Consider the following 57,547-nt stretch of genomic DNA (forward strand, 5'->3'; position numbering starts at 1 on the left):
AAGGGCGCGATCCTGATGCCGAGCTTCGTCAACATCGGCGCGTATGTCGGCGAGGGCACGATGGTCGACGCCTGGGCGACGGTCGGGTCGTGCGCGCAGATCGGCAAGAACGTGCACCTTTCGGGCGGTGCCGGCATCGGCGGCGTGCTCGAGCCGTTGCAGGCCGATCCCGTCATCATCGGCGACGGCGCGTTCATCGGCGCGCGCGCGGAAGTGGCCGAGGGCGTCCGCGTCGGCGAGGGCGCGGTGCTGTCGATGGGCGTGTACCTCGGCGCCTCGACCAAGATCATCGACCGCGCGACCGGCGAGGTCTTCAAGGGCGAAGTGCCGCCCTATGCGGTGGTCGTGCCGGGCTCGATCGGCGGCGGCGCCAATGACGGGGGGGGCAAGCCCGCTTTGTATTGCGCCGTAATCGTCAAACGGGTCGACGCACAAACCCGTTCGAAGACCTCGATCAATGATCTGCTTAGGGACTGATCGGGTCGACAACCCGGCGAGCGCTGCCTATCCGGGGCCAAACATACCGAGGAGATAGACTTTGACCGCTGCTGCCAGCCAGGTTCTCGACCGCGTACTCGTCCTCGAAATGGTCCGCGTGACTGAAGCGGCGGCGATCGCCGCCTCCACGCTCGTCGGTCGCGGCGACGAGAAGGCGGCGGATGCGGCCGCGGTCGAGGCGATGCGCGAGGCGCTCAACTCGCTGTACATGGACGGCACCGTCGTGATCGGCGAGGGCGAGCGCGACGAGGCGCCGATGCTGTTCATCGGCGAGAAGGTCGGCTCCGCGATCGGCAAGGGCCCGAAGATCGACATCGCGCTCGATCCTTTGGAAGGCACGACGATCTGCGCGACCGCGGGGCCGAACAGCCTCGCCGTTCTCGCGATCGCCGAGGAGGGCGGGCTGCTCAACGCGCCCGACGTCTACATGGACAAGATCGCGGTCGGGCCGGGCTATCCCGAGGGCATCATCGACCTCGACAAGACGCCGACCGAGAACATCATGGCGGTCGCGGCGGCCAAGGGCGTGCCGGCGCGCGACCTGATCGTGTGCGTGCTCGATCGCCCGCGTCACGAAAAGCTGATCGCCGAGCTGCGGCAGGTCGGCTGCGGGATCATGCTGATCGGTGACGGCGACGTCGCCGGCGTGATCGCGACGTCCGATCCCGAGACGACGATCGACGTCTACATGGGCTCCGGCGGCGCGCCCGAGGGCGTGCTGGCGTGCGCGGCGCTGCGCTGCGTCGGCGGTCAGTTCAAGGGCCGGCTACTGTTCCGCAACGACGACGAGCGCGGTCGTGCGGCGAAGTGGGGGATCACCGATCTCGACAAGCAGTATGACCTGTCCGAACTGGCGAAGGGCGACTGCATTTTCGCGGCGACCGGCGTGACGGATGGGTCACTGCTGGCGGGCGTGAAGCGGAAGAAGGGCAAGATGACCACCGAGAGCGTCGTGATGCGCGCGTCTTCGGGCACGGTGCGCTGGGTTAAGGGCGAGCATCGGACGGATTGAGTAGCGACCCGAGGGGGGAGCACTACCCCGGCGAAGGCCGGGGCCCAAGTGGAACGTCCAGAGTAATGAAGCGGATCGCTCCGTTAGCGACGTTTCCCAATTGGGCCCCGGCCTGCGCCGGGTGGAGCACTTGGCTAGGGCAGGGGACTGACCAGGTATTGTTTCCCCGCGAAGGCGGGGACCCAGGCTGGGCTCCCGCCTCCGCGGGAGAACAAGGACGAGCGGTGGAACGCATGAGGGGCGAATTGACCGCATGATCCTTCCCACCGCCCTCCTCCTCGCGACCCTCATGAGCCTCGTCTGGTTCCTCAAGGGCGACCTCCTCGGTTATCGCCGCATCAAGCGCCTCCCCGACACCGCCTCGCGCCAGAAAACCTACCGCCTGTGGATCGCCAAGGCCGCGATCGCCTTCGTCCTGCCGGCTATAATTGGACTCGCGTTGCTCGGCCGGTTGGACGCTCTTGTCACCGTCCCCGCCGAGTTCGACGCCCTGCGCAGCGTCCTGCCAAGCATCGCTGGCGATAGTCGCGCGGAACTGCTCGGCATGATCGGTGGAAGCGCGCTCGGCGGCTTGGTCATCGGTGCGGTCCTGGCCACGCGGCGCAACTGGCGCATCCTCAAGACGATCGGCAATGTCGGGTCGCTGCTCCCGCGCAACCGGCCGGAGATCGCGCACGCCGCCGCCATGTCGGTCGCGGCGGGCATATCCGAAGAACTCGCCTTCCGCCTGTTCCTGCCGCTGCTGGTCGCGCTCGTGTCCGGCAACGCGTTCGTCGCGTTCGGCGTCGCGATCGCGGCGTTCGGCGGGATGCACCTCTATCAGGGACGGGCGGGCGTGATTGCGACCACGCTCGTCGGCGCGCTGATGGCGGCGATCTATCTGATGACCGGCGAGCTATGGCTGGCGATGCTCCTGCACGCGCTGATCGATCTCAATTCGCTGGCATTGCGACCGGCGCTGACCGGAGCGTGGCGCGCGGCTTGACTTCGCCTTCCAGGGTTCGTCCAATCGCGGCACGGTTCACGAAGGGAAATCCATGTCGCGCCACGCCCTCCTGCTCGCGCTCGCGATCACCGCCGCGGTGCCTGCCGCCACGTTTGCGCAGACCACGCAGACCGCGTCCCAATCCCCCTTCACCTTCGAGGAGGTGATGGTGCCGATGCGCGACGGGGCGAAATTGCAGACGGTCATCATGCGGTCGCGCGGGATGACCGGGCCGCTGCCGATCCTGCTCCAGCGGACCCCCTACGGCGTGCCGGACGCGCCGTTTCCCAACGCCAGCCGGTTCGGTCCGCTGATGAAGGACGGCTACATCTTCGTGTTCCAGTCAATGCGCGGGCGGTTCAAGTCGGACGGCGTCTTCACGCTCTCGACCGCAGTGCATGTCAAGGGCAACGGGGCCGGCGATCCGAAAGCGGTCGACGAGGCCACGGACGCCTACGACACCGTCGGATGGCTGGTGAAGAACGTCCCCGCGAACACCGGCAAGGTCGGCATGTGGGGCGTGTCCTATCCCGGTTTCGCCGCGGCCGTCGCGCTGGCGAACCCGCATCCCGCGCTGAAGGCGGTCTCCCCGCAGGCGGCATGGATCGATTACTGGCAGTCTGACGACCTCCACCGCAACGGCGCGCTGCGGCTGAGCTATGCGACCGACTGGGTGTCGTCGCTGCAACTCGACAAGACGAAGAATTCCGATTTTGCCTATCCGAGCGATACGTACGACTATTTCCTGAAGGCGGGGTCGGCGGAGGCGATCGACCGAAACGTCTTCAAGGGCCGCGTGCCGATGTTCACGTCGCTGCTCGATCACCCGAACCACGATGGCTTCTACACCGCGCAGCGTTGGACGGACTCGCTCGGCAAGACGACCGTCCCGACGCTGAACGTCGCCGGGTTCTGGGATCAGGAGGATCCGTGGGGTTCGTGGCAGATCTACGCGAAGCAGAAGCGCAACGATCCGGACAATCTCGCGCAGATGGTGGCGGGGCCGTGGCGGCATGGCGGGTGGCAGGGCACGGCGGATCACCTCGGGCCGATCCCGCTCGGCACGGCGAGCGGTACGCAATTCCAGGAACAGATCCAGGCGCCGTTCTTCGCCTATTGGCTGCACGGCAAGGGCGCGCGGCCGGACTTCGCGGCGAAGATGTTCCAGTCGGGCTCGAACGTCTGGAAGACCTATGCGGCCTGGCCTCCGACGGGCGCGAAGGCGACGAACCTGTACCTGCACACGGACGGCAGCCTGTCGTTCACTGCGCCGGCCGCGGGCGAGGGATGCCGTGATTACGTGTCCGATCCGGCGAACCCGGTGCCGTTCCGCCGGCGGCCGATGTCGGCGACCTATGCCAGCCCGGACTGGTCGTGGTGGGAGGCGGACGACCAGCGCTTCGTCGACCACCGGCCCGATGTGCTCGGGTATGTGTCGGAGCCGCTGACCGCGGACCTCACCGTGACGGGGGCGTTGTCGGCGACTTTGCAGGCGTCGACTAGCGGCACGGACAGCGATTTCGTGGTGAAGCTGATCGACGTGCTGCCCGACGATACCGAGGCGTTCGACGGCCGCACGGCGCAACCGGGCGATTATGCGAAGACGCTCAACGGCTATCAGCTGCCGATCGCGATGGAGGTGCGGCGCGGGCGGTTCCTGGCGAGTGATACGGCGCCGCAACCCCTGGTGCCGGGCAGGGTCGTCGCGTGGGACGTGCCGCTGCGCGACCACGACCATGTGTTCAAGGCGGGGCACCGGATCATGGTGCAAATCCAGTCGACATGGTTCCCGATGATCGACCGCAACCCGCAATCGTTCGTGGATAATATCGGGCGGGCGAAACCGGGGGATTACGTGAAGGCGACGCAGAAGGTTTGCGCGGGCTCGCGCATCACGTTGCCGGTAATGCGGTAGGTTTGACGGCCGAGCGGCATGTACGCACCACCCCGGCGAAGGCCGGGGTCCATTGGGAAACGTTGCTGACGAGAGACAGCGCGTCGTTACTGCAACCTCACCAATTGGGCCCCGGCCTCCGCCGGGGTGGTGCGTCTGTCTTCCTTCAGTTTTTCATCCGCCAGCCGGTCTTGAAGATCCACGCGATCACCAACAGGCATACCGCGAGGAAGCCGGCCGTTACCGCGAGGCTCACCCCGACCGCGACGTCACCCTGCCCGAAGAAGCTCCAGCGGAAGCCGCTCACCAGGTACACGACCGGGTTGAACAGGCTGAACGTCCGCCACGGCTGCGGCAGCATGTCGATCGAGTAGAACGCGCCGCCGAGGAAGGTCAGTGGCGTGATCAGCAGTGCGGGGACGAAGTTCAGTTGCTCGAACCCGTTGGCCCAGACGCCGATGATGAACCCGAACAGGCTGAACGCCACCGCGGTCAGGATCAGGAACGCGAGCATCGCAAACGGGTGCTCGATGCGCAGCGGCACGAAGAACGACGCCGTCACGAGGATGATCAGCCCGAGGATCACCGACTTGGTGGTCGCCGCGCCGACATAGCCGATCACCATTTCCATCGCCGAGACGGGTGCCGACAACAGCTCGTAGATCGTGCCGGTGAACTTCGGGAAGTAGATGCCGATCGACGCGTTCGAGATGCTCTGCGTGAGCAACGACAGCATGATCAGGCCGGGAACGATGAAGCTGCCGTAATCGACACCACCGACATTCTGCATGCGACTGCCGATCGCACCGCCGAAGACGATGAAATACAGCGAGGTCGTGAGGACCGGCGTGACGAGGCTCTGCCACAAGGTGCGCAGCGCACGCGCCATTTCGAAGCGGTAGATCGCCCAGATGCCATGGGTGTTCATGCGCGCTTGCCTTCCGTCATGCCGGGCTCGTTCCGGCATCCACCGGTGGGCTTGACCCATGCACCGTTGACTCGCGGCACGGTGGACCCCGGAACGAGTCCGGGGTGACGGAGGAGTTTTGGGACGGTCATGCGCGCTCTCCGACGAGATCGACGAAGATGTCTTCGAGGCTCGATTTGCTGGTTTCGAGGTCCTTGAAGCCGATGCCGAGTTCGGCGAGCTTGCGGAGCAACGACGGGATGCCGGTATGGTCGGCCTGCGCATCGAATACGTAGCGGAGGCGCTTGCCGTCGTCCTGTAGCGACAAATCCCAGTCGGCCAGTTCTGCGGGGATCGTCGTCATCGGATCCTGCAGCGCGATGTCCAACTCGCGCTTGCCAAGCTTCTTCATCAGCGACGCCTTGTCGTCGACGAGCAGCAACTTGCCCTTGTTTATCACACCGACGCGGTCGGCCATTTCCTCGGCTTCCTCGATGTAATGCGTCGTCAGGATGATCGTCGTGCCGCCCTCGCGCAGGCGGTGGACGAGCTTCCACATGTCGCGACGCAGTGCCACGTCGACGCCCGCGGTGGGCTCGTCGAGGAACAGGATTTCGGGCTCATGGCTGAGCGCTTTCGCGATCAGCACGCGGCGCTTCATGCCGCCCGACAGTTCGCGAATCTTCGCGTCGCGCTTGTCCCAGAGCGAGAGGTCGCGGAGCACCTGTTCGATGTAATCGCTATGCCCCGAGCGGCCGAACAGGCGGCGGCTGAAGGTGACGGTGGCGAGCACCGTCTCGAACATGTCGACGTTGAGTTCCTGCGGCACGAGGCCGATGCGGCTGCGCGCCTGCTTATAATCCTTGATCGCGTCGTAGCCGGCGACCTTGATCGTGCCGGCGGAGGGCGTGACGATACCGCAGATGATGCTGATCAGCGTCGTCTTGCCCGCGCCGTTGGGGCCGAGGAGCGCGAAGATCTCGCCCTTCTTGATGTCGAGGTCGACGGGGTGGAGGGCGGTGGTGCCACTCTTGTAGGTCTTGGTGACGCCCGCGATGGACAGGATCGGTTCGGTCATTGGCACCCCTTTTTCGTGTGGGGAAGATGGGGGTGGTGCGCTCCTATTGATAGGGGGGCGGGCTACCCAAATCCCGTCATCCTGGGCTCGACCCAGGATCCAGAGCCATGCGCGTTACGATTGCGGCTCTGGGTCCTGACTTTCGTCAGGATGACGGAAGTGGGTGGGGTCAGCCGGCCCGCGCCGCCGCGACCGCTTTTTGCAGATCTTCCAGCGGCAGAGCCCCCGACAATACCCGGTCACCTACCACCCAACTCGGGGTGCCGGTCATGCCGAGCTTGGCGGCCGTCTCCATGTTCTTGGCGATTTCCGCGTCGGCGGTTTTGGTGAAGCTAGCCTGCGTCGTGTCGACCCCGGCCTTGCTCGCAGCGGCGGCAATCGTCGCGTCGTTGACCGGGCCGCCGGCGTAGAGCGCGTCGTGGAACGCGCCGAACTTGCCCTGTTGCGCGGCGGCGAGGCTCGCGCGGGCGGCGATGCGGCTTTCCGCGCTGAGGATCGGGAGTTCGCGGAAGACGACGCGGACTTTCGGGTCGGCGGCGATCAGCTTGGCGATCATCGGCAGGCTCGCGCGACAATAGCCGCAGTTGTAATCGAAATACTCGACGAGCGTGACGTCGCCCTTGGGGTTGCCGGCCCAGGCGCTGCCGAACGGCGTGACGATCGCGTCGCGGTTCGCGGTGACGGTCTTGCCCGACTCGCGGTCGCGCAGTTTGTCCATCGCCTCGGGGAGGATCTCGGGGTGTGCGAGAACGTAATCGTGGACGATCGATTCGACCTGCGCACGCTCGACGCCGCCGCCCTGGCGGTCATAGCCCCACACCGCAAGGCCCCCGAGGGTGGCGCCGATCAAAGCGACGGCCGGGAATGTAAATTTGCTCATTTGCGGCGCTTATACTGCTTGGGATTGTCGTCCATCTCGTTCTGCGCGACCATCGCGATATCCTGCGCGCGGATCCAGTCGGTGGTGTTCGCCGGGATGTTCGCCAGCGCATATTGCGCGCTCGCCGACGCGGTCCGCATGTCGCCGCCCATGCTGGCGCGTTCGGCGGTGGCCAGAGCCGCCCGCGCGGTGTCTCCGGTCAGTTCGTAGACGGTGCCGAGCTGCATCCAGGCAAACGGGTTCTGGTCGTCGCGGCCGACCGCTGTGCGCAGGACCTTCGTCGCCTCGGGATAGTTCGCCTTGTTCTCGGTCGCGATCAGCGCATGGCCGAAGGTGGTGGCGATCAGCGGGTTGTTGCGCGAACCCTCCGTGGCTTCGCGCAAGGGGACGAGCGACTCGACCGGCTTGCCCGCCTCAAGCAGGATCTGCCCCTTGATCTCGAGGAAATAGGGATCGGTCGGTTCGGCCTTCACCAGCGCGTTGGCCTCGGCATCGGCTTTTTCGGGGTAGCCGGCTTTGTGGTACGCGTAGGCACGGGCGTAGTGGGCGTAGATCGACTGGTCGCTCGGCGGGTAGGCTTGCAGCGCCTGGTCGGCGGGCATGACGTAGCCGGCGAGCTTGGCCTTCACGCGGCGGAAGCGTTCCTCCAGCGCTGCGTCAGGCTTGTTGGCCCAGGCGGGCGAGGCTTGCAGGTCGGCGGTGAGCGTCGCGACGCGCTCGCCAGACAGCGGATGCGACTGCATGAACGGGTCGATGTTGGCGGTGCCGTAGCGATATTCCTGCTGCTGCAATTTCTTGAAGAAGCTCAGCATGCCGCGGCCGGAGACGTTGGCTTCGCGGAGGAATTTCGCGCCGGTCGCGTCGGCGGTGGATTCCTGGACGCGGCTGAACGAGAGGTAGCTGCCCATCGCGGCCTGCTGGCCCGCGGCCATGATGCCGGCGCCTGCTTCGCCGCTGCCGGCGGCCATCGCGGCGAGGCCGAGGACCATCGACAGCAGGTACATGCCCATCGCCGGCTTGGTGCCGCGATCGGCGAGTACGACATGCCCGTCGGCGATGTGGCCGAGCTCGTGGGCGATGACGCCCTGGACTTCGTTGGCGTTGTCGGCGGCCTGGATCAGGCCTGAGTGGACGTAGACGGTCTGCCCGCCGGCGACGAACGCGTTGATCGACTCGTCGTTGATGAGGACGACCTTCACGTCGCGGGTGGAGAGCCCGGCCGCCCTGACGAGCGGCTTCGACATTTCCGCGAACATTGTTTCGGTCTCGGCGTCGCGGAGGATCGACTGGGCCTGGAGGGGCGTCGTCCAGAGGAGGAGGGCGGTGGCTGCGGCGGCTACTAGGCGCTTCATAATGCGGGGTATCGTCGATTGGGGGCGGGGGGGCAATGGTCGTGCGGTGAGGGGTGCGGTGGAGTGTGGGTAGTCAGGAGCTGGCGTCGCTTCCCCCGATCACCGTCATCCCAACGAAAGCTGGGATCTCCCCGTTTGGCGGGCGTCGCGTGCCACAGGGGGATACCCCAGCTTTCGCTGGGGTGACGGGTTCGGTTTGGGGCGGCGGGTCTTGATTTGGAGTGGCGTGGGGACGCGTTCGAGACGGTGCTGCCAAGACGGTGTCGTCTAATAGCTACCACCCCGGCGGAGGCCGGGGTCCAATTGGGGGACCGGGCTAACGGGGGGCAGCGTGCCGTTATTGCCACCTCTCCAATTGGGCCCCGGCCTTCGCCGGGGTGGTGGTGTGGGTGGAGGGGGCAGGCGTTCCTCGTTAAGAGCACTAGAACCCAAACCTAGCATCGCCCGTGTCTTGTGTCCCCGCCTTCGCGGGTGAACAAGCTTTGTCGCACGGCGCGTCACCGATAGTTTCAGCTTTACCTTAACAAACGAAAACGGGCGCGGCCTTTCGGTCGCGCCCGTTTCTTTGGAGGCTAGCGTCCGGCGTTAGCCGAAGGTGCGCTGCCACCAGCCGCGGCGGGGGGCGCCGTCGGGGTCGTCGTTGGTGTCCGAAGTCGCGACGTCCTGGGGCTGGACCTCGGCCTTGGGAGGGGTGGTCGTGATCGGCTCGGCGAGCGGTTCGCTGGTCGGGGCGGCGTCGCCGGCTTCGACCACGGCTGCCTTGCGCGGGCGACCGCGGGGCTTGGCGGCCTTGGCAGGGGCTTCCTCGACGACCGCCTCTTCAACCGCTGGGGCTTCGACTACCGCGTCCGACGCCTTGCGACGTGCACGCTTGGGCTTGGGCGCCGACGCTTTGATGGTTTCGGCGGGCGTTGCGCTCACCTCGTCCATCGTCGCTTCTGCAACCGCTTCGCGACGGCGACGGCCTGCCTTTGGCGCAGCAGGTTCGGCAGCGACGGGTTCCGGAACGATCGGCTCCAGAACCACTGGCTCCGGTGCAACCGTCTCGGCTTCCGCCTCGACCGCGCGTGGCTTGCGACCACGGCGAGCCTTGGGGGCTGCATCGGCGACCGCCTCGGCGATGTTCGCCGCTGCGGCTGCCGCACGGGCACGCGGACGACGGCGCATCTTCGGGCCCTCGGCCACTTCCGCGACCGGGGCTTCCTCGACGGCCTGCTCGAACGCGGGCTCGTAAGGCGGCTCGGCATAGGTCGACTCGACCGGCTCGTACGCTTCCGGCTCGGGTGCCTCAGCAATCAGCTGGGCATCGTCGATGCTGCTGACGGCTACCGACTGGCCATTCTCGGACCCGCCCTGCTCGTTGCGACGACCGCCACGACGTCCCCGACGACCGCGACGACGACGGCCTTCGCCCTCGACGCCGTTGGCCTGCTCGGCAGGTGCGCTGCCCTCGAGCGCTTCGCCACCGCCGACTTCGACGATGTCGCCCTCGACCTCGTCGATTTCCTCGACGTTGGTGTCGGCGTCCTCGAACGTGCCATCCTCGTTGACGCCCTCTGCTGCACCTTCCTCACCGGGACGTGCACGACCACGACGACCGCGGCGACGGCGGCGCTTCTTGCCGCCTTCACCGTCCGCATCGCGACCGTTTTCACGCGGTGCGCGCTGCTCGCCATTACCCTCGCGGAGCTCACGACCGCCCTCGCGACGACGCGGCTGCTCGGCTTCGGCCTCCTCGACTTCTTCTTCCTCGATCTCGTCCTCGATCTCCTCGGGAAGATCGTCATCGTCTTCCTCGATGATCTGGACGAACTTGGGCGCATGCGCGGGCGGCGGGCCGCTGGCCTCGACCGTCATGTGCGCGCCTTCCTCGTCCTGGCCGGGAATGATCTCGACGATCACGCCGTAGCGATCCTCGATCTCCGAGATGTCGGCGCGCTTGCGGTTGAGGATGTAGACCGCGGCTTCCTGGCTCGCGCGCAGCGTCAGCAGCGAGCCGCGACCGCGGGCGGCCTCGTCCTCGATTAGGCGCAGCGCTGAGATGCCCGACGACGACGCGGTGCGGACCAGGCCGGTTCCCTCGCAATGCGGGCAGGGGCGGGTGGACGCCTCGAGCACGCCGGTACGCAGGCGCTGGCGGCTCATTTCCATGAGGCCGAACGACGAGATGCGGCCGATCTGGATGCGCGCGCGATCGTTCTTGAGCGCCTCCTTCATCGCCTTCTCGACCTTACGGACGTTGGAATTGTTATCCATGTCGATGAAGTCGATGACGACGAGCCCGGCCATGTCGCGCAGGCGGAGCTGGCGACCGATTTCCTGTGCGGCTTCGAGGTTGGTCGCGGTCGCGGTCTGCTCGATCGAATGCTCGCGCGTCGACCGGCCCGAGTTGATGTCGATCGAGACGAGCGCCTCGGTCGGGTTGATGACGAGGTAGCCGCCCGACTTCAGCTGGACGACGGGATGGTACATCGCCGACAGCTGATCCTCGACGCCGGCGCGCTGGAACAGCGGCACGGGGTCGGCGTAATGCTTGATGCGACGGGCGTGCGTCGGCATCAGCAGGCGCATGAACTCGCGCGCCTGGCGATAGCCGTCCTCGCCCTCGACAATGACCTCTTCGATTTCCTTGTTGTAGATGTCGCGGATCGCGCGCTTGATTAGGTCGCTGTCGCCGTAGACGAGCGCGGGGGCCGACGCCTTGAGCGTGGCCTCGCGGATGCCGTCCCAGAGGCGGGCGAGGTAATCGAAGTCGCGCTTGATCTCGACCTTCGAGCGCTGCAGCCCTGCGGTGCGGACGATGCAGCCCATCGACGGCGGCAACTGCATGTCGGCCATGATCGTCTTGAGGCGCTTGCGATCGCCCGCGTTGCTGATCTTGCGCGAAATGCCGCCGCCGTGGCTCGTGTTCGGCATCAGCACGCAGTAGCGACCGGCCAGCGACAGGTACGTGGTCAGCGCTGCGCCCTTGTTGCCGCGCTCCTCCTTGACGACTTGGACGAGCAGCACCTGGCGGCGATGGATCACGTCCTGGATCTTGTAGCGGCGGCGCAGGTTCATGCGGCGCTCGCGCAGGTCCTCGACCGCGGCGTCGTCGCCGTTCGACTTGCGCTTGCGGCGCGGGGCTTCACCGGCTTCGTTGCCCTCGAGTTCGTCAGCGACGTCGGGATCTACCCCGCCATCGTCCTCGAAGCGCTCGATGTCGTCCTCGTCGTCACCCTCTTCGTCGTCCGAGTCGTAGTCGGCGCGCAGCGCAGCTTCCTCGGCGGCGTGCTCGGCTTCCTCGCGGAGCAGCGCGTCGCGATCTTCCTTGGGGATCTGGTAGTAATCGGGGTGGATCTCGCTGAAGGCGAGAAAGCCGTGGCGATTGCCGCCGTAATCGATGAACGCCGCCTGGAGCGACGGTTCGACCCGCGTGACCTTGGCGAGGTAGATATTGCCCTTGAGCTGCTTGCGTTCGGCACTCTCGAAATCGAATTCCTCGATCCGGTTACCCTTGACGACTGCGATCCGGGTTTCTTCCCGGTGGCGTGCGTCGATCAGCATGCGCGTTGTCATTATAGATTCTCCGCGCGCGCGCCGGGCCTGTCGGCAGCCGTCGCGCGCTTGATGGTGGTGCGGTCGGGCACGGACGCCCGGACTCGCGGATGGTGTGCGAAACTGCCTCTGCGCGAAGTGCATGCCGCGGGAACTCTCCCTGCGGCGCCCGCACGACCGCGAGTCCGTCGGCGAAGGCCGGTCGGAGTGCGGGGCGGGGGGAATGCGTCATTCGAGCGTCAACCTGAAGTGCCGCGCCGGCGAAGGATCCGCAGGCGGGCGTGAAGACCGGCGCGTCGCTGGTAAAATCCAGGCGACACACGGCTGTACGACAGGACTAGCACTGCATACCCGATCTCGCAACTAGCCCGATATTGGATGGTTTCCGCCGCGTTTCGGCTCGAATTCAGGGCGGGAAGGCGCAGTCTTGCCGGCCCGGCAGAGCCTTGCCGGCAAATTCATGGCAAACGGCAAATTAACCGCACCCTGCAACGCGCTCTTGGGACGTGGGGGCTTACCTATCGCTGCGGTGATCGGATGTATCGATCGAAGGGGTGTAGCATGGCTTTTCGCTGGACCGGCGGCAGTTCCGCACGGCAAGGACGCGGGGTGTTCGCGGTAATCGCCCTCATGGCCGGCTGGCTGACGAGCGTCCCCGCGTGGGCGGCGACCGTGCAGAGCGTGTCGATCAAGGGCGGCCAGATCGTCATCCGCTTCGACGAAGCGGTCGGCAATGCCGCCAGCCAAATTCTCACAGGGCCACAGCAGATCGCGGTCGACGTGTCGGGCCTGACGCCGGGGCGCGATTTCGCGGGGCGCGGGGTCGTGACCAGCGTGACGCAGATGCGACGCGGCACGGGCGCGCGGATCGTGTTCGATCTGGCCGCGCCGGCGATCGTCACCGATGGCGGGTTCGATTCCGAAGGTCGTGAGTTGACGCTGGCGTTGCGCAAGGTCGACGACACCCAGTTCGTGCAGGCGGGAATCGCCGGGCCTCTCAACTTCTTCCCGTTTACGTTCGGAACGAAGACGCGGCCGAAATACAAGGTGTCGGTTGCGGTGCCACCCAAGGCGCGGGGGATGAAACTGCCGCGCGTGCAGGGCGACGACACGCGCCCGCTGGTGGTGATCGATGCGGGCCATGGCGGTGTCGATCCGGGCGCGATCGGACCGAACGGACTGCGCGAGAAGGATGTGACGCTGAAGGTCGCGCGCGCCATTCGCGACGAATTGCTGGCATCAGGGCGCGTACGCGTGGCGCTGACGCGGGACGACGACCGGTATCTGGTTCTGCGCGAGCGCTACGGCGTGGCGCGGCGGTTGAGGGGCGATCTGTTCATCTCGATTCACTGCGACAGCACCGGGTCGGAATATGCGACCGGCGCGACTGCCTACACCTTGTCCGAAGTGGCGTCCGACAAGGAAGCCGCGCGGCTGGCGGCGCGCGAGAACAAGGCGGACGTGATCTCGGGCGTGAACCTGGGGGAGGCGCCCGCGGACGTGTCGTCGATCCTGATCGACCTGACGCAGCGCGAGACGATGAACGCCTCGGCAACGTTTGCACGGTTGCTCGGGCGCGAAGCCAAGCCGTTGATGCCGCTCAAGGCGAACTTCCACCGGATGGCGTCGTTGATGGTCTTGAAGGCGCCCGACATGCCGTCGATCCTCTTCGAGACGGGCTATATCTCCAACCCGCAGGACGCAGCGTTCCTCGACAGTGCCGATGGCCGGAACCGCATCGCGGAGAGCGTGACGCGCGCGGTCGAGGTGCATTTCGCGCGGCGGATGGCGGCGCGGTAGGTTCGGGGAGAGGGCAACCTCCTGCTCCTTGTTCTCCCGCGAAGGCGGGGGCCCAGACTGGGATCCCGCCTTCGCGGGAGAACACGCTAGCTGCAGTCGATACGGTTTCCTCCCGCCCCTCCGTCATGCCGGGCTCGTTCCGGCATCCACCGTTCCGCATCATCGAGAGAAGTGAGTTTGCGGAACCGTGGACCCCGGAACAGGTCCGGGGTGACGGAGGGGGGTGGTGGTTGCGCTCCAGAAGCTCACGCGGCATTCGGGAACCTGAATTTTCAGGACACACCAGATGACCGACGCGACGCGGGGCGTACCCGACACAGGCCCCGAGACGAGCATGCGCGAGCTTACTTTCCGCGGGATCGTGCTCGGCGGGATCATCACGCTGCTGTTCACCGCGGCGAACGTGTATCTCGGGCTTAAGATCGGACTGACGTTCGCGACCTCGATCCCGGCCGCGGTGATTTCGATGGCGGTGCTGCGGGCGTTCAAGGATTCGACGATCCTCGAGAACAACATTGTCCAGACGATCGCGTCCGCCGCCGGCACGCTGGCAGCGATCATCTTCGTGCTGCCGGGGCTGGTGATGATCGGCTGGTGGCAGGGCTTTCCGTTCTTCACCACCGCGGCGATCACGATGTTCGGCGGCGTGCTCGGCGTGCTGTTCTCGGTCCCGCTGCGCCGTGCGCTCGTCGTCGACACGGTGTTGCCGTACCCTGAGGGCCGCGCGGCCGCCGAGGTGTTGAAGGTCGGCGCTGGCAGTCGCGAGGGTGGCGAGGAGAGCGCGCGCGGGCTGGGCATTATCGTCGTCAACGCCGTCGTCTCGGCTGGGTTCGCGATCCTGACGCAGACCAAGCTGGTCGCCGCCGAAGCCGCGACGTGGTTTCGCGTCGGTGCAGGCGCGACCGGGATCTCGGGCGGACTGTCGTTCGCGTTGCTCGGCGCGGGGCACCTAGTCGGTATCTCGGTCGGCATGGCGATGTTCGCGGGCGTCATCATCGGCTGGTGGATCCTGCTACCGATCCTGACCTCTGGCGGCAGCGTCACTGGCACCGCGGAGGTCATCGCGACCACTGTGTTCCGCTCGGACGTCCGTTTCTTCGGCGCGGGCGTGATCGGCGTTGCGGCGATCTGGACATTGTTGAAGATCGCCGGGCCTGTCGTCGGGGGCGTGCGTTCGGCGCTCGCGGCCTCGGCGGCGAAGCGGAGCGGGGAAGTGCTGGCCCTGGAGGAGCGCGACATTCCGATCGGGATCGTCGGCATCGCGTCGCTCGCGATGCTGGTGCCGATCGGCATCCTGCTGTGGACCGTCTTGCAGGGTGGGCCGCTGGAGGCGTCGGCGATCGGCCTGATCGCGGGCAGCCTGCTGTTCATCCTCGTCATCGGCCTCGTGATCGCAGCGGTCTGCGGATACATGGCGGGGCTGATCGGCGCGTCGAACTCCCCTGTTTCGGGGATCGGCATCCTCGCCATCCTCGCGGCGTCGATCCTGCTGGTGTCGTGGTTCGGGCGTGCTGTGGAGCCGGGCACAACGCAGGCTCTGGTCGCGTACGGCTTGATCGTGACGGGCATCGTGTTCGGCATCGCGACGATCTCGAACGATAATCTGCAGGATCTGAAGACGGGCCAGCTGGTCGGCGCGACGCCGTGGAAGCAGCAGGTGGCGTTGCTGATTGGCGTTGTCTTCGGCTCGATCGTCGTGCCGCCGGTGCTCAATCTGCTCGGCAGCACGCTCGGGTTCGCTGGCGCGCCGGGGGCGGGGCCGAATGCGCTGGCGGCGCCTCAGGCGGCGTTGATCTCGGCGCTGGCGAAGGGCGTGCTGGGGGGCAATCTCAACTGGGCGATGATCGGCTATGGCGCGCTGACGGGCGTTTTCGTGATTCTGGCCGACGAGTTGCTGGGCAAGGCGGGGAAGTTGCGGTTGCCGCCTTTGGGCGTCGGGCTCGGCGTGTATCTGCCGATGTCGGTGACGTTGCCGGTGACGATCGGAGCTGTCGTCGGGTTTGCGTATGATCGGTGGGCGGATCGGTCTCGGGATCCAGAACTCGCCAAGCGGATGGGGGTGCTGACCGCGACCGGAATGATCGTTGGAGAGTCGCTGTGGGGCGTTGGCTTTGCGGGGATCGTGTACCTGACCAACAAGGAGACGCCGTTGGCGTTGGTTGGCGATGGATTTGCGAGCGTGGCGCTCGTTGGCGGGACGCTGCTGTTCGCGGTGCTGACCTGGGTGATGTACCGGCGGACGATGGCGGCTTCGCGGTAACGTCTGAGGATAGCGTGTTTCCCCGCGAAGGCGGGGATCCAGACTGGGCTCCCGCCTTCGCGGGAGAACATGATGGGGTCGGGACCTAGCCTTAGCTCACCACCCCGGCGGAGGCCGGGGCCCAATTGGGAAGGTGGTCGTAACGGAGCGCAGTTCGCCGTTATCTGCGTCCCCCAATTGGGCCCCGGCCTTCGCCGGGGTGGTATTCTGATGCGAGTAGGAAAATCTAACCCACCCCTCTCACTTCATCGCAGCAAGCATGTCCTTGATCGGCACGAACGCGAAGCCCACGGAACTGTCCGCGATTCCGTACGGCATGAAAATCGTGTCGCCGTGCTTCAACGCGCCGCAGCTGTAGACGACGTTGGGCACATACCCCTCGCGGTCCTGGTCCTTCGCGGCCAAAATCGGCTGCTTCGTCCGCCCGATCACCTTCGACGGATCGTCCTTGTCGAGCAGCACCGCGCCGATCGAGTATTTGCGCATCGCGCCGACGCCGTGGGTCAGCAGCAGCCAACCCTCGTCGAGCTCGATCGGCGGGCCGCAATTGCCGATCTGCACCAGCTCCCACGGATATTCGGGCGTCAGGATCTTCTCGCCGTCGTCCCAGTCGGTCAGCGTGTCGGACTTCAACAGGAACAGGTTCTCGCCGTCCTGCCGGCCGATCATCATATACTGGCCGTTCACCTTGCGCGGGAACAGCGCCATCCCCTTATTGCGCGCGGCGGGGCCGGTCATCGGCACGAGGTCGAACGCGCGGAAATCGCGGGTGCGCATCAGTTCGGACTGGATCACCGAGCCATTATAGGCGGTGTAGGTGCCGATCCACTCGTACTCGCCGTTCTCGTGCTGGAACCGGACGATGCGGAGATCCTCCAGACCCTTCGACTGCGCCTGCGTGATCGGGAAGATCACCGTGCCGCTCAGCGTGCTGTCGCGGTGGCGATAGACGGTGACGGGGCCCTCGGGCATCTCGTCCTCGCCGCTGCCGACAGCGTCGGTCGCGGTCGCGAACGGCGGTTCGGGCGCCAGCTTCATCTGGTTTTCGCAGGTGATGATGCCTTCGCGGAACGCCACCGACGAGATGTGACCCTCGCCGACCGCGCGCAGCGACATAAGAATCCGCATCGAGCCCGGCGGCATGCCCGACTGGTCGAAATGCGGCACGGCGCTGGGGTTCATGAGAGCAGCAGCGGCATAGCTGTATTCGTGACAGAAATACGCGCCGATCAGCTGGCGCTTCTCGTCGCCGATCTCCGCACCGTTCAGCCCGAGCATGTCCTCGATCTGGTCGTAACGCGTCATGAACACGCGCCGCGTCTGCCAGTGGCGCGCCTCGAAATCCTTCAGCACGACCTCAAGCTGCGCGCGCGCCTGTGCGGGCGACATTTCCAGCACTTCGCCGACCAGCCGCTCGGTGCGGCTCGGTGCGCCGCCATGACCGCCCCAGGCGATATGGAACGGCCGCACGACGACACGCGAAGGATCCGCGTGCAGCCGCAGCTGGTGGTTGAACAGATCCATCGTAGCAGTGCCCCGCGTCGTTCCACTCAGCGCACCGTCGCCTGCAAGGCTGTCGCTAGCGAACTAGGCGACGACGCGGGTCGCTCCTGCCACGCTTTGCGCTGCTTTTGATACCCCCGAAATGGCACAACTTGCCAGTTGCAGGGCCAAAATCGACTCCGCGCCCTGATTTCGGTTCAACCCGGTCGGCATCAGGCCGTCGTAACAGCCGCCATCGGCGACGCTGGCAAGCGGCAGATCGAGATCGTTCGCCCCCAGGAACCAGCCGTAAGCGCGCTGTGCTTCGTCGTGCCAGCGCATGTCGCCGGTCGCCTCGAACGCCGCCGCGCACGCATCGACGGTCGCCTGCGCCTCCAGGGGCTGCTGGTCGAACTGCAACGGATCGGCATAGGGCCGGTTGAAGCTCTCCGACCCGACCGCACGGAAGCGGCCCTCGGGCGAGGTCTGCTTGGCGACGATCCAGTCGAGCGTGGCGAGGCCGCAATCGATCAGGTCCTGCCGCCCGAGCGCCTGGCCGGCACGGATCAGCGCCTGAGGAAGGCGCGTATTGTCGTAGGCGAGCACGATCTCGAACCACTGCCACTCGGGACGCCGTGCTTTCGCAAGCAGGTCGAGATGGACTTTGGGGAAGGCCTCGAGGATCGACAGCGACAACTGGTGGCCCGGCTTGGCCTCCAGCATCGCCGCCGCACCGAGCATCGCGAACGCCTGCGCGCGCAAGCTGCCGAGTTCGAGCGCCATCGACGCGGTCGAATCGAACATCGCGGTCGCCCAGTCGCGGTGCTTGGCCGCCTGCGCATCGCGCGCGGTGACGCCCAGCGACCAGAGCGTGCGGCCGTTCGAATCTTCCGAGCCCGAATCCTCGCACCAGGTGCGATCGAAGTTCATGAAGTTGCGGAACCGGCGCGTGTCCGGATTCCAGGCATACTGCACGAACGACGCATAGATCGTCATCCACTTGTCGCGGGTGACGTCGTCGAGATCGGGCATCGCGCTCATCAGCATCAGCGCGCGGCAATTGTCGTCGATGCAGTATCCGTGGCGACGATCGGGGATTGAGAAGATCGAATGCTGGAGCATGCCGGTCGAATCGCTCATCCGCTCGACCGCGGCGAAATCAGGGATCAACGGCTTGAGCGGCGCCGGCACCTTGGCGAGGCGAAAAGGGCGCGCCGCCACGATCGCACGGATCTCCGCCATCATCGCCTCGGCGAGCTTCGGCCAGATCATCGTACGGCCACGCGCATAGGCACGCTCGGCCAGACGATTGCGATCGCGATCGTTCGACATCAGCGCATCGATCTCGCGCGCGAACGCGTCGACGTCGCCGAACGGCACGAGCACACCGTGGCCATCCGCGAGGATCTCGGTCGCGTGCACGTACGGCGTCGAGATGACGGGCTTGCCGACGCCGATCGCATAGCTGAGCGTGCCCGACGTGATCTGCGCGGGATTGGTGTAGGGCGTCACATAGACGTCCGCCGCCTGGAGATAGTCGAGCAGTTCGCCATGTTCGAGGAACGCATCGACGAACGCGATGTTGCCGGCGACGCCCTTCTCGGTGGCGAGCGCCTTCAGCTTGTCGCGATACTTCTCGCCTTCGTACGCGACCAGGTTCGGATGCGTCGCGCCAAGCACCACGTACAGCAGGTCGGGATGCTTCGCGATCACCGCGGGCAGCGCGTTAATGACCGTCTCGATCCCCTTGTTGGGGGCGAGCAGGCCGAACGTCAGCATGACCTTGCGGCCCTGCCAGCCGAACTTGTCCTTGAGCAGGGCGGGATCGAGCAAATCGCGATCGGGCACGCCGTGCGGGATCATGACGATCTGGCGCGAATTGGCGCCGTAGACGCGCTGGAGAATGTCGCGGCCTCGCTCGGCCATCACCACCACGCGGGCAGCGCGGCGGAGCAGGCCTTCGAGCACGCGACGCTCGTCGGCATTGGGCTTTTCGAGGATCGTGTGCAGCGTGACGATCACCGGCAGCGTGGTGCGATCGAGCAGCGCGAGGATGTGCTCGCCGGCGGGGCCGCCGAAGATGCCATATTCGTGCTGGAGCCAGATCGCCTGCGCACCGCTGGCCTCGATCTTACGCGCCGTATTGATGTATGCGGACAGCTCGTGTTCCGGGATCGTGCCGGTAACCTCGGGCGGGTAATCATATTTGCCCGGGTGATCGTCCATCGCGTAGACATCGACGGCGATCTCGGGAAAGCGCGCGCGCATGGCCGTGAAAACGTCGGTCGTGAAAGTGGCGAGCCCGCACTGCCTCGGCAAGAAGTTACCGATCAGCGCCAGTCGCGCGATATTCCCACCGTCCGCCGGTTTCACCATACCCTGTCCCTCGTTTGAGCGCGCACTTCTGGGAGAACCCGGTCGCGCATCCATTTGAACGGTTCAGGTAGCATAAAGTTTCATTACATACTGCAGTGCAGCACGGGAAAAATATCAATTTAAATCAATCTGATATTTCGGGTCCCTCATCCCGAGCCTTCATCCACGCCCGCGATAGGAGGCGACTCCCTGATCGGGCAGCCACAGATCCTGCGGCGGTGCGCTCGATTGCCAGAACACGTCGATCGGGATTCCGCCGCGCGGATACCAATACCCGCCGATCCGCAGCCACACCGGCTTCATCTCGTCGAACAGGCGCTCGCCGATGCCGACGGTGCAATCCTCGTGGAACCCGGCATGGTTGCGGAAGCTGCTCAGGAACAGCTTCAGCGACTTGGATTCGACGATCGTCTCGCCCGGCACATAGTCGATCACGAGGTGCGCGAAGTCGGGCTGGCCGGTCACCGGGCAGAGCGACGTGAACTCGGGCGCCGCGAACCGCACGAGATACGTCCGACCCGGCCGCGGGTTGGGAACGTAATCGAGCACGGCCTCTTCAGGAGAGGCGGGAAGGGCGCTGTTCTGGCCCAGATGCAATGGGTTGGCGGGTGCGGTCATAGTGCGCCATGTAGGACGCGATTCGGATGACGCAAAGTGGGTGATATGTCTCATCGTCATGCCGGGCTTGTTCCGGCATCCACCCGTCCGCGAGCTTCACGGCCCGCGAGCGTGCGGAACGGTGGCCCCCGGAACAAGTCCGGGGTGACGGAGAGGTTTGGGTAATGACGATAACGACACTCGTACCGATCCTCGGCGACCAGCTGACGATCGACCTTGCTTCGCTGCGCAACTGTGACCCGGCGACGACGATCGTGCTGATGATGGAGGTCGCCGAGGAGACGACCTACGTCCGCCACCACAAACGCAAGATCGCCTATATCCTGTCGGCGATGCGGCATCATGCGGAGGCGCTGCGCGAGGCCGGGTGGACGGTCGAATACACCGCGCTCGACGACCCCGACAACGTGGGCAGCTTCACCGGCGAGATCGCGCGCGCGGTCGAGCGACATGACCCCGAACGCATCGTCGTCATCGAGGGCGGCGAGTGGCGGGTGATGGCGATGCTCGAAAGCTGGGAGACGCTGTTCGGCGTCCCAGTCGAGATCCGCAGCGACGATCGCTTCCTCGCCAGCCATGCCGACTTCGAAACCTGGGCGGCGGAGCGGAAAACGCTGACGATGGAGTGGTTCTATCGCCAGATGCGGACGCGCACTGGCCTCCTGATGACCGACGGCAAGCCCGAGGGCGATCGCTGGAACTTCGACAAGGAAAACCGCAAGCCCGCCAAGAACGACCTGCTGATGCCGCGCCCGCTGGTGTTTAAGCCGGATGCGATCACGAAGGACGTGCTGGATATGGTGGCGGAGCGGTTCGCCGAGCATCCGGGCAGCCTCGACGGGTTCGAGTACGCCGTGACCGCGGAGGATGCCGAGCGGCAGGCGGTGAACTTCTTCCGCCACGCGCTGCCGCAGTTCGGCGACTACGAGGATGCGATGCTCACCGGCGAGCCGCATCTGTGGCACTCGATCCTGTCGCCCTACATCAATTCGGGGCTGCTCGATCCGCTCGATCTGTGCCGGCGCGCCGAGGCGGAATACCGCGCCGGCCGCGCGCCGCTGAACGCGGTCGAGGGCTATATCCGCCAGATCATCGGCTGGCGCGAATACATGCGCGGGATCTACTGGCGCGAGGGGCCGCAATATGTCGAGCGCAACTTCCTCGACCATCACCGCGAGCTGCCCGGCTGGTACTGGACCGGCGAGACCGACATGCACTGTCTGCGCGAGGCGATCGGCCAGACGCTGGAGACTGCGCACGCGCATCATATCCAGCGGCTGATGGTAACGGGCAATTTCGCGCTGCTGATCGGCGCGGACCCGGCCAAGGTGCATCAATGGTATCTGGAAGTGTATGTCGACGCGTACGAGTGGGTCGAGCTGCCCAATACGCTGGGCATGAGCCAGTTCGGCGATGGCGGACTGCTCGGGTCGAAGCCGTATATCTCGTCGGGCGCGTATATCGACCGGATGTCCGATTATTGCGGGTCGTGCCGCTACAAGGTGAAGCAACGGATCGGGCCGGATGCGTGCCCGTTCAACGCGCTGTACTGGGATTTCCTCGACCGGCACGAGGACAAGCTCGGCCGCAACAACCGACTGGCGATGCCGTATCGCAACTGGGCGAAACAGTCCGAGGCGGACCGCGAGGCGACGCGCGCGCAGGCGGCGGGGTTCCTCGCCTCCCTCGACGCGAGCGGCCCCGCTGGTTACTGACCTCACGAGCACAAGGAGCGGCATATGGACGCGTTGGTAAGCACCGAATGGCTGGCGAACGAACTGAGCGCGGGCGATCTGCGGATCGTCGATGCGACCTATGCCGAGGGTCGCGATGCGGCGGCGGAGTATGAGGCGGCGCACATCCCCGGCGCGGTGTTCATGAACCTCGCCGAACTGCGCGATACCGATAGCGACCTCCCCAACATGCTGCCCTCGGCGGAGAAATTCGCGAGCCGGATGCAGACGCTGGGCTTGGGCGATGGCAGCCGGATCGTGCTGTATGACAGCTCGCCTTGGCACACCTCGGCGCGGGCGTGGTGGATGCTCCGGCTGTTCGGCGCGCACAACGTGGCAATTCTCGATGGCGGGCTGGCCAAGTGGCAGGCCGAGGGGCGTGAGATCGCGACGGGGAAAGAGACGCCGCGGCATCGCCACTTCACGACCTGGGCGGACCTGAAGGGCGTGCGCGATCTCGACCAGATGAAGGCGAACGTCGAAAGCGGTGCGGAGCAGGTGCTCGACGCGCGGTCTGTGGCGCGCTTCACCGGCGCGGAAGAAGACCCGCGCCCGGGCACCGCACCGGGGCATATACCAGGCTCGAAGAATCTGCCGCAGGGCGCGGTGTTCAACACAGATGGCACGTGGAAGACCGGCGACGCGCTCAAGGCCGAGTTCGACAAGGCCGGCATCGATCTGTCGAAGCCGATCGTCATGACCTGCGGCTCGGGCATCACTGCATCGGTGCTGGCGTTCGGCGCGCATCTGCTCGGCAACGACGCAGCGCTGTACGACGGCAGCTGGTCAGAATGGGGCGGCGATCCCTCGACACCCAAGACGACGGGAACGGCATGAGCGACACGAACAAGCCGGTCGGCGACGCGACCAAGGTCGTCCTCGCCGGGCGTCGTCCGGAGTGGACGCAAGGCATCGTCAGCCCGCCGGTCTGGCGCGCCTCGACGATCCTCTACGATTCGGTCGGCCACCTCCGCGACAGCGCCACCCGCGATACGCATCACCGCTTGTTCTACGGGCGGAAGGGCACACCCACCCAGTGGAGCCTAGCCGACGCGCTGACCTCTCTCGAGCCTGGCGCGGAGGGGACGTTCCTGTATTGCTCGGGTGTAGCGGCGATTGCGGCGGCTCTGCTGTCGGTGCTGTCCCCCGGCGACGAACTGCTGCTGGTCGACAGCGCCTACGACCCGACGCGCGGCATGGCGGGCGGGCTGCTTAAGAGGTTCGGCATCACCACGCGCTATTACGACCCGATGATCGGCGCGGGCATCGCCGACCTGATCGGCGAGAACACGCGCGCGATCTTCATGGAGAGCCCCGGCTCGCTGAGCTTCGAGGTGCAGGACGTCCCCGCGATCGTCGCCGCCGCCAAGGCGAGGGGGGTGACCACCCTGCTCGACAACACCTGGGCCACCCCGCTGTTCTTCCCCGCGATCGAGCGCGGCGTCGACCTCTCGATCCTCGCCGGCACGAAGTACGTCGTCGGCCATTCGGACGTCATGCTCGGCTCGGTCACCGCGGCACCCGGCCATTTCAAGAAACTGCGCGAGACGAGTTTCCAGCTCGGCCAGGTCGCCAGCCCCGACGACTGCTGGCTCGGCAGCCGCGGCTTGCGCACGATGGCGGTTCGCCTCGCGCAGCACCAGTCGAGCGCGCTGACCATCGCCAAATGGCTCCAAAGCCGCCCGGAAGTCGACCAAGTGCTCCATCCGGCGCTCCCCGATTGCCCCGGTCACGACCTCTTCGTCCGCGACTTCAAGGGATCGAGCGGCCTCTTCTCGTTCGTCCTGAACGGCGGCGACGAAGCCTCACGCGTCGCGCTGATCGACGCGCTCCAGCTGTTCGGAATCGGCTATAGCTGGGGCGGTTTCGAAAGCCTCGCCATCCCCGCCGACCCGCAACGCCACCGCAGCGTCACCAAGCGCGATGCTGCCGGACCGATGGTCCGCCTCCAGATCGGCCTGGAAGACCCCGCCGACCTGATCGCCGATCTCGACGCGGGGCTGGACGCTTTTCGGAGGGTGCGCGGCTAACGGTTCGCCCGCAGTTTTCATCGCCGCGTCATCACCGCGATAGGGCTGCGTCACTACCCTATTGGCAGGCCAGCCGACGGGATTAGCGATGACGGAAACTCAAGGCGATCTGTTGGGCAGCCTCATTGTCCTGGTAAGTACGGGCCTGCTGCTCACCGTGGTGCACCGCGCCAGTTCGTCGCGGGACGCGCCGGAGGTCCGCTGGCTTGTCATACTGAGCGTCCTCCTGTCGGTCGCGGGCGTCGCCACCGTCATTCTGACGTGATCGCGCCGCCCCGCCGTCGCCCTCTCGGTGGTTGGAACGCGCTCTTGTCGCTGCACGTCGGATCTGTTCGGTGTGTCTGTTGCGCAACATGTGTGGCGTCAAACCCGGATTGTACGCAAGATTCGCTTGTGCGTCGCACCATGGACTGTCACACATTCGTCACCGCAGGAAAGACCGCACTCGGAGGCTGACGCCTCGATAGATGCGGCGTCCGCGGTTGCAGGCGGGGACATCGACTTTCCAGTATCGAAAGGGAAACGATGCGCTTCACCACTATTCTTCTCGGCGGCATCGCATTGGCTGCCGCTACCCCCGCGTTCGCTCAGGACGAGGCTACTGCGCCACCCAAGCCGATCACCGTCACCGGCTCGGTCGGGCTCGTCAGCGATTACCGCTTCCGTGGTGTGTCGCAGTCGGACGAGAACCTCGCCATCCAAGGCGGCATCACCATCGCGCACGAGAGCGGCCTATACATCGGCACCTGGGGGTCCAACCTCGCGGGCTGGGGCACGTTCGGCGGCGCCAACATGGAGCTCGATCTGATCGCGGGCTATAAGGTCCCGGTCGGCGGCGGTACGCTCGACGTCGGCGCGACCTGGTACATGTACCCGAGCGGCTTCGACAACACCGACTTCATCGAGCCTTATGCCAAGCTGTCGGGCACCGCAGGCCCCGTCGCGCTGACCGCCGGTGTCGCCTATGCGCCTAAGCAGCAGGCACTCGGGCCATGGTATTCGAACGGCGCGTCGGCGGCGGCGGGCGTCTATGACCGCGTGAACGCCAAGGATTCGAATCTGTACCTCTGGGGCGATGTCAGCAGCGGGATCCCCAACACCGGGCTGACCGTGAAGGCGCATGTCGGTTATTCGAACGGCAACAAGGGCCTCGGCCCGTTCGCGACCAGTGTGTCGCCGACCGGCGAATATTGGGACTGGCTGTTCGGCGCCGACTACGTGATCCCCAGCACCCCGCTGACGCTGGGCGTGGCGTATGTCGATACCGACATCACGAAGGGCGAATCGGCCTATCTCCAGCCTAGCTTCAGCCGCGGCCAGGACGGCAACGGCTCGATCGCCAACGGCAAGGTGCTGGTGTCGCTGACCGCAGCGTTCTGATCTAGCGCGGTCCTCGCGCTTCCTGCTTTCCCTCTCCTATCGGGAGAGGGAAAGCTGGCGACGGGTGAGGGCACCCCAGTATTGTTTCCCCGCGAAGGCGGGGATCCAGTCTCGGCTCCCGCCTTCGCGGGAGAACAAGGAAGCGGGTGCCGAGGCTGCCCGGTTCTCCGATCTCCGTTCTCCGATCCCCGTTCCCGAATCCCCGTTCCCGAATCCTTATTCCGTCACCCCAGCGAAAGCTGGGGTATCTCTCGAGGCGGGTGACGTTCGCCACACGGTGAGATCCCAGCTTTCGCTGGGATGACGGATTCAGGGGCGGGGGCCGGTGCGGGTCTGGTTCCGGGTGCGGTCACGTATCGTAAGATCATGGAATCACGGTCCGCTTCCGACGATGCCGCGGCAGTAACCAGACACGAAAAAGGGCGGCCCCGCGAGGAGCCGCCCTTTTTCGTCCACCGGTAAAACCCCGATCAGTTCGCCGTCGTGCGCGCGTCCTGGCCGTCGCCTTCCGGGGCCGCGACGATGTCCCGTGTGGTCGAGCCCTTGTCCACCACCGTCGTACCGGGATCGCCGACGCTGGAGCGGATACCGGGGTCATCGCTGTCCGCACCCGCGTCGTTCAGCACACCGGTCTCGGCCGCACTGCGTGCCGCGGTGCCGCCGAACAGCGCGTCGAGCGTCTGCGCATTGGCTGCGGTATCCTGCGGGCGGGCTGCACCCGGCTGCGGCGGGACCAGCGCGAAGTCGGGCGGGATCACCAGCGGTGCCTGCCGTGCTACCGCGAACTCGTCCGGGCGCGCACGATCGAGGCTTCGGCCTGCACCGCAACCGGACAGGAGGGCGACGCTCGCCAGACCGGCAGCCAGGGGTACGAACTTACGCATGGGAATTCTCCACAGGGGGCTTCTCGCGCACGAGCAGCGCCCGAACAAGCAGGACGAGCACGCCGACAGTAATCGCTGCATCGGCGACATTGAAGACCAAAAACGGACGCCACTCGCCGATATGCAGGTCGGCGAAATCGACCACATAGCCGAGCCGGATGCGGTCGAGGATATTGCCGACCGCACCGCCGAGCACGAAGCCGAGCGCCATCTGATCGGCGGGGTTCTTCTCGCGCGTCATCCACACCGCGACGCCGATCGCGATCGCGCCGGTCAGCAGCACCAGCGCCCAGCGGGTGAGGTGACCGTCGGCGGGCAGAAGACCGAGCGAGATGCCGATGTTGGGGACGAAGCGCAGGTCGAAGAACGACGTGATCGTCTGAGCATCGCCGAGCGAGTCGATCCCGAGAGGCTTGGTCACCGCCCATTTGCTGAGCTGATCGGCAAGGAAGAGGGCGATCGCCGCCCCGAACCCGGCCTTTGGCAGGTTACGCATGCGCCACCACCTCTTCGCAACGATTGCAGAGATCGCCGTCGACCTTGACCTCGGGGAGGTGACGCCAGCAGCGGCCGCATTTGTGGAAGTCGGTGCGGGTCACGGTGACCGCGTCGCCCGGCGTGACCTTGGCGACGATGAAGGCTTCGGCCAGCGCGTCCGCATCGAGCAGCATCGACGGCACGGTGATCTCGGCCTCCAGGCTGGAGCGCACGGTTTTTTCGCGGCGGAGCGGTTCGATCGCTTCGGTGACGGCCACGCGCAACTGGCGGATCTCATGCCATTTGCTGCCGACCACGTCGTCGGCGTCAAGCGACGGCAGCGACGGCCATTCGAGATAGTGGACCGAGCTGTCGTCGCTCGGGAAGCGCGACTGCCAGACTTCCTCGGCGGTGAAGCACAGCACCGGCGCGGCGTAGCGGACGAGCGCGTGGAACAGCACGTCGAGGACGGTGCGGTACGACCGGCGCTTGATGTCGTCGGTCGCGTCGCAATAGAGCGAATCCTTGCGGATATCGAAGAAGAACGCGGACAGATCCTCGTTCGCGAAGTCGGTCAGCAGGCGCGTGTAGCGGTTGAACTCATACGCTTCGGCTGCCTGGCGCAGTTCGGTGTCGATCATGCCGAGACGGTGGAGGACGTAGCGCTCCAGCTCGGGCATGTCGGACACCGCGACGCGTTCGGAATCGTCGAAGCCTTCGAGCGCGCCGAGCATGTAGCGGAAGGTGTTGCGCAGTTTTCGATACGAGTCGGAGGCGGTGGTTAGCACCTCCTTGCCGATCTTCACGTCGTCGAAATAGTCGGTCGAGGCGACCCACATGCGGAGGATGTCCGCGCCGCTCTCGCCGATGATCTTGAGCGGATCGACGACGTTGCCGAGCGATTTCGACATCTTCCGCCCCTGGCCGTCGAGCGCGAAGCCGTGCGTCAGGACCGCGTCATAGGGTGCGCGACCGCGGGTGCCGCAGCTTTCGAGCAGCGACGACTGGAACCAGCCGCGATGCTGGTCCGAGCCTTCGAGATACAGGTTCGCGCGGGTGCCTTCGCCGTAGCGCGCCTCGACCGTGAAGACGTGCGTGCAGCCGGAGTCGAACCAGACGTCGAGGATGTCCTTCACGACCTCATAGTCCGCAAGGTCGTAGTCGGGGCCGAGCAGCGCCTGGTGGCCGTCGGCGTACCACGCATCCGCGCCGCTCTCGCGGAAGGCTTCGATGATGCGCGCGTTGACCGCGGCGTCGTTGAGGTATTGGCCGGTGGCGCGGTTGACGAACAGCGCGATCGGCACGCCCCAGGCGCGTTGGCGGGAGATCACCCAATCGGGGCGGCCCTGGACCATCGACGTGATCCGGTTTTCGGCGCGCGCGGGGATCCAGGTGGTGGCGGCGATCGCGTCGAGCGCGATCTCGCGGAGCGTGGCGCCGTTGCTGGACCCAGGCCCTTCGACTTCGCTCAGGGCGAACGGTGTGGGTGCGTCCGCATCCCCAATCCCGTTCGTGCTAAGCGAAGTCGAAGCACCCTGGCCGTCGGTGCTGAGCGAGGTCGAGGCATCCATCGGGATGAACCATTGCGGGGTCGCGCGGAAGATCACCTTGGCCTTCGAGCGCCACGAATGCGGATAGCTGTGCTTGAAGTCGTCGCTCGCCGCCAGCAACGCGCCGGTCTCGCGCAGGTCGGTGCAGATCGGGCCGTCGGCGCCCACGAACTTCTTGTTGATGACGCTGCCCTCACCGCCGCGCCATGCCCAGTCGGCACGGTACATCCCCGCGCCGTCGATCGCGAAGACCGGGTCGATGCCGTATTGCTTGCAGAGTTCGAAATCGTCCTCGCCGTGGTCCGGCGCCATGTGGACGAGCCCGGTGCCCGCATCGGTCGTGACGAAGTCGCCGGGCAGGAACGGCCGCGGCTTCGCGAAGAACCCGCCGAGCGCGTGCATCGGGTGACGTGCGGTTGCGCCTTCGAGAGCGGAGCCCTTCCCGCGCCAAAGGATCGCAGCGCCACCCTCTTCCCCGTCACCCCGGCGGACGCCGGGGCCCACCTCGCCGCGGTCTCCCCCGTTGGTAAGTGGGTCCCGGCTTCCGCCGGGATGACGGGCGGTACGGGCAAAAAAGCTGTCGATCAGCGCCTCTGCGATCAGGAAGCGGCGATCGCCGTCCGCGACGAGCACATACTCGATCTCAGGCCCATAGCTCAGCGCCTGGTTCACCGGGATCGTCCACGGCGTCGTCGTCCAGATCACCGCATGCACGCCGACCAGCTCGGGCGCATTCGGCGCAGAGTCGATCTCGAACGCGACGTCGATCTGCGTGGAAACGATGTCCTCATACTCGACCTCGGCCTCGGCGAGCGCGGTCTTCTCGACTGGGGACCACATCACCGGCTTCGCACCACGATACAGCTGGCCGCTCTCCGCGAACTTCAGCAATTCGCCGACGATCGTGGCTTCCGCCTCGTACTTCATCGTCAGGTACGGATCGGCCCAGTCGCCCATCACGCCGAGCCGCTCGAACTCGCCCTTCTGCACGGCGACCCATTTCTCGGCATAGGCGCGACATTCGGCGCGGAACTGCGCGACTGGGACGTCGTCCTTGTTGAGCTTCTTCGCGCGGTATGCTTCCTCGACTTTCCACTCGATCGGCAGGCCGTGGCAATCCCAGCCTGGGACGTACGGCGCGTCCTTGCCCATCAGCGACTGCGAGCGGACAATGATGTCTTTCAACACCTTGTTCATCGCGTGGCCCATGTGGATGTCGCCGTTCGCATAGGGCGGGCCGTCGTGCAGGATGAACCGCTCGCGCCCGAGCCGCTGTTCGCGCAACCGGTCGTAGATCCCGAGCTTCGCCCAGCGCTCGAGGATCGCCGGTTCCTTGGCGGCGAGGCCCGCCTTCATCGGGAAGTCGGTCTTCGGCAGGAAGACGGTGTCGCGGTAATCGCGGGCGGGCGCAGGAGTATCGGTCATAAGTGGGCCGGGCTGTAGCCGAGAGGCGCGCGCGTTGCCATCCCTCTCCCATGACGGTCACCCCAGTCTCGACCGTCACCCCAGTCTCTGCCGTCACCCCAGCGAAAGCTGGGGTCTCGTGCGGCAGGGGGGCGTTCCCTTACCGGGATACCCCAGCTTTCGCTGGGGCGACGTATGTGGTTTGGGTGGATCTCGAACGAACGTCGTTCAAGCCAGCAATGCCCGCGCGCGCGCGCAGTCGGCGTCCATCTGGGTGATGAGCGCATTGAGGTTGGCGAACTTCGCCTCGGCGCGGAGATACTCGATCAGCGCAACCTCGATCCGCTGGCCGTACAGGTCTTCGCCGAAATCGAAGAAATGCGGCTCGAGCAATTCCTTGGGCGGATCGAAGCTCGGACGGATGCCGAGGTTGGCCGCGCCCTTCAACATGCGACCGTCCTCGAGCCGCCCGGTCACCGCATAGATCCCGTAGGCGGGGCGCAGATAATTCCCCATGTCGAGATTGGCGGTCGGATAGCCGATCGTACGGCCGACCTTGTCGCCGTGCTGGACGAAGCCCTGGATCGCGAACGGGCGCGTCAGCAGGCGGGTGGCGGTGGCCATGTCGCCCGCGCGCAGGGCTTCGCGAATGCGGGTGGAGGAGATGACCTCTCCCTCCAGTTCGATCGCGCCGACCGTTTCCGCGCGAAACCCGTGGGCGGGGCCACGCGAGGCCAAAGTGCGGACGGTGCCGGCCTTGCCCTTGCCGAAGGTGAAGTCCTCGCCGGTGACGACACCCGCCACGCGCAGATTGCGTTCGAGCCGCTCGGTGATGAAGCGTTCGGCGGTCAGCGCGGCGAGATCACCGTCGAAATTGAAGACGACCATCGCATCGGCACCGGCTTTCTTGAAAAGCTGTTGGCGCTGATCGAGCGTGGTCAGGCGGAAGGGCGGGGTGTCGGGGCGGAAATGGCGGACCGGATGCGGGTCGAACGTCGCGACGAGCGCGGGGCGCCCCTCGGCATGCGCCCAGGCGACCGCGCGCGCGACCACGGCTTGGTGGCCAAGGTGAAATCCGTCGAAATTCCCTAGCGCGACGATCCCGTTCGCCAGATACGAAGGGATGGAAGCGCCACCGTCGAGCCGTTGCATGCGCGGGTCAGTAACCAGCCGTCGCGAAAGGCGATAGTCCTTCTGTAAGCTTGTTCTCCCGTGAAGGCGGGAGCCCAGCCTGGGCTCCCGCCTTCACGGGAGAACAAGCTTAGGCTCGGGTGAGCGTGACGAAGCTGTAAGCCGGACGTTCGCCTTCGGCCGAATGGTCTTCGCGGGCGATCTCCACCCAGCCGTCGAACGCGGGCACGGTCGCGTCGCCCTCTGGCTTGGCATGGACCTCAGTCAGTTCGATCCGATCCGCATAGGGAAGCATATGCACATAAATTTGCGCGCCACCGATCACGGCCACGTCGTCGCCCGCCATTACGAGCGCTTCTTCAACGGAATGCGCGACCTCGGCGCCTTCCGCGGTCCAGTCGCCGCGCGTGAGAACGATGTGGCGGCGGCCGGGCAGGGGGCTCGGGAAGCTCTCGAACGTCTTCCGCCCCATCACCATCGGCTTGCCCATCGTCAGCACTTTGAAGCGCTTGAGGTCGGCGGGGATGCGCCACGGGAGGTGCCCGTCGCGGCCGATGACGCCGTTGCTGGCACGGGCGAGGTAGAAGGTGATCATGGCTGTGGTCATGCCGGAATGGAGGGCAATGGGCTACTCCCCGCTTACGTCGGCACCCCGCCGTTAACTCCACGCCGCCGTTAACTTCACCCCGGCGAAGGCCGGGGCCCAATTGGGGAACGTCGCTGATGAGCGCTGCGCTCTGTTGCTACAACCTTGCCAATTGGGCCCCGGCCTTCGCCGGGGTGGTAGTAAGTGGGTGGCCGGTTCAACCCGGCGCGTGTTCCTTCACATACGCCTCAGGGTCCTTCTCAACGACCTTAACCCCGTTCAGATGGTTCGCCTCGAACGCCGCGAACCGGACGCCAAGCTCATGCCGCTCTTCCAGCGTCGCATGCTTGCGGAAATCGGTCAGCCCCTGGCGCTCTTCCTCCGCCAGGTGATCGCTGTTCGCCTTGTTGCATTCGCCAACCGCCTCGAACCACGCGTCCGAGCCGACCGGGTGCTTGTCGACCGCTTCGCCCGTCTCGCGGATGTCGTTGTGATCCTCGATCGCGTCCTCGGTCTCTTCCGCGGCCGAGTCGGCATCGTTGCCGCCGGTGCCGATCTTCATCAGCCGTGGGTAGAAGAAGCGCTCCTCCGCCTCGGCATGCGCGTCGAGCAGGTTCTTGAGGCGCGTCCACAGCGCCGACAGCGCCTCGGTATCCTTCGCGTCGATCGAATCGATCTGCGCGAACAGTGCGCGCTGCTGCGCATGTTCGTCGAGAATGAGTTGGGTGATGTCCATGATGGGCCTTCCGAATAGGTTCGGACGGTCAACCATGCGCGCCACGCCCGGTTCCTATTGCGATTCGCTCTCTGTTCAGACCGCGACGGGCGCCTTGATGTGCGCCTGCGCAACGTAATCGTGGAGCACGAAATCCTCATATTCGTAGGCGTCGATCGAGTCCGGCTGCCGCACGATTTCGAGGCGCGGCAACGGCCCCGGCGAGCGGGTCAGTTGCAGGCGTGCCTGCTCCAGATGGTTCGAATAGAGGTGGCAATCGCCGCCGGTCCAGATGAACTCGCCGACCTCCAGCCCGCATTGCTGCGCGAGAATATGCGTGAGCAGCGCATAGCTGGCGATGTTGAACGGCACGCCGAGGAAGATGTCGCCCGAGCGCTGGTAGAGTTGTAGCGACAGCTTGCCGTTCGCGACATGCGTCTGGAACAGGCAGTGGCACGGCGCGAGCGCCATCGCGTGCAGGTCGCCCGGATTCCACGCGCTGACGATCTGGCGGCGCGAGGCGGGGTTGGTCTTGATCTGCGCAATCAGCTCGGCGATCTGGTCGATATGGCGGCCATCAGCGGCAACCCAGTCGCGCCATTGCTTGCCATAGACCGGGCCGAGATCGCCGTTCTCGTCCGCCCATTCGTCCCAGATCGCCACCTTGCGGTCCTGTAGCCACCGCACGTTGGTGTCGCCGCGGAGGAACCACAGCAATTCGACGATGATCGAGCGGAGGTGGAGCTTCTTGGTGGTGAGCACGGGGAAGCCCTGTGCGAGGTCGAACCGCATCTGGGCGCCGAACACGCTGAGCGTGCCGGTGCCGGTGCGGTCCATCGTCTCGACGCCGGTCGAGAGCACGCGGTCCATGAGGTCTAGATATTGGCGCATCGGGTTGGCGTAGCGGTGCGGGGGCGGCGGCTCAAGCGGATGCAGTTGCGCGTGCGGTGGCGGGAGTCGCGGGGCAGGCGGGTCTGTGCTGCCGTTGCCCGTGCCTTCTCCTCGTATCGCGGACCTCGCCGCGGCTCGCGCGCTGTTCGCCGGGTTGGGTCATGCCACGGTCGAGACGGTGGCGGTCGCGTATCTTGATCCGAATCGGAGGCTTCTCGGGATGCGGCATGTCGTCGGGGGGCGGGATCGGGTGGCGATCTCGATTCGGACGGTCGCGGTGGATGCGTTGGGGTTCGGCGCGGTCGGGGTCGTACTGGCGCATAATCATCCAAGCGGGGACGCAACGCCGAGTGCGCGTGATGTGGCGTTCACGCGCGCGCTCGCGGCGGGGTTGCGGACACTGGAGATCGTGTTGCTCGACCATCTGGTGATCGTGGGAGACCAGGTGACGAGTCTGAGGGCGCTGGGAGTGATTTGACGCTTCAACATCAATCCTCCCCTGCAAGGGGAGGTGGCTGGCACTTGCCAGACGGAGGGGTGAGACCCTCTCGATAGCGCTATACCCCTCCGTCAGCCCGATGGGCTGCCACCTCCCCTTGCAGGGGAGGATTTCGCGCTCACTTCAACCGACACGCCCGGATCGCTTCAGGCTTCGGCCGCGGCCCGGTCGCACGGAACGTCGCCAGATAGCCGCCCGCCGAGGGCATCTCGTCCATATCCACCTGCGTGTACCCCACCGCCGCGAACTCGCACTTCAACAGTGCCGGCGGCGTGCCGTGGTCCTGCGTCCGGCGGTTCGCATCGACCACCACCACCAGCCCGTCGGGCTTCAGCGATGGCCGCAACCGCCACAGGAACTCGTACGGCTGCTCGATCTCGTGATACATGTGCACCATCAGCACCCGGTCGAAGCTCGCCTCGGGCAACTTGGGATCGTTCGCTTCGCCCAGCTTCACGCTGACGTTCGCCAGATCTTCGCGCGCGACGCGTTCCGCCAGCGTGTCGCGCACGCTCGCGACGATGTCCTCGGCGAGCACGCGGCCTTCCTTGCCGACCCGCGCCGCCATGCGGATCGTGTAGTATCCCTCGCCCGCGCCGATGTCCGCGACCGTCATGCCCTTGCTGATCGCGGCCTTGTTCATGACCTCACCCGCCTCGTTGAGACGGTCGCGCGCTTCTTCGTTAGACCAGCGCGACGACACGATCGACGCGACCGGACGGTCGGCGGCAGGGAACACCGGCTCCTTCGGCTCGCGCTTGATCAGCGGCTTGCTGCCATCGCACGCGCCCAATGCGAATAATGGGAGCAGGAATACCGGTGACAGCATCAGGGCAAGGGCACCCTTGAGCTTCAATCGACGTCCTCCACCTCGACGGCCTCGCCGGTCACGCGCTGCGACAGCGCCGCCGCCATGAACATCTCGAGATCGCCGTCCAGCACGTCCGACGGGCTGGTCGACACCACGCCGGTGCGCAGGTCCTTCACCATCTGATACGGCTGAAGCACGTAGGAGCGGATCTGGTGACCCCAGCCAATATCGGTCTTGCCCGCATTTTCCGCGTTGGCGGCAGTCTCGCGGATCGCCAGTTCGCGCTCGTACAGCCGCGCGCGGAGCTGATTATACGCCTCGGCCTTGTTCTTGTGCTGCGATCGCTGGTTCTGGCACTGCACGACGATGCCGGTCGGGATGTGCGTGATACGCACCGCCGAATCGGTCGTGTTGATGTGCTGGCCGCCGGCACCCGACGCACGGTACGTGTCGATGCGCAGGTCGCTCTCGTTGTATTCGACCTCGATATTGTCGTCGACGACGGGGTACACCCAGACGCTGGCGAACGACGTGTGCCGCCGCGCCGCCGAGTCGTACGGGCTGATCCGCACCAGCCGGTGCACGCCGCTCTCGGTCTTGGCATAGCCGTACGCGTTTTCGCCCTTCAGCAGCAGCGTAGCGGACTTGATCCCGGCCTGCTCGCCCGAATGCTGGTCGACCAGCTCGACCTTCAGCCCGTGGCGCTCGCCCCAGCGCGAATACATGCGGCTGAGCATCCCCGCCCAGTCCTGGCTCTCGGTCCCGCCGGCGCCGGCGTTGACCTCGATATAGGTGTCGTTGGCGTCGGCCTCGCCCGCAAGCAGCGCCTTGATCTTGTCCCGGTCGGCCCGCGCGGCGAGTTCGGCGAGCGCGGCGACGCCGTCCGCCTCCATCGCGGTATCGCCCTCGGCTTCGGCCATCTCGATCAGCTCCGCTGTGTCGCTGAGCTCGCTCTGGATCGCGCGCGTCGCACTGATCGCCTCGTCGAGACGACGACGCTCGCGCATCACCTCCTGCGCGGCCTTGGGATCGGACCAGAGCGCCTGATCCTCGACGCGCGCGTTCAGCTCGTCGAGACGACGCAGCGCGCGGTCCCAGTCGAGGAAGCGGCGCAGCAGCGCCAGCGCGTCGTTGATGGTGTCTACGTGAGCCTGCGCTTCGGCGCGCATGGGTATTCTCCGGTCTTCGTCATGCCAGCGAAAGCTGGCATCTCCTGCGGCGAGGAGTGTCCTCCCTTACCACGAGATCCCAGCGTTTGCTGGGATGACGCATTGATGTGCGATGACGTCTATATAAGGGCGCTAGTAGATTCCGCCTTGTCTTTGCAAGAAATCGCTGTCGCGCGGCGCTTCGGGCTTCTTCACCGCGGTGGTGGTCGCCGCCGCGGCCGGGGCTGCATCGGAACGTCGTGCAGCACGGCGTGGCTCGCTCTCGGGCTTGAACGCTTCCCAGATCACCGCGGGCTTGGGATCGTCGGTGTTCGGCCACGTGCCATAGACCGGGCGGCCGCTCCCGCGATCGATCCGGACCATGCGAATTCCGGCCGGGGCGCGGAACGGCAGCTTGGGCAAATCCTCGTACGCCTTCACCGCGAACTGCTTGAAGATCGGCGCGGCCAGCGTCCCGCCCTGTGCGGCACCGCCGAGATTCCGCGGCGTATCGAAACCGATATACAGCCCGCCGACGAACTGCGGGGTCCCGCCGATGAACCACACGTCGGTCGGGCCATTGTTCGTCCCGGTCTTGCCGAACATCGGCCGATCGAGATCGCGGAGCGTCACCGCGGTACCGCGCTGGACGACACCCTCGGTGATGTGGACCATCTGGTAGGCGGTCATCGCATCGAGCACCTGGCGCTGGCGCGTCACCGGCCGCGGCATCGGCTTGCCGTCCCAGTCGGGCGCGTTGCACCGGTCACACGGCCGCCAATTCTCCGGCCAGATCACCTTGCCGTGGCGGTCCTGGACGAAATCGATCAGCGACGGAGGACCGCCCTTGCCGTTGTTCGCCAGGATCGAATACGCGTTGACCATACGCCCGACGGTCGTCTCGCCGGCGCCGAGCGCGAACGAGAGGTAGGGCGCATAATCGCCGACCCCCATCTTCTTGATGGTCGCGACGACCTTCGGCATCCCGGTCTGCGCGGCGGTCCGCACGGTCATCAGGTTGCGCGACTGCTCGATGCCCCAGCGCATCGTGTGCGGCCCGGCGCCGCGCGAATTGCCGAAGTTGCGGAAGCATTTCTGCCCCAGCCGCGCGCCCTGATACACGCAGAACGGCCCGTCGACGATGATCGACGCGGGCGTCATGCCGTTATCCAGCGCGGCGGAATAGACGATCGGCTTGATGGTCGAGCCCGGCTGGCGCATCGCCTGCGTCGCGCGGTTGAACGCCTGCAACCGGTCGTCGAACCCGCCCTGCATCGCCAGCACGCGGCCTGAAGCCGGCTCTTCGACGACGAACGCACCCGAGACCTTGGGGATCGCCCGCAGCGCGAACTGGCCGCCTTCCGGCGCTACCGCGATGATGTCGCCGACCTTGATCGCGCCGAACGCGTTGCCGCCCTTGCCGCGCACCGCCATCTGCGCCGCATAGCGCGGCAGCGTGCCGGTCTTGCCGGTGCGGAAGCCGAGGCTCCAGGCGTTGCCGTCCTTGCCCGTCACGATCGCCGCGACCCAATTCCGGTAATCGAGCGCGATATTGCTGTTGAGCAACGGCTGCAGCCAGTTGTCGTCCTCGATCTCGACATGGCGGATCGGGCCGTTCCAGCCGCGCCCGCTGTCGAACCGCACCAGCCCGTCGCGCAACGCCTGCTGGGCCAGGTCCTGCAGCCGCGCGTCGAACGACGTTCGCACCCACAGCCCGCCCGAATAGACGCTGTACGGCCCATCCTTCGCGCTTTCGCCGAACTTCGCCATCAACTGGCGGCGGACCTCCTCGACGAAATAGCCGCCGACGCTCTGGAACTTCGGCGTACGCCGCAACACCGCGCCGAGCGGCTCCGCATTCGCCTGATCCCGCTGCGCACGCGTGATGAAGCCGTTGTCGAGCATCCGGTTGAGCACATAGTTGCGCCGGATCATCGCGCGCTCGGTATTGCGCACCGGATCGTAGTTCGACGGACCCTTGGGCAGGATCGCGAGATACGCCATCTGCGCGAGATCGAGCTGGTCGAGTTCCTTGTCGAAATACGCATGGCTCGCCGCCTCCACGCCGAACGCGTTACGCCCGAGCGCGATCTGGTTGAGGTACAGCTCCAGGATCTGCGGCTTGGTCAGCGTGTCCTCGATCTTGTACGCGAGCACCGCCTCGCGCAGCTTCCGCGACGGCGAATAGGCGTTGCCGATCAACAGGTTCTTCGCGACCTGCTGCGTGATCGTCGAGCCGCCCTTGGCGCGCTTGCCGGTGCCGAGCTTGGTCACATAGTCATACACCGCGCCGGCGAGGCCGGGATAATCGACGCCGTGATGCTCGAAGAACGACTTGTCCTCGGCGGCGAGGAACGCCTTCACCAGCAGCGGCGGATACTCGGCATAGCTCAGTTCGACGCGACGTTCGCGCGCGTAGCTGTGGATCGGCGCGCCATCGATCCCGCGCACGTTGGTCGGCAGCGGCGGCTCGTACGTGCGCAGCGTATCCACGGATGGCAGGTCGCGCATGACCGCGAACCAGAACGCGAAGATCGCGACGACGCCGAGCACGCCAAGCGCCAGCGCCGCCTTGGTCCAACGGCTCGACCAGGCGCGCGCGAACCCGCCGCGTAGCCGGTCGCTGGTGCGGCCTATCGCCGTCGTCGAGTTGGGGGAGGGATCGGACGCCATGATTACTGCCGCAGCGTCTAGCAGGTTAGCGCGCGCTTGCCAGCCTCCGGTGCGATGGGGGGCGGGGTAGAGGCGCTCCGGCCTTCCCGTCGGCTCCGTTCGACGGTCCGTCCGCAGAATACCGCGTCCCTTGGACCACGCTTCCGCCCCTACCCAGTCACCCCGGGCTTGTTCCGGGGCCCACCGATCCGCAAATTCCACGGCTGGCGAGTCCGCGCAACGGTGGATGCCGGAACGAGCCCGGCATGACGGATGGGTAAGGGGGGCTCTACTGTTAAATAAAACGATGTAAGGTCGCCCAACCCAACGATCCTCCCCCGGCAGGGGGAGGTGGCACCGAAGGTGACGGAGGGGGAGGACACGGAGCCGAGGTTGCGCTTACCTCCCCCTCCGTCTGGCAAGCGCCAGCCACCTCCCCCTGGCGGGGGAGGATCGCAAAGTTCAGGCGCTCACCCCCGAATGACATGCCCGCGTAACCGCAAAGCCTGTCGCCAACCCCGCCACTGTGGCAGCAGGCCCCGATGACCCCGCCGCCGCTCCCGATCCTCACCGTACTCCCCGACCTCCTCGCAACCCTACGCGACCGAACCTCGGCCGTCCTTGTAGCCCCTCCAGGCGCCGGCAAAACCACGGCCGTCGCGCCGGCCCTCCTCACCGAACCCTGGTGCACCGGCGAGATCCTCCTCCTCTCCCCTCGCCGCCTCGCCGCCCGCGCCGCCGCAGAACGCATGGCCTCGACCGCCGGCGAGCCCGTCGGCCAGACCTTCGGCTACGCGACCCGCATGGACAGCAAGCGCTCTGCCGCAACGCGCGTCACGGTGATCACGGAAGGTATCTTCGTCGCCCGCATCCAGGCCGATCCCGAACTCGCCGGCGTCTCCGCCGTCCTGTTCGACGAAGTCCACGAACGCAGCCTCGACGGCGATTTCGGCCTCGCGCTGGCGCTCGACGTGCAAGCCGGCTTCCGCCCCGACCTCCGCATCGTCGCGATGTCAGCAACGCTAGATGGCGCGCGGTTCGCGGCCTTGATGGACGGCGCGCCCGTCATCGAGAGCGAAGGCCGCAGCTACCCCCTGACCCTCCGCCACATCGGCCGCCAAGCCGAACTCCGCATCGAGGACTCGGTCGCTGCCGCCATCCGCCGCGCGCTCGGCGAAGCGGAGGGCGGCGTGCTCGCCTTCCTCCCCGGCGTCGCGGAGATCGAACGCACCGCCGACCGCCTCGCCAATTTGCCCGACGACATCGTCCTCCACGAACTCCACGGCAGCCTCGATCCCGCAGCGCAGCGCGCCGCGATCCTTCCCGAACCCGACGGCCGGCGGAAGGTCGTGCTCGCCACCAGCATCGCCGAGACCAGCCTGACGCTCGACGGCATCCGCATCGTCGTCGACTCTGGCCTCGCAAGACGCCCCCGCTACGACCGCGCCGCCGGCATGACGCGGCTGGTCACCGAACGCGCAAGCCAGGCCGCCGTCACCCAACGCGCCGGCCGCGCCGCGCGGCTAGGGCCGGGCATCGCGTATCGACTGTGGGAAGAAGCGGCGACTGCCGGACTCCCGCGCTACGATCCGCCCGAAATTCTCGAAGCGGACCTGTCTGCCTTGGTCCTCGCCTGCGCACTATGGGGCGTCGGCGATCCGCGCGACCTCCGATGGATCGACCCGCCCCCCGCCGCGGCTATCGACGAGGCGATGGTGCGGCTGACGACGCTGGAGGCGGTCGAGGATGGCCGCCCAACCCCGCACGGCCGCGCGATAGCCAAGCTGCCGATGCCGCCGAGATTGGCGCACATGCTGCTGCGGGCAGGGGAGCGGGGGTTGGCAAATGTAGCGGCGCAAATCGCGGTGCTGCTAGGCGAACGCGGCATCGGCGGACAGGACGTCGATCTGGAAGCCCGCCTCCGTCGCTGGAAAACCGAACGTGGTTCAAAGGCGCAGGCAGCAAGAGCGATGGCGGACAGGTGGGCGAAACTTGCTCCCCTCCCGTTTGCGGGAGGGGAGCAGAAGTATGCGTCGCGCTCGGTTTCCCCGATCGCGTCGCGCGACGGCGAGACCCATCCGGCGAAACCTGGGCCTCGGTCGGCGGCCGCGGGTTCAAGCTCGACCCGACCTCGCCGCTCGCCCGCTCCGAATGGCTCGCCGTCGCCGACACGCAGGGCTCGGCCGCCGGCGCACGCATCCTCTCCGCGGTAGCGATCGACCAGGCCACCGTCGAAACCCTCTTCGCCGACCGCATTGAATCCCGCCGCACCGTGACGTTCGACCCCACAACCGGCGGCATCCAAGCCCTCCGCGAACGCCGCCTCGGCGCGATCCGGCTCTCCAGCGGCCCCGACAGCTGCGCCGACCCCGACGCGATCCTCGCCGCGCTCATCGACGGCGTCCGCGAGCACGGCCTCACGCTGCTACCGTGGAGCGACGGCGCGCAAGCCCTGCGCGACCGCGCCGCCTATGCCGGCGTCCCGCTTGACGACGCGACCCTGCTCGACCGCACCGACGAATGGCTCGCACCGCTCCTGACCGGAAAGCGTCGACTCGACACGATCGTCCCCGGCGCGCTCGCCGAAGCCTTGCGCAACCTGCTCGGCTGGGACGCGATGCAGACCATCAACCGGCTCGCCCCGCCCGATTTCACCAGCCCCGCCGGCAGCACGCACGCGATCGATTACGCGGCGGAAGGCGGCCCCCGCGTCGAACTTCGTGTGCAAGCCCTGTTCGGGCTCGCGGTGCATCCGACGATCGGCGAGGCCCGCGTCCCGCTAGTGTTGAGCCTCACATCCCCCGCCGGCCGCCCGATCCAGACGACGCGCGACCTCCCCGGTTTCTGGGCGGGCAGCTGGACCGCGGTGGCCAAGGAAATGCGCGGCCGCTACCCCAAGCATCCCTGGCCCGACGACCCCGCCGCGGCGTCCGCGACGCTCCGCACGAAAAAGGCGGATGCAAGGGCCGCTGGTTCGCGATAAGGGAGCATCCATGCCTACCGCCCGTATCTTCCAGCGCCCCAAGAACGCCATGCAGTCCGGCAAGCACCGGACCGACGCCTGGCAGCTCGAATTCGAACCCTCGGAGCCCAAGCGCCCCGACCCGCTTACCGGCTGGGCCGGCAGCGGCGACACCCGCGATCAGGTGCGCCTGCTGTTTCCGACGGCGGAAGCGGCGATCGCGCACTGCGAGCGCGAGGGGTTTGGGTATACCGTCGTGCCGGCACCCGCGAAGACGCTGAAGCTGCAGAGCTACGCTGATAATTTCAAGTAAGCTCGGGGAGCGGCGCTAGGCCCCCCGTACTTCTTTGTTCTCCCGCGAAGGCGGGAGCCCAGTCTGGGTCCCCGTCTTCGCGGGGAAACAATTTACGGACGGTTTAGCGAGCGGGTCGCTCGCCGCTAGAGAATCGATCCCGCCAGGATCAGCAGCATCTTGGTGTCGATCGCCAAGCCCGCAGCCCGCTTCTCCGCAACGAACCCCGGCACGTCCGCAAGCGGCACCCGGTGAACAGTGATGTTCTCGTCGCCATCGCCGCCGCCCTCGCCAACCTTCGTCAGCCCGGTCGCGCGGACCAGCGTGAAGCATTCCGACGTCATTCCCGGTGACGAGTAGAAAACCCCTAAATCCTCGATCGCGTCCGCGCGGTAGCCGGTCTCCTCCTCCAGCTCGCGCCCGGCCGCGACCGCGACGCTCTCGCCCGCGGTTTCGTCACCGACCAGTCCCGCCGGCAGTTCGAGACAAGCTCGTCCCAGCGGCACGCGGAACTGTTCGACCAGGATCACGTCGCCTTGGTCGATCGCGACGATCACCGCCGCAGCGATCTGGCTTTGGCGCGCGGCGAACTCCCACGTGCCCTCGGTCTGTACGGTCAGGAATTTCCCGGCCCAAACGGTCTTGCTCATAGTTCGATCAGCCTGTCGGGAAGTTCGTTGACCGGCGCACCGGTTCTCGGGAAATGTTCGGCGAGCACCCTGCCGATCTGCGCGACCGCATCGGCCATGCCGTCGGCGGGGCGATCGTCGCGAACGCCGGTCAGCACCGCCGCCATCGCCGCACCCCAGGTTTCGTTCGGCACGCGCGAGTGGATGGCGTCGTCGGCAATGATCTCCGCGCGGTGTTCGGCCAGCGACAGGTACAACAGCACGCCGGTCGCGCCCTTGGTGCGCTTCTCGGCCCCCGCGCGAAACAGGAGTAAAGCCCGCCGCCGCACGCGTCGCGCCTTGGTCGCCCCCGGCGTGAGCGCCACCCTCACCGACGTCGCCGCCAACACCAGCCGCACCGCCAAAAACACCAGAGTCACCAGCACCAGCGCGATCGCATACAGCGCACCCTGCGGCGCCGACTGCCAGGGATCGACCAGCGCGTAGATATGGTCCGCCGCGACCGGGTGGAACGCGAGCAGCGCCAGCGTCAGCAGCATCGCCAGCACCGCCCAGTGCAGCGACACGTCGTGATACGCATCCGACTGCCGCGCGACGATCGTGACGATCTCGCCGGTCGTCGCGGTCTCCGCCTGCGTCACGGCCGCGGTGACACGGTCGTGATCGGTTTCGCTCAGCCGCATGTCACCAACTCCCCGATGCGCCGCCGCCGCCGCCGGATCCACCGCCGCCGCCACCGAAACCGCCGCCGCCCCAGCCACCGCCGCCGCTATCGCCGCCGCCGCCGCCGAAGCCACCGCCGCCGCCGCCACCGCCACCACGGGTCATCGCGTCGGCGATGCTCCACAGCACGATCGGCAAGGCACCGCTGCCACCGCCGCGGCTCCCGCCATCGACATACTGCTTGCCGCCCGCACGCCGTGAAATCATCGGAATGACGATCGCCGCCAGCACGATGCCGAAGAAGATCAGCCCGATCGGCACGCCGCCGCCGCCCGAATTCGAACGACGATGCGTTTTGTCATACTCCGCCGCCGCTGCGGTCACCTTCGCGCGCGCCTCCGCATCGGGCAGTGCGAGCTGGTCCGCCACCGCGTTCGTCCCCGCGACGATCCCGCCGGGGATGTCCCCTGCCTTGAAGCGCGGCAGGATCTGCTGGTTGATAATGACGCTGGAGAACACGTCGGTCAGCACCGGTTCGAGCCCGTAGCCGACCTCGATCCGCACCTTCCGGTCGTTCGGCGCGACCAGCAGGATCGCGCCGTTATTGGCGTCCTTCAGCCCGACGCCCCAGCTTCGGATCAGCGCATTGCCGTAATCCTCGATCGGATAGCCTTCGAGATCGGGGACGGTCGCGACGACCAGCTGGTTGCCGCTCGCCTTTTGCAGGTCGTCGAGCCGCTTAGTCAGCGCCGCTTCCTGCTCGGGCGGGATCACGTTCGCCGCATCGACGACGAAGCCGGTGAACTTGGGAAGCGTCTGCGCGCTCGCGGCGGCACTGACGGTGGCGCTTCCCAGCAGCACCGCGAACGCCAGCGTCAGGAGGTGGCGGAGCATAGCGCCCCGATCAGCTCGCGTTGCCGAAGTTCACCGTCGGTGCGGTCTCGGCACCCGGCGTGGTCGCCGCAAACGGTACCATCGGCTTGGCGCCGTAGAAGATCTTCGCGCCGACCGCGTCGGGGAAGGTGCGGATCTTGGTGTTATACTCCTGTACCGCGCCGTTGTAATCGCGCCGCGCGATCGTGATGCGGTTCTCGGTGCCCTCGAGCTGGCTCATCAGCGTGGTGTAGTTGCCCTGGCTCTTCAGCTCGGGATACGCCTCCTGCAAACGCTGGAGCGACAGCCCGACCGCGCCCTGGACGCGCTGATACTGCTCCATCTTTGCCGGATCGGACAGATCGGCGGCCGAAACCTGGACCGAATTCGCAGCCGAGCGCGCCTGCGTCACCTGGACGAGGATATCCTTCTCCTGCGCGCCGGCCGCCTTCACCGTCGCGACGAGGTTGGGGATCAGGTCGGCGCGGCGCTGATAGTTGTTCTGGACGTCGGCCCAGCGCGCCTTGGCGTTTTCCTCGGCGGTCGGCACGCTGTTGATCCCGCACCCGGCCAGTGCCGATGCGAGCAGGATCGCGGCGGTACCGCGGACGATTGGGGCACGTGACATCGGGGCTCTCCTGAATACCTGTGTCACCCTCATAGGACAGTCGGCAGGGTTGGCGAAACCGAAATCGGTGGCTAGCCTGAGCGTCGAACAACAGGGAGGGCGCGGATGCTCAAGGAATTTAAGGCCTTCATCATGCGCGGCAACGTGCTCGATCTCGCCATCGCGGTGATCATCGGCGCGGCATTCGGCAAGATCGTTACCTCGCTGACCGACGACGTGCTGATGCCGATAATCGGCAAGGTCTTCGGCGGGCTCGATTTCTCGAGCTATTTCTGGCGGATGGGCGCGGTGCCCGCGGGCTATGTCGGCTCGCTGACCGATTACGCGGCGCTGAAGAAGGCCGGCGTGCCGCTGCTCGGCTATGGTGCGTTCGCGACGCAGCTCGTCAATTTCGTGATCGTCGCCGGCATCATCTTCATGATCCTGCGCGTGGTTAACCGGACGGCGGCGCTGATCGAGCGCGAGACAGCACGGTTGAAGCGCGAGGAAGAGGCCACGCCGGTCGCGCCTGCGCCAGAACCGGTCGAGATCGCGCTGCTGCGTGAGATCCGTGACGAGTTGAAGGCTAGGGGGTGACCTGCTTGTCCCTCTCCCCCGCGGGGAGAGGGAGGGAGGAGCCGTCAGGCGACGGAAGGGTGATGGGCTTGAGGCTCAGGTCGGGATCCCAACGCCCCTCATCCGACGCTGCCGCGCCACCTTCTCCCCGCAGGGGAGAAGGGTAGAATTACGCCGCTACCAGATCCTCGGCGTTGGCATCTGCCAGGCTCGTCCCATCCAGAATCCGCGCAGTCTCGTCGCGCACCCGCATCATCGCGTAGCGGATCGCGCAATCCGCCTCGCTCTTGCAGTCTAGGCACGGCCGGTACGCGGTCCGGCTCACGCACGGCACCAGCGCGAGCGGCCCCTCGATGATCCGGATAATCTCGCCCAGCGAAATTAAATGGCTCGGCCGCGACAGGCAATAGCCCCCCATCTTGCCGCGATGGCTGATCAACAGCCCGGACTCGCGCAGGTCGGCGAGGATCAGCTCGAGGAATTTCCGCGGCACATTCGCCTCGGCGGCGATCCGCGTCATCGGGATGGGAGGGCCACCGGCGGGGGCGCCGCCAAGGAAGATCATCGCGCGGAGCGCGTAGCGGGAGCGCTGCGTCAACATAATGCAGGTTGCTATGCACGCGCTTTGTGGCGAGCGGAAGGCGGTTTGGCACGCCGCATGCTAGGACTTTGGCGTTTCTCGATAAAAAAGCAGTCCGGACCGGGCTTTTCATCGCGTTGCGGCGCGCCTATATCGGGCATGCCGTCGGGGGAATCTTCCCTTGGCGGCTATGGCGATAAACCGTGGCGTGTCATAGACACAGCGGACCCGGGGGCAGTACCCGGCGACTCCACCACCGCCCTCTTCGCAAGAGGGGGACGATGACGGGGTCGAACTAGGATCGACGTGTGTTCAACGACGCTATGTTTCGCTCGGAATGGGACCACCGCAACGGCCCATACACAAGTGCCAACGATAACGAAGCACTCGCAATTGCCGCATAACTGACGGTCTAACGACCTAGGTTATACGGACGAAAGCGCGGTTCGGGCCACACCGGGCAACAGAAGTGGACACCGGCGGTACGGGGGGCACCGAGCAACAGAAGCTCCCCACTTTCAGGATCATGCAGCCTGGTTGACGCGGTCTCGATCATGCGGCCAGGCGCTCGACCAGTCGCAACACCGGCGGGCTGAAGCCGAGCGGCCCCACCAGACCGTTGGCACGACCACTACGCCGCCGCCCCAATCATAGGCCGGATGTATCCGCCCCCGCAGGCGCAGATCGTAGAGCATCCCCGCGATGACGAACACCGCCATCGATGCGAACAAAGCAAGCGGTGCGAACTTGCCCAGCAACGGCATCGGCAGGATCCGCCCCAGCGCCGGCGACATCACCAGGATCGTCCCGCACACCATCAACCGCTTGTGCCACGCCGCCTGCCGCCTCACCGCGATCGCCCATGCCGTGAGCACGCCGAAGCCGACCACGCCCAGCACGTCGAGCACGAGAAAGACTCCCGGTGGAAAGAACGGCGGCACCCGGTGCTGCTCGATCGCCATGGCCGTGGTCACGATGCCCAGCACGACCATCACGAGCGCAGGGCCCGCGCCAAGCATGCCCAATTGCCGATGGCGTCGAACCGAACCGCGCACGATCAGCCAGTTCTGGACGACGTAGAGCAGAATCCACGTCAAGAAGACCGCTACATGCAGATGAACTTGTGCCGGCAGTTCCAAGAAGTGCCACTGCATGCGCGCCGCGTTGAGCGTGAAACCGAATACTATCGTAGTAGCAATTACGATCGCCATGACCAGAAAGAACCATCGCTCGTTGACGAGTGCGGGACCGCCGCCCGATGGTGCCGAAGCTATCGTGGCCAACCTGCCGCCCCCGCGAGTCGATGTTCGGAAGCAGAACGATGCGCTTAATGGTGAGGCCCGGAAAGTCGTGTCGGAATACGGTCGCAGGACTAAGCGGGTGCGATGCTATTGGACTGTGCTGGGTCCGGCAGCTTGCCATTGAAGATGAACGCGATCACCGGGTATCTTGCGACCAGCAGTACATGCACCGCATAAGGCAACAGGGATCCGACGACCAGTGCTACGAGAAATTCTGCATAAGGGGTCCACGCCACGTGCAACAGGGCCAGTTTCGTCGCGATGATGATCGGAAAATGCAGGATATAGATCGTGAAGGACGCATCCGCGAGCCGGCGTATGAACGGCGGCACCGTTCGGATCGCGACCGCGGATCGCAGGATCAGGACCGAGGCGGCGGGCGGGCACAGCGACATGCCGACGAGCACGATCAGATCGCCGACAACCGCCCGTCCCACCGGATCGAGCATCGCGCCCACGCCACCGAACCAGCATACATATAGTCCGCCGACCGCAATCAGCATGATCATGGGGGTGCGGATCGACGCCGTCATGGTACGGTACAGTAGCGGTGACCGCGCGAGCAGAAAGCCGAGAAGGTAGAAAGGGGCATAGCCGAGCATCAGTTGGACCTGCGACAATGCCGCGGCGTACTCTTTGGGTGCATGCCCCCCCAACATCTGACGCGTGATCATCATGAGCGCGCAGCAGGCGAACGCGGACGATAGCAACAAGACGGTCTGTGCCGAACCGCCGCACCCACGGCCTTCCGCAAGTATGCGCTCGAGGATCCCGATCACGTCATGGCGCTGATCGAGCAGGTGAAACGCATAGCTCATCGGCGCATAGGCGAGCAGCGCAACCAGGAACCAGAGATGATACCAGTCGTGCGCCAGCGTGAACGGGCCATGCGTCCGATCGGCAAGATCCCCGATCATCCAGCCGATCAGCGGGCAGATCACCAGCAGGCCGAACAGCAACGGTACGCCGATCTGGATACTGCGCCGGCCGAGCCATGCCCGCGGCGATCGTCGGCGCAGCGCGTGGCCGCACAGCAATCCCGAGATCAGCATAAAGCTGCCCATTCGAAACGCATGGGATATCAAAGGGATCGCGGCAAAGACGGGTAGGTGTTCCAGCCCTATCGCGCTGTGCAGCACGACGCCACCAAGCATCAGGATCGCGCGCCACACCGACAGGCCTTCGATCCTGGTGCTGACGACGCCGGGGTTCATGCTGGATGACGCGCCGAACATGTCATGTCCGTGGTGTGCGTTGCGGACAGGGGGCCGGGTCGCCCCGCTTGAGGCCCGATTGCAACGCGGGCCGGATCGCCCGCGTCAGTCGCGCATAGCCGGCGGAATTGAGGTGAACGCCGTCGTCGACATAGAAAGGCCCCGGCCGGTGATCGACCAGGAAATAGGGAACGACGTCGACGAACGTCACCCCCGGCGTCCGTGCCGCGATCGTTCGGGCCGCAGTGTTGAACAGCGTCTGTTCGGGCAAATTGCCCCAGCGGGTCGGGGACGGCTTCAACGCCACGACGACGACCGGAACATCCCCCCAGCGTCGCATCCTGAACGCCAGGAACGCGCGCAGGTTGACGACGTCCTCGGCCGCGCTCGCGCCTTTCGCGATATCGTTCTCGCCGGCATAATAAACGATCGCGCGCGGCCGAGACCCGCGCGGCTCGTTGCGGAGCATCTGAAGCAACTCGGGCATTCTGGCGCCATTGACGCCCCGGTTAAGCGCATCCCACGGCATCATGTCCGGTTCCAGCGTCGTCCATTTGTGGATCGAAGAGCTGCCGATGAACCATATTGCGCAGCGATCGGCGCTCCCGTCGCCGGGAAGCCGGGCCGCGGCGTCGCGTGTTTCTGCACGCGATTGCATGACGAACAGCCATCCCCCGAACACGCTACCAAAGACGATCAACGCCAAGCAGAGCTTGCCGATTATAGCCCATATCGGCTGGTGGCGCCGATCGTCGACAAGGCCAGCCGTCAAAGTTTCAAGATTGCCTCGCGCCACTGCGCCTCACCCGTTGCCGTCCCGCCATCCTATCCGAGGGGCGTAAGCTAAAGGTTAAGGGGTCCTCATTGGCTGGGCTTGAAACACTGGCGGCCGGGGATCAGGATTGCTTACCGGCTCCGGTCGACTCATCGTCGAGTGCGAGCAAACGACTAAGTTGCGCGCCTGTATAGGGTTTGCGCACGAAGTTTGCGGTCGCCGGTAGCGATCGATCGGCGCCGTCTTCCGAACCCGACGTCACGAGAATCGCAATATCCGGCCGTCGTTGGTGAACCACGTTGGCCAAGCCGACCCCGTCCAACGAGCCTGGCATCCGGATATCGGTAAACAGCGCACCAATATCCGGACGCTGCTCGAGGCAGGCAAGCGCATCGGCCGCATTGCCTGCTTCCACCACCTCATACCCGGCATCTTCGAGTGCGAAGAGCGAGTGGACGCGAACCAGCGGATCATCATCGACGACCAGAACGACGGACTTGGAGGGAGCATTCATAGCGGTTCGAACAGACGACAGGGACGTCCGTTCCCGTAACAACCATGTTTGCCTCGCTAAATCTGGCAGGCCGAGCACCACATGAAAAAGGGGCCCGGTTTCCCGAGCCCCTCTTCATTTGCCGTTGGGCGGCAAAGCCTTAGTCGCGATCGCCCGTCAGGAACGCCGGCGCGAACTCGGGGGCCTTGTCGCCGTCCGAACGTGCAGCACGCTCGCCGCCGCCATTGCCGCCGCCGTCACGACGGGGGCCGCGGCCACCGCCGTTGCCGCCGGCATCGCGGCCACCGTCGCCATCGCGACGCGGGCCACGCGAGCCACGATCGCCGCCATCACGACCGCCGCCGCCTTCGCCGCGCGGGCCACGACCACCGCCGTTGCCGCCAGCATCACGACCACCATCGCCATCACGACGCGGACCGCGCGGACCACGATCGCCGCCTTCTCGGGGCTCACGTGCAGGACGCGTGTCCTCCAGCTCTTCGCCGGTCGTCTGGTCGACGACACGCATCGACAGGCGAACCTTGCCGCGCGGATCGATCTCGAGAACCTTGACCTTGACTTCCTGGCCTTCGGTCAGGGCGTCCGAGACCTTCTCGACGCGCTCGTTCTTGATTTCGGACACGTGGACGAGACCGTCCTTGCCACCCATGAAGTTCACGAACGCCCCGAAATCGACCAGGTTGACGACCTTGCCGTCATAGACCTTGCCGACTTCGGCTTCCTCGACGAGGCCCTTGATCCACTTGATCGCGGCTTCGATCTGCGCGGGGTCGGACGACGACACCTTGATCACGCCCTCGTCGTCGATGTCGACCTTGGCGCCGGTCTGCGCGACGATCTCGCGGATCACCTTGCCGCCGGTGCCGATGACTTCACGGATCTTCGACTTGTCGATCTGGAAGCTCTCGATGCGCGGTGCGTGGGCCGAAAGCTCCTCACGGGTGTGGTCGAGCGCCTTGGCCATCTCGCCCAGGATGTGCGCGCGGCCTTCCTTGGCCTGCGCCAGTGCCTTGCCCATGATCTCCTCGGTGATGCCGGCGATCTTGATGTCCATCTGCATCGTGGTGATGCCCTCGGACGTGCCCGCAACCTTGAAGTCCATGTCGCCGAGATGATCCTCGTCGCCGAGGATATCGCTGAGAACCGCGAAGTTCTTGCCCTCGAGGATCAGGCCCATCGCGATGCCCGACACCGGACGCTTCAGCGGAACGCCCGCATCCATCATGCTCAGCGAACCACCGCAGACCGTCGCCATCGACGACGAACCGTTGCTCTCGGTGATGTCCGACAGAACGCGGATCGTGTACGGGAACTCTTCCTTGGTCGGCAGCACCGGGTGCAGCGCGCGCCATGCAAGCTTGCCGTGACCGACTTCGCGACGACCCGGCGCACCGAAGCGACCGACTTCACCGACCGAGTAGGGCGGGAAGTTGTAGTGCAGCATGAAGTTTTCGTACGAAAGCCCGTTCAGGCCGTCGATCATCTGCTCCGCATCGCGCGTGCCGAGCGTGGTGGTGCAGATCGACTGCGTCTCGCCGCGCGTGAACAAGGCCGAGCCGTGCGTACGCGGGAGGAAGTGGACCATCGCCTCGATCGGACGGATCTGCGTGGTGGTGCGGCCGTCGATGCGGGTGCCGTCCTTGAGGATGGCGCCGCGGACGATCTCCGCCTCCAGCTTCTTCATCAGCTTGCCGGCTGCCATCTGGTCTTGCGGCGACGCGTCGGCGAACGCCGTCTTGCCCTTCGCACGCGCTGCATTCAGCAGGTCGGACCGCTTGGACTTGTCGGTCACCTTGTAGGCGGCCGCGATGTCCTTGCCGATCAGCTTCTTCAGCTTGTCCTTGGCGGTCGAGAGATCAGCCTGTTCGGCCATTTCCCAAGGATCCTTGGCAGCCTGCTCGGCCAGATCGATGATCAAATTGGCGGCTTCGCGGCAGGCCTTGTGGGCGAACTGCACGGCGCCGAGCATGATCTCTTCCGAAAGCTCCTTGGCTTCCGATTCGACCATCATCACGGCCTGGCCGGTGGCGGCGACGACGAGGTCGAGATCGCCAGCCTTGGCTTCTTCCAGCGTCGGGTTGAGGATGTACGCGCCATCGACGTAACCGACGCGTGCTGCGCCGATCGGGCCCATGAACGGCACGCCCGAGATCGTCAGCGCTGCGGAGGCCGCGACCATCGCGAGGACGTCCGGCTCGTTCTCGCCGTCATACGACAGAACCTGGCAGATCACGTTGATCTCGTTGTAGAAACCCTCTGGGAAGAGGGGACGGATCGGGCGATCGATGAGACGGCTGGTCAGCGTCTCCTTTTCGGTCGCGCCGCGCTCACGCTTGAAGAAGCCGCCGGGGATGCGGCCGCTCGCGGAGAACTTCTCCTGATAATGGACGGTGAGCGGGAAGAAATCCTGCCCTTCCTTGACGGTCCGTGCAGCCGTCACGGCGCACAGAACGACGGTCTCGCCGAGGGTGGCGAGGACTGCGCCGTTGGCCTGGCGCGCAACGCGGCCGGTCTCGAGCGTCAGCGTCTTGCCGCCCCACTGGGCGCTTACGGTCTTGGTATCGAACATTCTTTTTCCTTCACTCCGGTCGCCAGATGCGAACGGGGCCTATGTGCGGGCTAAGCCGGCCCGCGGCGGTGTGGAGCGAGTTGTCGCTCCTAAAGGGATCGGCCGAATTGCCTCTCCCTAAATTCCACCCCGGCGAAGGCCGGGGCCCAATTGGGGTACGCTGCTTGTCGCGCGCGCCGCCAGTTTAAATTCTTTTTGCCATTATGCCAGAAGGGGCGACCTTTCGGCCGCCCCTCTGGTTACTTGGTTACTTGCGGAGACCGAGCTTCGCGATCAGATCCAGATAGCGCTGGCCGTCCTTGTGACGGAGATAATCCAGCAGCGTCCGGCGCTTGTTGACCATCATGAGAAGACCACGACGCGAGTGGTTGTCCTTCTTGTGGCCCTTGAAATGCTCGGTCAGGTTCTTGATGCGCTCGGTCAGGATCGCGACCTGGACTTCCGGCGAACCGGTGTCACCCTCGGCGCGCGAATGCTCCTTGACGAGCTCGGTCTTGCGTTCAGCGGTAATCGTCATGAATTCATGTCCTCGACATCACAGATTGAAACCGCGAACGACCCGGACGTCTCCGTCCTCGACCTCGACCAGCGCGACCGGGACAGCGTCCAGTTCGGCGAAGTATTGGCCATCGTCTGCGGCGATCCCGGCCAAGATACGCCCCTGTCGGAGCGCCCCTGCCTGGTCGGGGGTGAGGGAGAGAGCCGGGATGTCGTCCAGCGCCACCCTCAAGGGCAGAAGTACATCTTCAAGCGCGGAGGCCTTAGCGAGTTCGTCCAGTTTGTCCAGCGATATCGCGGAATTGAGGTCGAACGGACCGGCCTTGGTGCGGCGCAGCATCGTGACGTGGCCGACGGTGCCAAGGGCGAGTGCGATGTCGCGAGCGAGGCTGCGGATGTAGGTGCCCTTCGAGACATGCGCGGTGAGGGTGACCTCGTCGAGGGGGGAGTGGGGCAGGGTGGGCTGCAATTCCTCCCCGGCACGGGGAGGGGGACCGCCGTCCGCTTGGACGGTGGTGGAGGGGGGGGCGCCACCGGCGGAACGCTCGCGGGGGCCCCCCTCCACCAGCTGCGCTGGTCCCCCTCCCCGTGCCGGGGATGATCTCAAGCTGTGGATCGTCACATCCCGGCTAGCCAGCACCACCTCATGCCCAGCCCGAGCCAGATCATAAGCCCGCTCCCCATCCACCTTCAGCGCGGAATACGCCGGCGGCACCTGAGAAATCGGCCCACTGAACTGCGCAAGCACAGCTTCCACCGCCGCCAAAGTCGGCCGCACCTCAGAGGTCGCAATGCTCACGCCCTCCGCATCTAGCGTATCCGTCTGAACCCCGAACATAACCGTAAAATCATAGATCTTGTCGCTATCGAGCATCCGCCCGGCAAGCTTGGTCGCCTCCCCAACGGCGATCGGCAGAACCCCGGTAGCAAGCGGATCGAGCGTCCCCCCATGCCCCACCTTGAACTTCCCATACCCGCCGCTGCGCAAGGCGCGCTTCACCGCCGACACCCCCTGCGTCGAGCCAAGCCCCAGCGGCTTGTCCAGAATGATCCAGCCGTGCATGTCTTAAATCCTAGAATATCGAACGCATGTGGCGGGGATCAATTCCGTCGCCAACCAATCCCGTCGCCGAACGACCCCGTTACCGACCGACCCCGTAGCCAGCCAACCCAAACCCGTCACCCCAGCGAAAGCTGGGGTATCCCACGGGTCAGATGCCGCCCGCCAAATGATGAGATCCCAGCTTCCGCTGGGATGACGGTGGGGGGGGAGCGAAGCGGTGGCATTTTCGACGGGAAACGCTACCCCAAAGCCTCGCAAAAATGCCGCCGACACAGCGCGACATACCGATCATTCCCGCCAATCTCCGTCTGCTGCCCCTCGGCAATCGCGCGGCCACTCCCATCAACCCGCAGGTTCATCGTAGCCTTGCGCCCACACCCGCAAACCGACTTGATCTCCACCAACGAGTCCGCCAGCGCCAGCAACCGCGCCGACCCCGGAAACAGCGCCCCCTGGAAATCAGTCCGCAAGCCATACGCCAGCACAGGTATCCCGACCACATCACAGATTTGCGCAAGCTGATTGACCTGCGCGGACGTCAGAAACTGCGCCTCGTCCACCAGCACGCACGAAATCGCATCCTCCCCGTGCTGCCGAACCACGCAAGCCCCGATATCCGTCTCCGCATCGAACGCGATCGCCGGCGCCTCCAGCCCGATCCGCGACGTGATCGTCCCCGCCGCGAACCGATCGTCGATCGCCGCCGTGAACAACATCGTCCGCATCCCCCGCTCACGGTAATTGAAGTCCGCCTGCAACAGGTTCGTCGACTTCCCCGCGTTCATCGACGCGTAGTAGAAATACAGCTTGGCCATTGGGGGCAAAGAGCGGGAAGGCGGACGGATGTCCAGTGGCGTCGCAGTCTTGGGCCGGGAATTCCGCAACGAGCAAGCTGCTCCCGTGCGACCGCCGCTCATCACCCGTCCCGTGGGACCGCGCCCACCACCCGTTCGTCCTGAGTAGCTGCTGAGCTTGTCGAAGCGGCGTATCGAAGGATGGGTTGGCGCGGGGAATCTGTGCTTCGATACGAGCCCTCGATACGCTTCTTCGAAGCTACTCGGTCTCTACTCAGCACGAACGGAAGAGGGGCGGGCAACGAGCGCGGTGCGGAGCGAGGAGTACTGGATGGGGCGATCGAGCAATCGCTCGACCAGACTAACTCCTGACTGGCTACAAGCGCGGCGCTAGCAGCCCGCCAAGATCAATCTTCCGCCAAATCCCGCGCGATGTGCGGATCACGCAACAATTGGTCGATGTGCGTGCCCTCGTCGAAGCTCTCGTCCGCGAGAAACTTCAGTTTCGCCGCGTACCGCATCTGCACCCGGTTCGCGACTTCGCGCTGGAGGTAGGCGGTGTTGGTCCGCAGCGCCTTCAGCACCTTCTCCTCGTCCTTGCCGAGCAGCGGCTTCACGAAGACGGTGGCGTGGCGGAGATCAGGGGACATGCGGACTTCGGTGATCGTCACGAGGTGCTTTTCGAGCACCGGATCGTGGACGTCGCCGCGTGCGAGGATGTCTGACAGCGCATGACGCGCCTGTTCGCCGACTCGCAAGCTGCGAACGGCCTTAGCTTCTGGGGTATCGGTCTTCATAATCTCTAACTCCCCTCCCGCCTGCGGGAGGGGCCGGGGGTGGGCTCCCGGCCTCGGCGTCTTGCACCGTGGATGGCGGGTGCCCACCCCCCGACCCCCTCCCGCATGCGGGAGGGGGAGTTGTCAGATCAAAGCGTGCGTTCGCGCATCTCGACTTCGAACGTCTCGAGGACGTCACCGGCCTTGATGTCGACGAAGTTCGACGTGAACGTCACGCCGCACTCCAGCCCCGCACGGACCTCGGCGACATCATCCTTGAAACGACGCAGCGACGCGATTTCGCCCTGGTAGATGATGACGTCGTTGCGCGTGATGCGTGCCTTGAGCGCCTTGCGGATATTGCCCTCGGTGACGAGCAGACCCGCCGCCTTGCCGTGCTTGCCCGCCGAGAAGACCTCGCGGATATCGGCACGACCGACGACCGTCTCGAACGCTTCCGGCCCAAGCTCGCCAGCCATCCCCGCCCGGATCTCGTCGATCAGGTCGTAGATGACGTCGTAGTACTTGAACGCGACCTTCTGACGTTCGGCGATCTCGCGCGCCTTGGCGTTCGGGCGGACGTTGAAGCCGATGATCGGTGCACCCGAAGCGGCCGCCAACGTGACGTCCGACTCGGTAATGCCACCGACGCCCGAACTCAGCACGCGCGCCTTGATCAGATCGGTGGAGATCTTGTTGATCGCCCCGACGATCGCCTCGACGGTGCCCTGCGTATCCGCCTTCACGACCAGCGGATATTCGATCGCCTGCTTTTCCTTCAGCGCCGAGAACATGCTCTCGAGGCTGGCAGGAACCGAGGCGGTCCGCTTGTCGGTCTTCACGCTGCGACGATATTCCGCGACTTCGCGGGCGCGTGCCTCGTTCTCGACCACCTGGAACGGATCGCCCGCCGACGGAACACCCGACAGACCGAGGACCTCGACCGGCATCGCCGGACCCGCTTCCTTGATCTGCTTGCCCTTGTCGTCGACCAGCGCGCGGACCTTGCCGCTCTCGCCACCGACCACGAAGATGTCGCCGACCTTCAAAGTCCCACGGTTCACGAGGATCGTCGCGACCGGGCCGCGGCCCTTGTCGAGCTTGGCCTCGATCACCGTACCCTCGGCCGCGCGATCCGGATTGGCGCGCAGTTCGAGCAGTTCGGCCTGGAGCTGGATCTTCTCGATCAACGCGTCGAGACCGATCTTCTTGGTCGCGGAGACTTCGACGTCCTGGACGTCGCCGCCCATGTCCTCGACCACGATCTCCTCGCTCAGCAGGCGCTCGCGCACCTTCTGGGCATTGGCGCCTTCCTTGTCGATCTTGTTGATCGCGACGATCATCGGCACGCCCGCCGCCTTGGTGTGGGCGATCGCCTCCACCGTCTGCGGCATCAGGCCGTCGTCCGCCGCCACCACCAGGATGACGATATCGGTGACGTCCGCGCCACGCGCACGCATCTGCGTGAACGCCTCATGGCCCGGCGTGTCGAGGAAGGTGATCTTCGACTTGTCCTTCAGCGTGACCTGGTAGGCGCCGATATGCTGGGTGATGCCACCCGCTTCGCCGCGCACCACGTCGGTGCCGCGCAGGGCATCGAGCAGCGACGTCTTGCCGTGATCGACGTGACCCATGATCGTGACGACCGGGGCACGTGGGCGCAGCGTCTCCTCGGCGTCGTCGATCGTGTCGTTGGCCAGATCCTGGTCGACATCGCTAACGCGCGTCAGGTTGTGGCCGAACTCGGTGACGAGCAACTCGGCGGTATCCTGGTCGATAGTCTGCGTCATCGTGACGGGCATGCCCATCTTGAACAGCGCCTTGACCAGGTCTGCACCCTTCTCGGCCATACGGTTGGCGAGTTCCTGCACGGTGATCGCCTCGGGGACGACCACGTCGCGGATCTGCTTGGCCTGCGCCTCGCGCGGACCACCGGTACCACGACGCTCCTTCTCACGCGCACGCTTGAGCGCGGCGAGCGAGCGAGCACGCGCACCATCACCATCGCCGAGCGCGCGGTTGACGGTAAGCTTGCCCGAGGTGCGACGATCGTCGCCCTTGCGGTCACGCTGCTGCGGACGCGCCGGGACGGGATCGCGACGGACGCCACCAGCGGGTGCATTCGCACCGGTCGCACCAGGGCGAGCGGCGGTCGTGCCGGCGTTGCCGGTCGTTGCCGGCGCTGCGGCAGCGGGTGCTGCGACAGGCTTTGGCGGCGGCGGAGGACGCTCTGGACGTGCGACCGGCGAGAACCGGCGCGGTGCCGGGAAGGCCGGATCGCGAGTCAGTTC

The 57,547-nt window shown here is 65.9% G+C and carries 47 protein-coding genes, 1 other RNA gene and 1 pseudogene (2 of these 49 running past the window's edge); 16 read left to right on the forward strand and 33 right to left on the reverse strand.

Features of this window, described 5'->3' with window-relative positions:
* The 4 genes from dapD to SPHN_RS14760 all read left to right on the forward strand — a co-directional run.
* Positions 1-477, forward strand: the 3' portion of a protein-coding gene (gene dapD / locus SPHN_RS14745; protein WP_248524474.1) for a 2,3,4,5-tetrahydropyridine-2,6-dicarboxylate N-succinyltransferase. Its footprint begins 354 nt before the window's first position; the window shows 477 of its 831 coding nt (coding positions 355-831); its start codon lies off the left edge, out of view; the stop codon is at positions 475-477.
* Between the two features lie 61 nt (positions 478-538).
* Positions 539-1,510 (forward strand): class II fructose-bisphosphatase, encoded by a 972-nt coding sequence (gene glpX / locus SPHN_RS14750; protein ID WP_248524475.1) that lies wholly within the window; start codon positions 539-541, stop codon positions 1,508-1,510.
* A gap of 253 nt (positions 1,511-1,763) precedes the next feature.
* Positions 1,764-2,495 (forward strand): CPBP family intramembrane glutamic endopeptidase, encoded by a 732-nt coding sequence (locus SPHN_RS14755; protein ID WP_248524476.1) that lies wholly within the window; start codon positions 1,764-1,766, stop codon positions 2,493-2,495.
* A 52-nt stretch (positions 2,496-2,547) separates the two neighbouring features.
* Positions 2,548-4,410 carry a CocE/NonD family hydrolase gene (locus SPHN_RS14760; RefSeq protein ID WP_248524477.1) on the forward strand — a complete coding sequence of 621 codons (1,863 nt, stop codon included), beginning with the start codon at positions 2,548-2,550 and terminating at the stop codon, positions 4,408-4,410.
* A 145-nt stretch (positions 4,411-4,555) separates the two neighbouring features.
* Here SPHN_RS14760 and SPHN_RS14765 read toward each other — a convergent pair whose 3' ends face one another.
* The 5 genes from SPHN_RS14765 to SPHN_RS14785 all read right to left on the reverse strand — a co-directional run bounded on the left by SPHN_RS14765 (position 4,556) and on the right by SPHN_RS14785 (position 12,164).
* On the reverse strand, positions 4,556-5,317 hold the full coding sequence (locus SPHN_RS14765) for an ABC transporter permease (RefSeq protein WP_248524478.1): 762 nt from the start codon (positions 5,315-5,317) through the stop codon (positions 4,556-4,558).
* A 127-nt stretch (positions 5,318-5,444) separates the two neighbouring features.
* The gene (locus SPHN_RS14770; RefSeq protein WP_248524479.1) at positions 5,445-6,374 is read right to left on the reverse strand and encodes an ABC transporter ATP-binding protein; all 930 of its coding nucleotides are present in this window, start codon (positions 6,372-6,374) and stop codon (positions 5,445-5,447) included.
* 169 nt (positions 6,375-6,543) lie between these two features.
* Complete coding sequence (locus tag SPHN_RS14775) at positions 6,544-7,254, reverse strand: DsbA family protein (RefSeq protein ID WP_248524480.1); 711 nt, start codon at positions 7,252-7,254, stop codon at positions 6,544-6,546.
* The gene (locus SPHN_RS14780) at positions 7,251-8,606 is read right to left on the reverse strand and encodes a M48 family metalloprotease (protein WP_248524481.1); all 1,356 of its coding nucleotides are present in this window, start codon (positions 8,604-8,606) and stop codon (positions 7,251-7,253) included. Before SPHN_RS14780 ends, SPHN_RS14775 begins: the two co-directional genes overlap by 4 nt.
* A 585-nt stretch (positions 8,607-9,191) precedes the next feature.
* A complete protein-coding gene (locus SPHN_RS14785; RefSeq protein WP_432715103.1) occupies positions 9,192-12,164 on the reverse strand; it encodes an Rne/Rng family ribonuclease in 2,973 nt (990 codons plus the stop codon).
* Positions 12,165-12,704: 540 nt separating this feature from the next.
* Between SPHN_RS14785 and SPHN_RS14790 the strand changes: the two genes are divergently transcribed.
* Entirely contained in the window at positions 12,705-13,943 is a 1,239-nt protein-coding gene (locus SPHN_RS14790) for an N-acetylmuramoyl-L-alanine amidase family protein (protein ID WP_248524482.1), read from the forward strand.
* A 286-nt stretch (positions 13,944-14,229) separates the two neighbouring features.
* Positions 14,230-16,203, forward strand: a complete 1,974-nt coding sequence (locus SPHN_RS14795; RefSeq protein ID WP_248524483.1) for an OPT family oligopeptide transporter — start codon at positions 14,230-14,232, stop codon at positions 16,201-16,203.
* Between the two features lie 240 nt (positions 16,204-16,443).
* Here the strand turns inward: SPHN_RS14795 and SPHN_RS14800 are convergent, their stop codons facing one another.
* From SPHN_RS14800 to queF, 3 genes are all read right to left on the reverse strand, one after another.
* Complete coding sequence (locus SPHN_RS14800; RefSeq protein ID WP_248524484.1) at positions 16,444-17,727, reverse strand: glycoside hydrolase family 130 protein; 1,284 nt, start codon at positions 17,725-17,727, stop codon at positions 16,444-16,446.
* A gap of 63 nt (positions 17,728-17,790) precedes the next feature.
* The gene (locus SPHN_RS14805) at positions 17,791-20,061 is read right to left on the reverse strand and encodes a glycosyltransferase family 4 protein (RefSeq protein WP_248524485.1); all 2,271 of its coding nucleotides are present in this window, start codon (positions 20,059-20,061) and stop codon (positions 17,791-17,793) included.
* 159 nt (positions 20,062-20,220) lie between these two features.
* On the reverse strand, positions 20,221-20,679 hold the full coding sequence (queF, locus tag SPHN_RS14810) for a preQ(1) synthase (protein WP_133030263.1): 459 nt from the start codon (positions 20,677-20,679) through the stop codon (positions 20,221-20,223).
* Positions 20,680-20,843: 164 nt separating this feature from the next.
* Here queF and SPHN_RS14815 point away from each other — a divergent pair, with 164 nt between their 5' ends.
* The 5 genes from SPHN_RS14815 (at position 20,844) to SPHN_RS14835 (ending at position 25,822) form a co-directional block, all read left to right on the forward strand.
* The gene (locus SPHN_RS14815) at positions 20,844-22,394 is read left to right on the forward strand and encodes a cryptochrome/photolyase family protein (protein WP_248524486.1); all 1,551 of its coding nucleotides are present in this window, start codon (positions 20,844-20,846) and stop codon (positions 22,392-22,394) included.
* Positions 22,395-22,418: 24 nt separating this feature from the next.
* Complete coding sequence (locus SPHN_RS14820) at positions 22,419-23,249, forward strand: sulfurtransferase (RefSeq protein ID WP_248524487.1); 831 nt, start codon at positions 22,419-22,421, stop codon at positions 23,247-23,249.
* On the forward strand, positions 23,246-24,442 hold the full coding sequence (metC, locus tag SPHN_RS14825; RefSeq protein WP_248524488.1) for a cystathionine beta-lyase: 1,197 nt from the start codon (positions 23,246-23,248) through the stop codon (positions 24,440-24,442). The genes SPHN_RS14820 and metC overlap by 4 nt, the downstream gene beginning before the upstream one ends.
* A gap of 88 nt (positions 24,443-24,530) precedes the next feature.
* On the forward strand, positions 24,531-24,707 hold the full coding sequence (locus SPHN_RS14830) for a hypothetical protein (protein WP_248524489.1): 177 nt from the start codon (positions 24,531-24,533) through the stop codon (positions 24,705-24,707).
* A gap of 260 nt (positions 24,708-24,967) precedes the next feature.
* Positions 24,968-25,822, forward strand: coding sequence for a TorF family putative porin (locus SPHN_RS14835; protein WP_248524490.1), 855 nt, complete (start codon positions 24,968-24,970; stop codon positions 25,820-25,822).
* 470 nt (positions 25,823-26,292) lie between these two features.
* Here SPHN_RS14835 and SPHN_RS14840 read toward each other — a convergent pair whose 3' ends face one another.
* The 7 genes from SPHN_RS14840 to SPHN_RS14870 form a co-directional block, all read right to left on the reverse strand.
* Positions 26,293-26,706, reverse strand: coding sequence for a DUF3035 domain-containing protein (locus tag SPHN_RS14840; protein ID WP_248524491.1), 414 nt, complete (start codon positions 26,704-26,706; stop codon positions 26,293-26,295).
* Positions 26,699-27,202 carry a signal peptidase II gene (gene lspA / locus SPHN_RS14845; protein WP_248524492.1) on the reverse strand — a complete coding sequence of 168 codons (504 nt, stop codon included), beginning with the start codon at positions 27,200-27,202 and terminating at the stop codon, positions 26,699-26,701. Before lspA ends, SPHN_RS14840 begins: the two co-directional genes overlap by 8 nt.
* Positions 27,195-30,158, reverse strand: coding sequence for an isoleucine--tRNA ligase (locus SPHN_RS14850; protein WP_248524493.1), 2,964 nt, complete (start codon positions 30,156-30,158; stop codon positions 27,195-27,197). Before SPHN_RS14850 ends, lspA begins: the two co-directional genes overlap by 8 nt.
* Before the next feature lie 207 nt (positions 30,159-30,365).
* Positions 30,366-31,289: a bifunctional riboflavin kinase/FAD synthetase gene (locus SPHN_RS14855; protein ID WP_248524494.1), complete on the reverse strand. Its 924-nt coding sequence runs from the start codon at positions 31,287-31,289 to the stop codon at positions 30,366-30,368.
* A 109-nt stretch (positions 31,290-31,398) separates the two neighbouring features.
* Positions 31,399-31,863 carry a dihydrofolate reductase gene (locus SPHN_RS14860; protein WP_248524522.1) on the reverse strand — a complete coding sequence of 155 codons (465 nt, stop codon included), beginning with the start codon at positions 31,861-31,863 and terminating at the stop codon, positions 31,399-31,401.
* Between the two features lie 208 nt (positions 31,864-32,071).
* Entirely contained in the window at positions 32,072-32,590 is a 519-nt protein-coding gene (locus SPHN_RS14865; protein ID WP_136191208.1) for a hemerythrin domain-containing protein, read from the reverse strand.
* Between the two features lie 75 nt (positions 32,591-32,665).
* The gene (locus SPHN_RS14870) at positions 32,666-33,460 is read right to left on the reverse strand and encodes a thymidylate synthase (protein WP_248524495.1); all 795 of its coding nucleotides are present in this window, start codon (positions 33,458-33,460) and stop codon (positions 32,666-32,668) included.
* Between the two features lie 85 nt (positions 33,461-33,545).
* Between SPHN_RS14870 and SPHN_RS14875 the strand changes: the two genes are divergently transcribed.
* On the forward strand, positions 33,546-33,938 hold the full coding sequence (locus SPHN_RS14875) for a JAB domain-containing protein (protein WP_248524496.1): 393 nt from the start codon (positions 33,546-33,548) through the stop codon (positions 33,936-33,938).
* Positions 33,939-34,077: 139 nt separating this feature from the next.
* On the opposite strand, the gene SPHN_RS14880 is transcribed toward SPHN_RS14875, so the two are convergent.
* The 3 genes from SPHN_RS14880 to SPHN_RS14890 form a co-directional block, all read right to left on the reverse strand.
* On the reverse strand, positions 34,078-34,788 hold the full coding sequence (locus SPHN_RS14880; RefSeq protein ID WP_248524523.1) for a class I SAM-dependent methyltransferase: 711 nt from the start codon (positions 34,786-34,788) through the stop codon (positions 34,078-34,080).
* Between the two features lie 23 nt (positions 34,789-34,811).
* A complete protein-coding gene (gene prfB, locus SPHN_RS14885) occupies positions 34,812-35,939 on the reverse strand; it encodes a peptide chain release factor 2 (RefSeq protein ID WP_060526781.1) in 1,128 nt (375 codons plus the stop codon).
* Between the two features lie 132 nt (positions 35,940-36,071).
* The gene (locus SPHN_RS14890; protein ID WP_248524497.1) at positions 36,072-38,591 is read right to left on the reverse strand and encodes a penicillin-binding protein 1A; all 2,520 of its coding nucleotides are present in this window, start codon (positions 38,589-38,591) and stop codon (positions 36,072-36,074) included.
* 521 nt (positions 38,592-39,112) lie between these two features.
* Between SPHN_RS14890 and hrpB the strand changes: the two are divergent.
* Positions 39,113-41,553: pseudogene (hrpB, locus tag SPHN_RS14895) on the forward strand (ATP-dependent helicase HrpB).
* Between the two features lie 10 nt (positions 41,554-41,563).
* Positions 41,564-41,845, forward strand: coding sequence for an ETC complex I subunit (locus SPHN_RS14900; RefSeq protein ID WP_248524498.1), 282 nt, complete (start codon positions 41,564-41,566; stop codon positions 41,843-41,845).
* Between the two features lie 125 nt (positions 41,846-41,970).
* Here the strand turns inward: SPHN_RS14900 and SPHN_RS14905 are convergent, their stop codons facing one another.
* The 4 genes from SPHN_RS14905 to SPHN_RS14920 are packed head-to-tail and all read right to left on the reverse strand — an operon-like array spanning position 41,971 to position 44,617.
* Positions 41,971-42,474 (reverse strand): NUDIX hydrolase, encoded by a 504-nt coding sequence (locus tag SPHN_RS14905; RefSeq protein WP_248524499.1) that lies wholly within the window; start codon positions 42,472-42,474, stop codon positions 41,971-41,973.
* Complete coding sequence (locus SPHN_RS14910; RefSeq protein WP_248524500.1) at positions 42,471-43,136, reverse strand: TPM domain-containing protein; 666 nt, start codon at positions 43,134-43,136, stop codon at positions 42,471-42,473. The genes SPHN_RS14905 and SPHN_RS14910 overlap by 4 nt, the downstream gene beginning before the upstream one ends.
* 1 nt (position 43,137) lies before the next feature.
* Entirely contained in the window at positions 43,138-44,010 is an 873-nt protein-coding gene (locus SPHN_RS14915; RefSeq protein ID WP_248524501.1) for a TPM domain-containing protein, read from the reverse strand.
* Between the two features lie 10 nt (positions 44,011-44,020).
* Positions 44,021-44,617: a LemA family protein gene (locus tag SPHN_RS14920; RefSeq protein WP_248524502.1), complete on the reverse strand. Its 597-nt coding sequence runs from the start codon at positions 44,615-44,617 to the stop codon at positions 44,021-44,023.
* A gap of 105 nt (positions 44,618-44,722) precedes the next feature.
* Here SPHN_RS14920 and mscL point away from each other — a divergent pair, with 105 nt between their 5' ends.
* Positions 44,723-45,193 carry a large conductance mechanosensitive channel protein MscL gene (gene mscL / locus SPHN_RS14925; protein ID WP_248524503.1) on the forward strand — a complete coding sequence of 157 codons (471 nt, stop codon included), beginning with the start codon at positions 44,723-44,725 and terminating at the stop codon, positions 45,191-45,193.
* A 148-nt stretch (positions 45,194-45,341) separates the two neighbouring features.
* Here the strand turns inward: mscL and SPHN_RS14930 are convergent, their stop codons facing one another.
* A complete protein-coding gene (locus SPHN_RS14930; protein WP_132735874.1) occupies positions 45,342-45,773 on the reverse strand; it encodes an RrF2 family transcriptional regulator in 432 nt (143 codons plus the stop codon).
* Between the two features lie 101 nt (positions 45,774-45,874).
* On the opposite strand from SPHN_RS14930, the gene ssrA reads away from it, so the two are divergent.
* Positions 45,875-46,230: a transfer-messenger RNA gene (gene ssrA / locus SPHN_RS14935) on the forward strand.
* A 46-nt stretch (positions 46,231-46,276) separates the two neighbouring features.
* Here ssrA and SPHN_RS14940 read toward each other — a convergent pair.
* From SPHN_RS14940 to infB, 10 genes are all read right to left on the reverse strand, one after another.
* Positions 46,277-47,035: a hypothetical protein gene (locus tag SPHN_RS14940; protein WP_248524504.1), complete on the reverse strand. Its 759-nt coding sequence runs from the start codon at positions 47,033-47,035 to the stop codon at positions 46,277-46,279.
* Between the two features lie 89 nt (positions 47,036-47,124).
* Entirely contained in the window at positions 47,125-48,288 is a 1,164-nt protein-coding gene (locus SPHN_RS14945; protein WP_248524505.1) for an acyltransferase family protein, read from the reverse strand.
* 1 nt (position 48,289) lies between these two features.
* Complete coding sequence (locus SPHN_RS14950) at positions 48,290-48,925, reverse strand: GDSL-type esterase/lipase family protein (protein ID WP_248524506.1); 636 nt, start codon at positions 48,923-48,925, stop codon at positions 48,290-48,292.
* A gap of 238 nt (positions 48,926-49,163) precedes the next feature.
* Positions 49,164-49,556, reverse strand: a complete 393-nt coding sequence (locus SPHN_RS14955) for a response regulator (RefSeq protein ID WP_248524507.1) — start codon at positions 49,554-49,556, stop codon at positions 49,164-49,166.
* A 139-nt stretch (positions 49,557-49,695) separates the two neighbouring features.
* Positions 49,696-52,125, reverse strand: coding sequence for a polyribonucleotide nucleotidyltransferase (pnp, locus tag SPHN_RS14960; protein ID WP_248524508.1), 2,430 nt, complete (start codon positions 52,123-52,125; stop codon positions 49,696-49,698).
* A gap of 247 nt (positions 52,126-52,372) precedes the next feature.
* Positions 52,373-52,642 carry a 30S ribosomal protein S15 gene (gene rpsO / locus SPHN_RS14965; protein ID WP_055881152.1) on the reverse strand — a complete coding sequence of 90 codons (270 nt, stop codon included), beginning with the start codon at positions 52,640-52,642 and terminating at the stop codon, positions 52,373-52,375.
* An 18-nt stretch (positions 52,643-52,660) separates the two neighbouring features.
* The gene (gene truB / locus SPHN_RS14970) at positions 52,661-53,686 is read right to left on the reverse strand and encodes a tRNA pseudouridine(55) synthase TruB (RefSeq protein WP_248524509.1); all 1,026 of its coding nucleotides are present in this window, start codon (positions 53,684-53,686) and stop codon (positions 52,661-52,663) included.
* Positions 53,687-53,925: 239 nt separating this feature from the next.
* Entirely contained in the window at positions 53,926-54,501 is a 576-nt protein-coding gene (locus SPHN_RS14975) for a thymidine kinase (RefSeq protein ID WP_248524510.1), read from the reverse strand.
* Positions 54,502-54,887: 386 nt separating this feature from the next.
* Positions 54,888-55,277 (reverse strand): 30S ribosome-binding factor RbfA, encoded by a 390-nt coding sequence (rbfA, locus tag SPHN_RS14980; RefSeq protein WP_282580597.1) that lies wholly within the window; start codon positions 55,275-55,277, stop codon positions 54,888-54,890.
* Positions 55,278-55,405: 128 nt separating this feature from the next.
* Positions 55,406-57,547: the 3' portion of a translation initiation factor IF-2 gene (gene infB, locus SPHN_RS14985; RefSeq protein WP_432715104.1), read on the reverse strand. It continues 558 nt past the right edge of the window; the window shows 2,142 of its 2,700 coding nt (coding positions 559-2,700); the start codon falls outside the window, past its right edge; the stop codon is at positions 55,406-55,408.

The sequence above is a fragment of the Sphingomonas faeni genome, from assembly GCF_023195535.1.
GTDB classification, from domain to species: Bacteria; Pseudomonadota; Alphaproteobacteria; order Sphingomonadales; family Sphingomonadaceae; genus Sphingomonas; species Sphingomonas faeni_B.

What these genes read in the sequence shown, in the direction of transcription:
- SPHN_RS14755 (WP_248524476.1), top strand. Translation starts at nt 1,764, where the DNA reads ATGATCCTTCCCACCGCCCTCCTCCTCGCGACCCTCATGAGCCTCGTC.
- SPHN_RS14805 (WP_248524485.1), bottom strand. Translation starts at nt 20,061, where the DNA reads ATGGTGAAACCGGCGGACGGTGGGAATATCGCGCGACTGGCGCTGATC.
- SPHN_RS14820 (WP_248524487.1), top strand. Translation starts at nt 22,419, where the DNA reads ATGGACGCGTTGGTAAGCACCGAATGGCTGGCGAACGAACTGAGCGCG.
- metC (WP_248524488.1), top strand. Translation starts at nt 23,246, where the DNA reads ATGAGCGACACGAACAAGCCGGTCGGCGACGCGACCAAGGTCGTCCTC.
- mscL (WP_248524503.1), top strand. Translation starts at nt 44,723, where the DNA reads ATGCTCAAGGAATTTAAGGCCTTCATCATGCGCGGCAACGTGCTCGAT.
- SPHN_RS14765 (WP_248524478.1), bottom strand. Translation starts at nt 5,317, where the DNA reads ATGAACACCCATGGCATCTGGGCGATCTACCGCTTCGAAATGGCGCGT.
- rbfA (WP_282580597.1), bottom strand. Translation starts at nt 55,277, where the DNA reads ATGAAGACCGATACCCCAGAAGCTAAGGCCGTTCGCAGCTTGCGAGTC.
- rpsO (WP_055881152.1), bottom strand. Translation starts at nt 52,642, where the DNA reads ATGACGATTACCGCTGAACGCAAGACCGAGCTCGTCAAGGAGCATTCG.
- SPHN_RS14865 (WP_136191208.1), bottom strand. Translation starts at nt 32,590, where the DNA reads ATGGACATCACCCAACTCATTCTCGACGAACATGCGCAGCAGCGCGCA.
- SPHN_RS14785 (WP_432715103.1), bottom strand. Translation starts at nt 12,164, where the DNA reads ATGACAACGCGCATGCTGATCGACGCACGCCACCGGGAAGAAACCCGG.
- SPHN_RS14775 (WP_248524480.1), bottom strand. Translation starts at nt 7,254, where the DNA reads ATGAGCAAATTTACATTCCCGGCCGTCGCTTTGATCGGCGCCACCCTC.
- SPHN_RS14870 (WP_248524495.1), bottom strand. Translation starts at nt 33,460, where the DNA reads ATGCGCCAATATCTAGACCTCATGGACCGCGTGCTCTCGACCGGCGTC.
- SPHN_RS14910 (WP_248524500.1), bottom strand. Translation starts at nt 43,136, where the DNA reads ATGCGGCTGAGCGAAACCGATCACGACCGTGTCACCGCGGCCGTGACG.
- SPHN_RS14930 (WP_132735874.1), bottom strand. Translation starts at nt 45,773, where the DNA reads ATGTTGACGCAGCGCTCCCGCTACGCGCTCCGCGCGATGATCTTCCTT.
- SPHN_RS14860 (WP_248524522.1), bottom strand. Translation starts at nt 31,863, where the DNA reads ATGATCACCTTCTACCTCGCCCGTGCCAGCAACGGCGTCATCGGCCGC.
- SPHN_RS14770 (WP_248524479.1), bottom strand. Translation starts at nt 6,374, where the DNA reads ATGACCGAACCGATCCTGTCCATCGCGGGCGTCACCAAGACCTACAAG.
- lspA (WP_248524492.1), bottom strand. Translation starts at nt 27,202, where the DNA reads ATGCGTAACCTGCCAAAGGCCGGGTTCGGGGCGGCGATCGCCCTCTTC.
- SPHN_RS14950 (WP_248524506.1), bottom strand. Translation starts at nt 48,925, where the DNA reads ATGCAATCGCGTGCAGAAACACGCGACGCCGCGGCCCGGCTTCCCGGC.
- SPHN_RS14945 (WP_248524505.1), bottom strand. Translation starts at nt 48,288, where the DNA reads ATGTTCGGCGCGTCATCCAGCATGAACCCCGGCGTCGTCAGCACCAGG.
- SPHN_RS14830 (WP_248524489.1), top strand. Translation starts at nt 24,531, where the DNA reads ATGACGGAAACTCAAGGCGATCTGTTGGGCAGCCTCATTGTCCTGGTA.
- SPHN_RS14880 (WP_248524523.1), bottom strand. Translation starts at nt 34,788, where the DNA reads ATGCTGTCACCGGTATTCCTGCTCCCATTATTCGCATTGGGCGCGTGC.
- SPHN_RS14780 (WP_248524481.1), bottom strand. Translation starts at nt 8,606, where the DNA reads ATGAAGCGCCTAGTAGCCGCCGCAGCCACCGCCCTCCTCCTCTGGACG.
- truB (WP_248524509.1), bottom strand. Translation starts at nt 53,686, where the DNA reads ATGCACGGCTGGATCATTCTGGACAAGCCGCTGGGGCTTGGCTCGACG.
- SPHN_RS14815 (WP_248524486.1), top strand. Translation starts at nt 20,844, where the DNA reads ATGACGATAACGACACTCGTACCGATCCTCGGCGACCAGCTGACGATC.
- SPHN_RS14920 (WP_248524502.1), bottom strand. Translation starts at nt 44,617, where the DNA reads ATGTCACGTGCCCCAATCGTCCGCGGTACCGCCGCGATCCTGCTCGCA.
- SPHN_RS14900 (WP_248524498.1), top strand. Translation starts at nt 41,564, where the DNA reads ATGCCTACCGCCCGTATCTTCCAGCGCCCCAAGAACGCCATGCAGTCC.
- SPHN_RS14855 (WP_248524494.1), bottom strand. Translation starts at nt 31,289, where the DNA reads ATGCAACGGCTCGACGGTGGCGCTTCCATCCCTTCGTATCTGGCGAAC.
- SPHN_RS14850 (WP_248524493.1), bottom strand. Translation starts at nt 30,158, where the DNA reads ATGACCGATACTCCTGCGCCCGCCCGCGATTACCGCGACACCGTCTTC.
- SPHN_RS14760 (WP_248524477.1), top strand. Translation starts at nt 2,548, where the DNA reads ATGTCGCGCCACGCCCTCCTGCTCGCGCTCGCGATCACCGCCGCGGTG.
- SPHN_RS14840 (WP_248524491.1), bottom strand. Translation starts at nt 26,706, where the DNA reads ATGCGTAAGTTCGTACCCCTGGCTGCCGGTCTGGCGAGCGTCGCCCTC.
- SPHN_RS14790 (WP_248524482.1), top strand. Translation starts at nt 12,705, where the DNA reads ATGGCTTTTCGCTGGACCGGCGGCAGTTCCGCACGGCAAGGACGCGGG.
- prfB (WP_060526781.1), bottom strand. Translation starts at nt 35,939, where the DNA reads ATGCGCGCCGAAGCGCAGGCTCACGTAGACACCATCAACGACGCGCTG.
- queF (WP_133030263.1), bottom strand. Translation starts at nt 20,679, where the DNA reads ATGACCGCACCCGCCAACCCATTGCATCTGGGCCAGAACAGCGCCCTT.
- SPHN_RS14955 (WP_248524507.1), bottom strand. Translation starts at nt 49,556, where the DNA reads ATGAATGCTCCCTCCAAGTCCGTCGTTCTGGTCGTCGATGATGATCCG.
- SPHN_RS14905 (WP_248524499.1), bottom strand. Translation starts at nt 42,474, where the DNA reads ATGAGCAAGACCGTTTGGGCCGGGAAATTCCTGACCGTACAGACCGAG.
- SPHN_RS14975 (WP_248524510.1), bottom strand. Translation starts at nt 54,501, where the DNA reads ATGGCCAAGCTGTATTTCTACTACGCGTCGATGAACGCGGGGAAGTCG.
- SPHN_RS14800 (WP_248524484.1), bottom strand. Translation starts at nt 17,727, where the DNA reads ATGGATCTGTTCAACCACCAGCTGCGGCTGCACGCGGATCCTTCGCGT.
- SPHN_RS14795 (WP_248524483.1), top strand. Translation starts at nt 14,230, where the DNA reads ATGACCGACGCGACGCGGGGCGTACCCGACACAGGCCCCGAGACGAGC.
- SPHN_RS14890 (WP_248524497.1), bottom strand. Translation starts at nt 38,591, where the DNA reads ATGGCGTCCGATCCCTCCCCCAACTCGACGACGGCGATAGGCCGCACC.
- pnp (WP_248524508.1), bottom strand. Translation starts at nt 52,125, where the DNA reads ATGTTCGATACCAAGACCGTAAGCGCCCAGTGGGGCGGCAAGACGCTG.
- SPHN_RS14915 (WP_248524501.1), bottom strand. Translation starts at nt 44,010, where the DNA reads ATGCTCCGCCACCTCCTGACGCTGGCGTTCGCGGTGCTGCTGGGAAGC.
- SPHN_RS14835 (WP_248524490.1), top strand. Translation starts at nt 24,968, where the DNA reads ATGCGCTTCACCACTATTCTTCTCGGCGGCATCGCATTGGCTGCCGCT.